General features: G+C 58.6%; 53 protein-coding genes, 2 tRNA genes and 1 pseudogene (2 of these 56 only partly in view). 39 read left to right on the top strand and 17 right to left on the bottom strand.

Annotated features, from left to right (window positions below; translation table 11 throughout):
- A protein-coding gene (locus IEY47_RS20755) for a methyl-accepting chemotaxis protein (protein ID WP_373293554.1) crosses the window boundary here: on the bottom strand, positions 1-321 show its start. 468 nt of this gene lie to the left of the window's left edge; 321 of the gene's 789 nt are visible here — the first part of the coding sequence; the start codon lies at positions 319-321; the stop codon falls past the left edge of the window.
- Positions 322-387: 66 nt separating this feature from the next.
- Positions 388-1,161, bottom strand: a pseudogene (locus tag IEY47_RS20750) (MCP four helix bundle domain-containing protein); the annotation flags it as partial.
- A gap of 652 nt (positions 1,162-1,813) precedes the next feature.
- Between IEY47_RS20750 and IEY47_RS08985 the strand changes: the two are divergent.
- Positions 1,814-2,305: a hypothetical protein gene (locus IEY47_RS08985; RefSeq protein ID WP_188982857.1), complete on the top strand. Its 492-nt coding sequence runs from the start codon at positions 1,814-1,816 to the stop codon at positions 2,303-2,305.
- Between the two features lie 476 nt (positions 2,306-2,781).
- Here IEY47_RS08985 and IEY47_RS08980 read toward each other — a convergent pair whose 3' ends face one another.
- The 3 genes from IEY47_RS08980 to IEY47_RS08970 all read right to left on the bottom strand — a co-directional run bounded on the left by IEY47_RS08980 (position 2,782) and on the right by IEY47_RS08970 (position 4,111).
- On the bottom strand, positions 2,782-3,378 hold the full coding sequence (locus IEY47_RS08980) for a type VI secretion system-associated protein TagO (protein ID WP_188982856.1): 597 nt from the start codon (positions 3,376-3,378) through the stop codon (positions 2,782-2,784).
- 70 nt (positions 3,379-3,448) lie between these two features.
- Positions 3,449-3,778, bottom strand: a complete 330-nt coding sequence (locus tag IEY47_RS08975; RefSeq protein WP_188982855.1) for a hypothetical protein — start codon at positions 3,776-3,778, stop codon at positions 3,449-3,451.
- An 18-nt stretch (positions 3,779-3,796) separates the two neighbouring features.
- On the bottom strand, positions 3,797-4,111 hold the full coding sequence (locus tag IEY47_RS08970; RefSeq protein WP_188982854.1) for a hypothetical protein: 315 nt from the start codon (positions 4,109-4,111) through the stop codon (positions 3,797-3,799).
- Positions 4,112-4,195: 84 nt separating this feature from the next.
- Between IEY47_RS08970 and IEY47_RS08965 the strand changes: the two genes are divergently transcribed.
- Positions 4,196-4,369, top strand: coding sequence for a hypothetical protein (locus IEY47_RS08965; RefSeq protein ID WP_188982853.1), 174 nt, complete (start codon positions 4,196-4,198; stop codon positions 4,367-4,369).
- 400 nt (positions 4,370-4,769) lie between these two features.
- Here the strand turns inward: IEY47_RS08965 and IEY47_RS20520 are convergent, their stop codons facing one another.
- Positions 4,770-5,897 (bottom strand): sensor histidine kinase, encoded by a 1,128-nt coding sequence (locus IEY47_RS20520; RefSeq protein WP_229779317.1) that lies wholly within the window; start codon positions 5,895-5,897, stop codon positions 4,770-4,772.
- Positions 5,898-6,978: 1,081 nt separating this feature from the next.
- A tRNA-Leu gene (locus IEY47_RS08955) sits at positions 6,979-7,063 on the bottom strand.
- 109 nt (positions 7,064-7,172) lie between these two features.
- On the opposite strand from IEY47_RS08955, the gene queA reads away from it, so the two are divergent.
- From queA to IEY47_RS08925, 6 genes are all read left to right on the top strand, one after another.
- The gene (gene queA / locus IEY47_RS08950; RefSeq protein ID WP_188982852.1) at positions 7,173-8,216 is read left to right on the top strand and encodes a tRNA preQ1(34) S-adenosylmethionine ribosyltransferase-isomerase QueA; all 1,044 of its coding nucleotides are present in this window, start codon (positions 7,173-7,175) and stop codon (positions 8,214-8,216) included.
- A 20-nt stretch (positions 8,217-8,236) separates the two neighbouring features.
- A complete protein-coding gene (tgt, locus tag IEY47_RS08945) occupies positions 8,237-9,355 on the top strand; it encodes a tRNA guanosine(34) transglycosylase Tgt (protein ID WP_188982956.1) in 1,119 nt (372 codons plus the stop codon).
- 37 nt (positions 9,356-9,392) lie between these two features.
- Complete coding sequence (gene yajC, locus IEY47_RS08940; protein WP_188982851.1) at positions 9,393-9,725, top strand: preprotein translocase subunit YajC; 333 nt, start codon at positions 9,393-9,395, stop codon at positions 9,723-9,725.
- A gap of 64 nt (positions 9,726-9,789) precedes the next feature.
- Positions 9,790-11,652: a protein translocase subunit SecD gene (secD, locus tag IEY47_RS08935; protein WP_188982850.1), complete on the top strand. Its 1,863-nt coding sequence runs from the start codon at positions 9,790-9,792 to the stop codon at positions 11,650-11,652.
- Between the two features lie 10 nt (positions 11,653-11,662).
- Positions 11,663-12,577, top strand: a complete 915-nt coding sequence (gene secF / locus IEY47_RS08930; protein ID WP_188982955.1) for a protein translocase subunit SecF — start codon at positions 11,663-11,665, stop codon at positions 12,575-12,577.
- Between the two features lie 99 nt (positions 12,578-12,676).
- A complete protein-coding gene (locus IEY47_RS08925) occupies positions 12,677-13,237 on the top strand; it encodes a glycine zipper 2TM domain-containing protein (RefSeq protein ID WP_188982849.1) in 561 nt (186 codons plus the stop codon).
- 55 nt (positions 13,238-13,292) lie between these two features.
- On the opposite strand, the gene suhB is transcribed toward IEY47_RS08925, so the two are convergent.
- Positions 13,293-14,108: a type III secretion system regulator SuhB gene (suhB, locus tag IEY47_RS08920; protein WP_188982848.1), complete on the bottom strand. Its 816-nt coding sequence runs from the start codon at positions 14,106-14,108 to the stop codon at positions 13,293-13,295.
- Between the two features lie 148 nt (positions 14,109-14,256).
- Between suhB and trmJ the strand changes: the two genes are divergently transcribed.
- The 18 genes from trmJ to der all read left to right on the top strand — a co-directional run bounded on the left by trmJ (position 14,257) and on the right by der (position 30,025).
- Positions 14,257-15,030: a tRNA (cytosine(32)/uridine(32)-2'-O)-methyltransferase TrmJ gene (gene trmJ, locus IEY47_RS08915; protein ID WP_188982847.1), complete on the top strand. Its 774-nt coding sequence runs from the start codon at positions 14,257-14,259 to the stop codon at positions 15,028-15,030.
- A gap of 166 nt (positions 15,031-15,196) precedes the next feature.
- Positions 15,197-15,688, top strand: coding sequence for a Fe-S cluster assembly transcriptional regulator IscR (iscR, locus tag IEY47_RS08910; RefSeq protein ID WP_188982846.1), 492 nt, complete (start codon positions 15,197-15,199; stop codon positions 15,686-15,688).
- Positions 15,689-15,718: 30 nt separating this feature from the next.
- Complete coding sequence (locus IEY47_RS08905; protein WP_188982845.1) at positions 15,719-16,933, top strand: IscS subfamily cysteine desulfurase; 1,215 nt, start codon at positions 15,719-15,721, stop codon at positions 16,931-16,933.
- Between the two features lie 31 nt (positions 16,934-16,964).
- Positions 16,965-17,351 (top strand): Fe-S cluster assembly scaffold IscU, encoded by a 387-nt coding sequence (gene iscU, locus IEY47_RS08900; RefSeq protein WP_188982844.1) that lies wholly within the window; start codon positions 16,965-16,967, stop codon positions 17,349-17,351.
- A gap of 25 nt (positions 17,352-17,376) precedes the next feature.
- Positions 17,377-17,700 (top strand): iron-sulfur cluster assembly protein IscA, encoded by a 324-nt coding sequence (gene iscA / locus IEY47_RS08895; RefSeq protein WP_188982843.1) that lies wholly within the window; start codon positions 17,377-17,379, stop codon positions 17,698-17,700.
- 8 nt (positions 17,701-17,708) lie between these two features.
- Complete coding sequence (gene hscB / locus IEY47_RS08890) at positions 17,709-18,230, top strand: co-chaperone HscB (RefSeq protein WP_188982842.1); 522 nt, start codon at positions 17,709-17,711, stop codon at positions 18,228-18,230.
- A 42-nt stretch (positions 18,231-18,272) separates the two neighbouring features.
- Complete coding sequence (gene hscA / locus IEY47_RS08885) at positions 18,273-20,135, top strand: Fe-S protein assembly chaperone HscA (RefSeq protein WP_188982841.1); 1,863 nt, start codon at positions 18,273-18,275, stop codon at positions 20,133-20,135.
- Positions 20,136-20,140: 5 nt separating this feature from the next.
- Positions 20,141-20,479 (top strand): ISC system 2Fe-2S type ferredoxin, encoded by a 339-nt coding sequence (gene fdx, locus IEY47_RS08880; RefSeq protein ID WP_188982840.1) that lies wholly within the window; start codon positions 20,141-20,143, stop codon positions 20,477-20,479.
- A gap of 16 nt (positions 20,480-20,495) precedes the next feature.
- Positions 20,496-20,696, top strand: coding sequence for a Fe-S cluster assembly protein IscX (iscX, locus tag IEY47_RS08875; RefSeq protein WP_188982839.1), 201 nt, complete (start codon positions 20,496-20,498; stop codon positions 20,694-20,696).
- Between the two features lie 157 nt (positions 20,697-20,853).
- Positions 20,854-21,285, top strand: a complete 432-nt coding sequence (ndk, locus tag IEY47_RS08870) for a nucleoside-diphosphate kinase (protein WP_188982838.1) — start codon at positions 20,854-20,856, stop codon at positions 21,283-21,285.
- Positions 21,286-21,303: 18 nt separating this feature from the next.
- Positions 21,304-22,446, top strand: coding sequence for a dual-specificity RNA methyltransferase RlmN (rlmN, locus tag IEY47_RS08865; protein WP_188982837.1), 1,143 nt, complete (start codon positions 21,304-21,306; stop codon positions 22,444-22,446).
- A 13-nt stretch (positions 22,447-22,459) separates the two neighbouring features.
- Positions 22,460-23,224 (top strand): type IV pilus biogenesis/stability protein PilW, encoded by a 765-nt coding sequence (gene pilW, locus IEY47_RS08860; RefSeq protein WP_188982836.1) that lies wholly within the window; start codon positions 22,460-22,462, stop codon positions 23,222-23,224.
- A complete protein-coding gene (locus IEY47_RS08855) occupies positions 23,221-24,234 on the top strand; it encodes a RodZ domain-containing protein (protein WP_188982835.1) in 1,014 nt (337 codons plus the stop codon). The genes pilW and IEY47_RS08855 overlap by 4 nt, the downstream gene beginning before the upstream one ends.
- 7 nt (positions 24,235-24,241) lie before the next feature.
- Positions 24,242-25,354: a flavodoxin-dependent (E)-4-hydroxy-3-methylbut-2-enyl-diphosphate synthase gene (ispG, locus tag IEY47_RS08850; RefSeq protein ID WP_188982834.1), complete on the top strand. Its 1,113-nt coding sequence runs from the start codon at positions 24,242-24,244 to the stop codon at positions 25,352-25,354.
- A gap of 12 nt (positions 25,355-25,366) precedes the next feature.
- Positions 25,367-26,656 carry a histidine--tRNA ligase gene (gene hisS, locus IEY47_RS08845; protein WP_188982833.1) on the top strand — a complete coding sequence of 430 codons (1,290 nt, stop codon included), beginning with the start codon at positions 25,367-25,369 and terminating at the stop codon, positions 26,654-26,656.
- 22 nt (positions 26,657-26,678) lie between these two features.
- The gene (locus IEY47_RS08840) at positions 26,679-27,311 is read left to right on the top strand and encodes a tetratricopeptide repeat protein (RefSeq protein ID WP_188982832.1); all 633 of its coding nucleotides are present in this window, start codon (positions 26,679-26,681) and stop codon (positions 27,309-27,311) included.
- Positions 27,304-28,452 (top strand): outer membrane protein assembly factor BamB, encoded by a 1,149-nt coding sequence (gene bamB, locus IEY47_RS08835; protein ID WP_188982831.1) that lies wholly within the window; start codon positions 27,304-27,306, stop codon positions 28,450-28,452. The genes IEY47_RS08840 and bamB overlap by 8 nt, the downstream gene beginning before the upstream one ends.
- 103 nt (positions 28,453-28,555) lie before the next feature.
- Entirely contained in the window at positions 28,556-30,025 is a 1,470-nt protein-coding gene (gene der, locus IEY47_RS08830) for a ribosome biogenesis GTPase Der (RefSeq protein WP_188982830.1), read from the top strand.
- Between the two features lie 62 nt (positions 30,026-30,087).
- Here der and cysE read toward each other — a convergent pair whose 3' ends face one another.
- Positions 30,088-30,882 (bottom strand): serine O-acetyltransferase, encoded by a 795-nt coding sequence (gene cysE / locus IEY47_RS08825; protein ID WP_188982829.1) that lies wholly within the window; start codon positions 30,880-30,882, stop codon positions 30,088-30,090.
- A gap of 230 nt (positions 30,883-31,112) precedes the next feature.
- Between cysE and IEY47_RS08820 the strand changes: the two genes are divergently transcribed.
- Complete coding sequence (locus IEY47_RS08820; RefSeq protein ID WP_188982828.1) at positions 31,113-32,261, top strand: pyridoxal phosphate-dependent aminotransferase; 1,149 nt, start codon at positions 31,113-31,115, stop codon at positions 32,259-32,261.
- 21 nt (positions 32,262-32,282) lie between these two features.
- Here IEY47_RS08820 and IEY47_RS08815 read toward each other — a convergent pair whose 3' ends face one another.
- From IEY47_RS08815 to IEY47_RS08800, 4 genes are all read right to left on the bottom strand, one after another.
- Positions 32,283-32,969: an endonuclease gene (locus IEY47_RS08815; protein WP_188982827.1), complete on the bottom strand. Its 687-nt coding sequence runs from the start codon at positions 32,967-32,969 to the stop codon at positions 32,283-32,285.
- A gap of 259 nt (positions 32,970-33,228) precedes the next feature.
- Positions 33,229-34,899, bottom strand: coding sequence for a 2-isopropylmalate synthase (gene leuA / locus IEY47_RS08810; protein WP_188982826.1), 1,671 nt, complete (start codon positions 34,897-34,899; stop codon positions 33,229-33,231).
- 256 nt (positions 34,900-35,155) lie between these two features.
- Positions 35,156-36,472: a mechanosensitive ion channel family protein gene (locus tag IEY47_RS08805; protein ID WP_188982825.1), complete on the bottom strand. Its 1,317-nt coding sequence runs from the start codon at positions 36,470-36,472 to the stop codon at positions 35,156-35,158.
- Positions 36,473-36,625: 153 nt separating this feature from the next.
- Positions 36,626-37,192: a hypothetical protein gene (locus IEY47_RS08800; RefSeq protein WP_188982824.1), complete on the bottom strand. Its 567-nt coding sequence runs from the start codon at positions 37,190-37,192 to the stop codon at positions 36,626-36,628.
- A gap of 555 nt (positions 37,193-37,747) precedes the next feature.
- On the opposite strand from IEY47_RS08800, the gene IEY47_RS08795 reads away from it, so the two are divergent.
- Positions 37,748-39,661 (top strand): acyltransferase family protein, encoded by a 1,914-nt coding sequence (locus IEY47_RS08795; RefSeq protein ID WP_188982823.1) that lies wholly within the window; start codon positions 37,748-37,750, stop codon positions 39,659-39,661.
- A 105-nt stretch (positions 39,662-39,766) separates the two neighbouring features.
- Here the strand turns inward: IEY47_RS08795 and IEY47_RS08790 are convergent, their stop codons facing one another.
- Genes IEY47_RS08790 through xseA form a run of 3 tightly spaced genes read right to left on the bottom strand, consistent with a single transcriptional unit; the run spans position 39,767 to position 42,781 of the window.
- On the bottom strand, positions 39,767-40,603 hold the full coding sequence (locus tag IEY47_RS08790; protein ID WP_188982822.1) for a peptidoglycan DD-metalloendopeptidase family protein: 837 nt from the start codon (positions 40,601-40,603) through the stop codon (positions 39,767-39,769).
- 15 nt (positions 40,604-40,618) lie between these two features.
- Entirely contained in the window at positions 40,619-41,392 is a 774-nt protein-coding gene (locus IEY47_RS08785) for a M15 family metallopeptidase (RefSeq protein WP_188982821.1), read from the bottom strand.
- 9 nt (positions 41,393-41,401) lie between these two features.
- Positions 41,402-42,781 carry an exodeoxyribonuclease VII large subunit gene (xseA, locus tag IEY47_RS08780; RefSeq protein WP_188982820.1) on the bottom strand — a complete coding sequence of 460 codons (1,380 nt, stop codon included), beginning with the start codon at positions 42,779-42,781 and terminating at the stop codon, positions 41,402-41,404.
- 213 nt (positions 42,782-42,994) lie between these two features.
- Here xseA and fdnG point away from each other — a divergent pair, with 213 nt between their 5' ends.
- The 8 genes from fdnG (at position 42,995) to IEY47_RS08740 (ending at position 54,288) form a co-directional block, all read left to right on the top strand.
- Positions 42,995-46,066 carry a formate dehydrogenase-N subunit alpha gene (fdnG, locus tag IEY47_RS08775; protein ID WP_188982819.1) on the top strand — a complete coding sequence of 1,024 codons (3,072 nt, stop codon included), beginning with the start codon at positions 42,995-42,997 and terminating at the stop codon, positions 46,064-46,066.
- Positions 46,067-47,047, top strand: coding sequence for a formate dehydrogenase subunit beta (gene fdxH, locus IEY47_RS08770; RefSeq protein WP_188982818.1), 981 nt, complete (start codon positions 46,067-46,069; stop codon positions 47,045-47,047). It abuts the gene before it with no gap.
- A 2-nt stretch (positions 47,048-47,049) separates the two neighbouring features.
- Positions 47,050-47,682: a formate dehydrogenase subunit gamma gene (locus IEY47_RS08765; RefSeq protein ID WP_188982817.1), complete on the top strand. Its 633-nt coding sequence runs from the start codon at positions 47,050-47,052 to the stop codon at positions 47,680-47,682.
- A gap of 303 nt (positions 47,683-47,985) precedes the next feature.
- Entirely contained in the window at positions 47,986-48,918 is a 933-nt protein-coding gene (gene fdhE, locus IEY47_RS08760; protein WP_188982816.1) for a formate dehydrogenase accessory protein FdhE, read from the top strand.
- 209 nt (positions 48,919-49,127) lie between these two features.
- Entirely contained in the window at positions 49,128-50,540 is a 1,413-nt protein-coding gene (gene selA, locus IEY47_RS08755) for an L-seryl-tRNA(Sec) selenium transferase (RefSeq protein ID WP_229779334.1), read from the top strand.
- Positions 50,537-52,456: a selenocysteine-specific translation elongation factor gene (gene selB, locus IEY47_RS08750; RefSeq protein ID WP_188982814.1), complete on the top strand. Its 1,920-nt coding sequence runs from the start codon at positions 50,537-50,539 to the stop codon at positions 52,454-52,456. Before selA ends, selB begins: the two co-directional genes overlap by 4 nt.
- A 143-nt stretch (positions 52,457-52,599) precedes the next feature.
- On the top strand, positions 52,600-54,033 hold the full coding sequence (locus tag IEY47_RS08745) for a dihydrolipoyl dehydrogenase (protein ID WP_188982813.1): 1,434 nt from the start codon (positions 52,600-52,602) through the stop codon (positions 54,031-54,033).
- 159 nt (positions 54,034-54,192) lie between these two features.
- A tRNA-Sec gene (locus IEY47_RS08740) sits at positions 54,193-54,288 on the top strand.
- A 23-nt stretch (positions 54,289-54,311) separates the two neighbouring features.
- Here the strand turns inward: IEY47_RS08740 and IEY47_RS08735 are convergent.
- Positions 54,312-54,746, bottom strand: coding sequence for a CBS domain-containing protein (locus IEY47_RS08735; RefSeq protein ID WP_188982812.1), 435 nt, complete (start codon positions 54,744-54,746; stop codon positions 54,312-54,314).
- Positions 54,747-55,047: 301 nt separating this feature from the next.
- Here IEY47_RS08735 and IEY47_RS08730 point away from each other — a divergent pair, with 301 nt between their 5' ends.
- The 3 genes from IEY47_RS08730 to IEY47_RS08720 all read left to right on the top strand — a co-directional run.
- Complete coding sequence (locus IEY47_RS08730) at positions 55,048-55,596, top strand: sugar ABC transporter ATPase (RefSeq protein ID WP_188982811.1); 549 nt, start codon at positions 55,048-55,050, stop codon at positions 55,594-55,596.
- A 64-nt stretch (positions 55,597-55,660) separates the two neighbouring features.
- The gene (locus IEY47_RS08725; RefSeq protein ID WP_188982810.1) at positions 55,661-55,825 is read left to right on the top strand and encodes a hypothetical protein; all 165 of its coding nucleotides are present in this window, start codon (positions 55,661-55,663) and stop codon (positions 55,823-55,825) included.
- Between the two features lie 543 nt (positions 55,826-56,368).
- Positions 56,369-56,765, top strand: the 5' end (the start) of a protein-coding gene (locus tag IEY47_RS08720) for a CitMHS family transporter (protein ID WP_188982809.1). It continues 917 nt past the right edge of the window; the window shows 397 of its 1,314 coding nt (coding positions 1-397); the start codon lies at positions 56,369-56,371; the stop codon falls past the right edge of the window.

Here is a 56,765-nt window from a genome sequence, read left to right as displayed (position 1 = left end):
GTTCGTTTGTTCGGCAATGCCGCTGATGACGTTCAGCACCTTGCTGATATCCTTCGAGCGCACCGCGAGTCCCTCGATCTCGGTCGAGGTCTGTTGGACCTGACTCGTCAGCTCGCGAATAGCCGTAAGCGTTTCGCCTACGCGCTGCCGGCCGCCGCGTGCCGCCTGGGACGACCTCTGCGCGGACTCGGAAGCCATCACGGCATTGCGCGCGACTTCATCAACCGCCGCACTCATTTCCGTGACAGCCGTGGCGGCTTGTTCTATCTCACTGTTTTGCGTCTGCAACCCGCGGTTGCTTTCTTCCGTCACGGCGGTCATCTCTTCGGCCGCGGAGGCGAGCTGCGTCGAGGAGTCGGCGATCTGCTGCATCGTATCGCGCAAGCTGCCTTGCATCTTGCGGAGCGCCAGCATCATGCGTGTCGCTTCGTCGTTACCGTCCGCTTCGATGACTTGGCTGAGGTCACCGGCAGCGATCGACTCGGCAGCACGAAGGGACGCGTTGATCGGCGTGACGATGCTGCGTGTGAGCAGCCACGCGAACAGGGTCGTCAGCGCTACGACGGCGACCAGGACCAGGACAACGATCTGAACGCCACGGTCGTAGGTGTCACGCGCAAATATGCCGGCCTGTGCGGCACCGCGCTTGTTCAGATCACGCAATTCGCTCAGCGAATCCTGCACTGCGTTGGCGAGCTCGCGTAGTCCATTGTTCGCCCAATCGAGCGCCTGCGCGTCCTGGCTACTGTTATCGAGCGATACCAGCTTATCCAGCCCATTGATGTACGCCTGCACGGACGACCTGACCTTGTCGAACTGGCGCGCTTCGTCTTCGGAGGAAATCAGCGTATCGCGGTAATGGTCGACATCCTTTAGCAGTGTTGCACGCTTGCTTTGCATGCGCTGGGTGATTTCGTCTTGCGCGGCACCCGGCGGGGTTGCAAGCGTACGCAGGCTATCGATGCGAAGGGACTGTAGGTGAATGTCCATATCGGCTGAGGATTCAATACTGGGTAGCCAGTTCGTCTCGATGTCCTGTTCTGCACTGTGCAATCCAGACATCTGTAAATAAGCGAACAGCCCAAGGACGAGGGTCAAAACGGTGATGACGGCAAAACTCAGCGCTGACCGCTGAGCAATATTCAGACTTCGTAGGTTCATGATCGATTCTCGGCGGGCCAATAAGCAGCAAAATGCCACTACAACATTGACGTCCTTAGTATCGACTTCGCTGTGATTAGTTCGAATTGAAAAAAGCTATGCCTATGGAGGGTTCCCTTGTATGACGGCCGGACACGTCGCGGGCGCGGTATGTCTAGCAACATGTCGGTCGGGTGGGGTTACGAATTAGACCCTGGCTTAAAGCCTGAGAAGCGTCGCGTACCTTCGTAGCTGGCGTTTTGCAGCGGACAAAGAAAAGCCCGCAGGGAGCGGGCTCAAGGGAATATCACACACCATCAGTGCCGGATGGGGCCGGCGATTTGAAGACTACGCGCCCGGTTGTGAAAGATGCGTTCTGGAGATGTGAAAAAGTCATTTATCCTCTGCGCCAGGCGGGCGGGGCATGCAGAGTTCAAGCTCACGCAGCCGCTAAATCGCATCCCAAGCATATTTGGCTCATTTCTCTGGGGTAATCGGCGCAGTCCGCTAACTGGGTTGACGAGACAGCGCCCAATGTCGCGGCTGTTTCCAAATCCTACATGGGTGCCTGGGGCGGCCAATTGACCGGCATACCTAGCGAAGACTGCGTACACTCCACGCCCACTCGCCATGGTTGATAGACATGGCCTTATCGAACGAGGAATCGGGCTTCATGGCCTCCCCAGATAAACAGCAAAAACGCGCCAAACGTGCGAAAGACAAGGCTAAACGCAATCGTGCAGGCGGCCCCAAGGCCAATGTCGTACATCCGCTGCTCGCCAATCCGCTGGTCAATGAGCCATTCGATGATGTCGAGATCGACCTGAGCACATTCGACTTCGCGGATATCGAAGCGAACGGATTCGACCCAGCTCATTTCGAAGACCTGTTCCAGGCAATGAACGTCGGCGAACGCATCAGCGTGCTGGCGATGTGTTTAGTGTTTCTTCAGTACCCCGTGTTGGAACTCGTGATCGCGGAAGAGGGGGAAGAATCTGCCATCGACCTCATGATGGGCCTTCTGATCGTCTATCGCGGTCTCTTCCACAACGAAGACGAGGAATCGGCTTTGGTTTGGATCAGAGGAGAGCCTTTCAAAGCGGCTTACAACGAAGCCTCGAGCATCTTGCAGCAAAAATACGCGCGTGGTTCTTCGCGCGGTTAGAACTTGCAGCTCGCGCTGGACTTGCCAGCCCTTAGCGCTGCCTGGTCGCTTCTTCGAAGACGGTGGGCGATGTGACCGCAATCTATCGTGCTCATGACGTTCGCCGCGTTGCTTTGCGGGCCGGTGTACCGACGTAGTTAGAGGCCGCTCATTAATAGCTGAAAAGCGCGTACAGCCAGCTGGCATGCCGGGCCGCTGTCGCTGGCCGTGAATTCTCAAGATAAACAGATGCGGGAGGCTTCTCGGCGGTTTTGGTCCGGATACACAATTCGGGAGACGTTGTCTCTTGAATTAGGTGGGTCGTACTAATTCTGCTTGCGCGCGTTGAGACATCCATTTCGGCCGCCTACAAACTTCGCCGCACGGCCCTTCATTGCCACCGAATTCTGATTGCCTACTTCGGCAATTGGCCGGCCTGTTCTGCGAATCGTCTCGGACTTTTGCATGCAAGCGCTTTGCTGTACCAGTGCAGTCCACTACCATCTGCATCCCTTGCGAATGTCCTGCAAAGCCGCTTCTGTTCCTGCGATGTTGAAGGCTGCGGTCACTGGGTTCTCCCCATAAGGGGTGACGTTCGCAATAAAGCTCTCGCCTTTCACCATCTGCTTTAGCGCTGCAACCGGAGAGCGCATAAACGCCGATTTGTGATCTGTGGAAACGTCCCAGGTCGATGTAACGGCTTTGTTCTTATCAATGCGATGGGTCACCGGTGTTGAGTCTAGGCCGAGGTAGGACTGCCAATTAATGTACAAGTCAGTTTGGTTGTCTTTGCACCTGACAACCATGCCTATCGTCTCGCCGAACCGTCCTACACCCTGGTCCGCGTGCACTCCCGCCACATATACGGATTTGTCGGTAAGCGGATCTGTGGTCGTGGAGGTACGCCATTTGCCTTTGCCAACAGATGGGGTAGCCACCGTCTCGGCAACTAGCCCTCGCTTAGAAGCAATCTCGTCAAAGCAAGATAGGCGCTCGACAGTTCCCTTAATGGCAGCGCATGTCGTTAGCTCCTTGTCTTCAGCGGCAAGAGCTGCGAACGGCAAGAATGCCGCAAAAAAGATTATTCTATTCATGTCGCGTCCTTGGCATTTGTATTCGTTGAAGTACCCCGTGTCTTCCGCATCGGTAGCATCCGCGCAAGTATTACCATGTGCGCGGTCTCAGGCCTTCCATGCATTCCTTCACATCATCATCTATCACGCTGTTCGGCTTGATGCATTCCTGCATCGTCTGGCGTGGCCCGCGGTTCTTCATCCGCTCCTGATGCTCGAGCGTGGCCATCGCGCGCTTCGCACCATCGGCCAAGGCGCCATCGCCCGATGCCATGGTTTGGAGAATCGATTTTTGGGTGTAGTTAGCCGCGGCCTGAACTGCTGGCTGTATGGTTTTCGCGGCTTGGGCTAGTGCTGTGTCTTCTGCATAGCTGGGAGAGCTCAGCAGTAGGCATATAGAGATAATTAGGAAACGACGCATTGCTTATCCTTGCCGCTATCAAATTTTCGCCGCTAATGCCCGACTCTCAGGGATCTCTCGGAAGACGACATCTGGGTAAGTCCAGAAGTTACCCATACGTGTCCATACGAAAAGGTAATATTTTCCGCTGTTGGCTCTGAACACCCGCTGCATACAATCCGGCGATCGGTCGATGCGTTCCGCCAGAACTTCCGCACATGTCAGGCCGTGCTCTTCGAGCGTTGAAGAGAATGCTTTGGGCCATCCGGAGGCAGTGTCTCGCTGCCATTTCCAATACTGCAGTCCCATAAGCACAACAAAAATTGCTGCAAAAATTAGGTGCTCCATCAGCATCTTCCTGCTCTCCCTAAGCGGCCTTTACCTACAAATCGCCCCACACAGCAAATTGGCTCCGTCGCCATCAATACGAGGAGTTCCATGCTGCTTGAGCTCAAGGCGAAGTCCAGCAAATTCGCCTATCTTCGGCATGACGTGATGGCGCTGCAATTGAAGACGCTAGCCGGTTCGTTTTGTGGAGTGGACGGTGGCGTTGCAGGCATCATTTGCAGCCAACGTTGGCACCTGTTCGCGTCATACGGAGGACCGCATTAGGTCCGCCAGCTGGCATTTTCGAATTATCGCGCAGAGCAGCACATATTCGTCACGAACCGTTGGTTGAGATGCGAGCTCACCTAGTCACGGATGACTGCCATGAAAGCCTTCGCTTTGCTGTCCCTTCTATCGTTCACCGCTTCGGTGGGCTCCGGCAAACGCGTTCAGTCGACCGAAATTGCTCTGATTGAGTACATCGCAAGGGCGCCGGTGACCTATGTTTTTTAGCGCGGCGCTATGCCAAGCCGGATTGCTCATCGCGCGCGTTGTGGCGATTGCCGCCGCATGCGTTGTGGCCTTCTCGTCTGGCGCGATCATCGCTGGAGTAAGCCACGCGCTCGGGTATTGATCCGGTCAAGATCGTTTTGGAAGAGGCTCGAGAAAAGGGGGAGGCCGATACTTAACTCGTTGCTATGTGTCCGAGCCTGGACGTAAGCGGGGCGGAGATTTCGCATTTCAATCCCTTGGGGTCGTAGTCGAACGCCACGGAGCCACCAAACGAATTGCGTACCGTGCCGTTCATCATGACGGTGCCGTAACCTCTCCTTGACGGCGGTATCACAGCCGGCCCGTTGCGCTCTAGCCATACGAAGCGGAATTCGAATTCCTTTGGATTAGCTTGCGACGGAAGTATCGACCAAGACACTTCCAGCTCCCCGCCCAGCCGAGAAAGAGCGCCGTATTTCGTCGCGTTCGTTGCGAGCTCATGCGTTACCAGTGCGATTGCCGAAGCCGCTTCGCCTATAAGCGTAAACGCTGGTCCGCTGATTTGTACGAGGTGATCCGCGGTGTAAGGCGCCAAGATTTCCTTCATCAGGTCTGCTAGATCAGTTTGAAGAGCTGTCATGGCCAGGCCTTGCGCACGCTTCATCATGACCAACCGTGCGCCAAGCACCTTTTGAAATTCGGCAGGGTCTGGATGGTTTCGCTGAGTCAGCGTCGCCATAGCACCAATACTGGAATAGAGGTTGTTGATCCTGTGTTGCAGCTCATCCTGCATGATCTGGTTTGATTCGAGCGTTCGGCTGTATTCCCCGATACGGCCACACAGGACCGCTGCTTGGTCAATTATCGCCCGGTGGCTCTTCTCGAGCGGCATGCCAGATTGGCGAATAGCTGCAATGCATCCTTGGGCCTGCCTATCAGAATTGAGTGCCGGAGTTGAGACGATGCTCAACAACCCGTGGTCAGCAAAAACTTTCTTCGATAGCGGGTCGAAACGTGCGTCATCCGCAATTGACGGCGATTCGATTGCGGTACCAGTAATGATTGCTAGCGCACAGGATCCAAGCTCGGGCGTTATGGCCTTGCCGCAGATTTGGCTTCTGAAACTCTCTGGCAGTTTAGGAAAAACGGCGTGCCTGAATGCTCTGCCTGGCTGGTCAATGATCGTGATGCCTATCAAAGTTCCAGGAGGCATTTGTGACTGGATTGTCATCGCAAATTCTGAGAGTAATTCAGGAACTGGCGCTCCTCTGGACATCACATCGAGTGAACGCTCGCGGACTGCATCTAGATACGACGGCATGGTTACTTAAAGCCAAGAGGAGGGGAGGTTCGAAGCGGGGCGGAGTATCACACTGCGGCCTGTTGAATGGAATTCTACGCTCAGTACCGCCAGTCTGATTTGGAGTTCATGGCGCCTAGTGGCTGCAAAGATTGGATCAACGGTCGCTCGTTATCATTCGACTAAATGCACGGAGCGTTCAGCCATGCAGTTCCGGCGAGCGGCGGACCTCCATGCCCGATGCGCGCATCAACTTGCTGCGTGAAGGACAGGCATTTTGATGGGTGGTTTGACCGCCACAACGGTTCCTTGATTCTCCGCCATCTCGTTCCGTCGCCAGCGCGTCGCCGTCTCCGCTTTCTTCGGATCATTCTTTCCATGTGTACATGGCACAGCAGCCAAGCTGGTGATCCTTCTCTTATCGCTTCGATAACACCGATTTCCGATGACTAGAAGCCTTGTGTCTTTGCGGTTGCCTCAAGGTCATCTTCCGGCTCGGATTCCCACAGCCCGTCACCGAGCATTTCAATAACCGAGAACGGCTGTTCATCGCCAAGGACTGTCCCTGCCGCATTGCCCGTCCTCGTAGTCCTTTGCTCACCCTCCGAGTACCACGTATTTGAACGTTTTCCGGCATCAGCATTTGCATCTAGGCGGTCGGGAAGCGTTCGGTTAGCCAATCGATTGCCGTGTCGGCCTCCGCTGCTGAATGGAATGCCCGAAGGAGGGAAGGTAAAACACTTCGTGCTCCACCAGTACGCCATGCACTTTGCGCTCACTCGTCGTGATGTCGTATTCCCGTAGCTGAGGGCATCTTCTTCATGCGGTCTTGCTCGCCGCTTTCGATGCAGGCCGGGACGCTTCGCCACCGGCTACGAATTCGACCGACCCATGTTTTCTATCCGTAATGTGCTTGCCCGGCTCTTCAGCGCACTGGCGAGTGGCGACACGGTCGGACTCAGCAGCGTTGCTGGCGAAGCCTCTATACGGTGGTGAAGTAATGGGGGATATACGGAGAGACAGCCAGAAACAAGAAAGCCCGCACAGGGCGGGCTTTTTAGGTCGTTTCGTAGACTGTCGGAGACAGCTAGAAACAGGTGATTGGTGCCTCGGGGGAGACTCGAACTCCCACTCCTTTCGAAAACGGATTTTGAATCCGCCGCGTCTACCGATTCCGCCACCGAGGCAATGGCGGCGGAGTATAGGGATGTCATCCTGCCCGGTCAACGGCTCGCGTGGTTACTTTCATTCATTTCCGGTAAGCTTTCGCCGCCTTGCGAAACGACCTCCTTCCTTATGCGTGTCTCCGACTTCCATTTCGATCTCCCGGAAAATCTGATTGCCCGTCATCCACTTGCCGAGCGTCGCGCCAGCCGGTTGCTGGTGCTGGACGGTTTGGACGGCACAACGGCGCATCGACAGTTTGCCGACTTTTTGGAATACGTCAGGCCAGGCGATTTGGTCGTGTTCAACAACACGCGCGTAATTCCGGCGCGGTTGTGGGGGCAGAAAGCCTCCGGTGGGAAGATTGAGATTCTCGTCGAGCGTGTGTTGGATACGGACCGCGTCCTCGCCCATGTGCGGGCCAGTAAAGCGCCGAAGCCGGGTGCTCGCCTGCTGATCGAGGGCGGCGCGGAAGCGACGATGGTGGCACGCCATGACGCGCTGTTCGAGCTGGCGTTCGATGAGCCAGTGCTGCCAATGCTTGATCGCGTTGGCCATATGCCGTTACCTCCTTATATAGACCGACCGGACGACGACGCCGATCGTGAGCGTTACCAGACGGTTTATGCGCAGCGAGCCGGGGCGGTGGCGGCTCCGACGGCGGGGTTGCATTTCGATGAGCCGATGCTGGACGCCTTGCAGCAAAAAGGGGTGGAAACCGCCTTCGTCACGCTTCACGTTGGCGCGGGGACGTTTCAGCCGATGCGGGTGGAGCGGGTCGAAGATCACCTGATGCATAGCGAGTGGTTGGAAGTCACGCCCGAGGTCGTGGCGGCCGTTGCCGAGTGCCGCGCACGTAGGGGACGCGTCATTGCTGTTGGCACGACCAGTGTCCGTTCGCTGGAAAGCGCGGCGCGTGAGGGTGTGCTCAAGCCTTATTCCGGCGACACCGACATCTTTATCTGGCCGGGCTACCAATTTCAGGTGGTCGATGCGCTCGTAACCAACTTCCATTTGCCGGAGTCGACGCTGCTGATGCTCGTGTCGGCGTTCGCTGGCTACGAGCAGACCATGGCTGCCTACCAAGAAGCGGTAGCGCAGCAGTATCGATTCTTCAGTTACGGCGATGCCATGTTCATTACCCGTAATCCATCCGCGCGCGGCCCCGAGGTTTAAACATGTCTCGCCAATGCCATATGTCTTTCGAATTGCTGGCGACCGACGGCAACGCTCGGCGTGGCCGGCTCACGTTTCCTCGAGGGGTCGTGGAGACGCCTGCGTTCATGCCGGTTGGTACTTACGGCACGGTGAAGGGGATGACGCCGCACGATGTCGAGGGCATCGGAGCGCAGATCATCCTCGGCAATACCTTCCACCTGTGGTTGCGTCCAGGGACCGAGGTCATCAAGCGGCACGGCGATTTGCATGACTTCATGCAGTGGAAGGGGCCGATCCTGACGGACTCCGGCGGTTTCCAGGTCTTCAGCCTGGGGGCGCTGCGCAAGATCAAAGAGGAGGGCGTGTACTTCGCGTCTCCCGTCGACGGTGCCAAGGTATTCATGGGCCCGGAAGAGTCCATGCAGGTACAGCGCGACCTGGGCTCCGATATCGTCATGATCTTCGATGAGTGCACGCCGTATCCCGCCGAAGCCGACGTCGCGCGTCGTTCGATGGAGCTGTCGTTACGCTGGGCGGCCCGTTCGAAAGCGGCGCACGGCGACAGTCCCGCGGCATTGTTCGGTATCGTTCAGGGTGGAATGCATGAAGATTTGCGCATGCGTTCGCTTGAGGGCTTGAACGAAATCGGCTTCGATGGATTTGCCATCGGGGGCCTTTCGGTCGGGGAGCCGAAGGAAGAAATGATCAGGGTGCTGGATTTCCTCCCCAAGCAGATGCCGGCGGACAAGCCGCGTTACTTGATGGGAGTTGGCAAGCCTGAAGACCTTGTAGAAGGTGTGCGCCGAGGCGTCGACATGTTCGATTGCGTGATGCCCACCCGCAACGCGCGGAACGGACACTTGTTCGTCGATACCGGAGTCTTGAAGATTCGTAACGCGGTGCATCGCCACGATGATTCGCCGCTCGATGCCTCCTGTGACTGTTACACCTGCAAACATTTCTCGCGCGCCTATCTCCATCATTTGGATAAATGCGGCGAAATGCTCGGCAGCATGTTGAATACAATCCATAACTTGCGGTACTACCAGCGCGTCATGGCTGGTTTGCGCGGGGCTATCCAACAGGGTAAATTGGCCGACTTCGTCGACGCCTTCTACGCCCGCCGGGGCCTTCCGACGCCGCCGCTAAACACATAAAAACCACACTAAATTGACTTCGCAACAGGAGTGCTAAATGAGCTTTCTGATTCCCGCCGCCTACGCGGATGCAGCGGCGCCTGCCGGTCCGGCCGGTACTGGCTTCGAGTGGATTTTCCTGGTTGGCTTTCTGGTCATCTTCTACCTGATGATCTGGCGCCCGCAGGCCAAGCGTGCCAAAGAGCACAAGAACCTGCTGGGTGGCCTGCAAAAGGGTGATGAGGTCGTGACTTCCGGTGGTATCGCCGGGCGTGTCTCGAAGGTCACCGATGACTTCATCGTGATCGAGGTTTCCGACAACGTCGAGCTCAAGTTCCAGAAGGCCGCCATTGCGGCAACCCTGCCGAAAGGCACGCTGAAAGCGATCTGACTTTCAGTTTCTTCATAGCATCAACGGGGCGCTTCGGGCGCCCCGCGTCATAACGGGCGGAGTCATGCTCAACAAATATCCTCTTTGGAAGTACCTGCTGATTCTGGCGGTTCTGGCGATTGGCCTCGTGTATTCGGCCCCTAACCTTTACCCGAACGATCCGGCGATTCAAATCAGCGGTAGCAGCTCGGCCACGCGCATTGAGCAGGGGCTTGTCGACCGTGCGGCGCAGGCGCTTCGCGACGCTGGAATCCAGGTCAAGTCTGGCGAGCTGGGCGAGAGCTCCGGCCTCATTCGGCTGACCGCACTGGGCGATCAGCTGCCGGCGAAAGACGTCGTCACTAAAGCGCTCGGCGACGGTTATGTCGTTGCCCTCAACCTTGCGCCGACTACACCTGGCTGGCTGCGCGCGTTGCATGCGACCCCGATGAAGCTTGGTCTCGACCTTTCAGGTGGTGTGCACTTCCTGCTTGAAGTCGACATGGAAAAGGCGATCGATACTCGCCTGAATGTCTACGAGAACGACGTCAAAACGCTGTTGCGCAAAGAGCGCATTCGTTATCGCAGCCTGCCGATTCAGGATGGCGCGATTCAGATTGGTTTTACGGATGAAGAAGACCGCCAGCAGGCGAGCCGTCTCATCGCAAGCAATTTCAATGATTTTGCGGCCACCGAGACTCAGCGCGGTGACCTGCAAGTGCTGCGCCTGGCCCTGACCGATGCCAAGCTGACCGAAATTCGTAACTACGCGGTACAGCAGAACCTCACTACGGTACGTAACCGAGTGAACGAATTGGGCGTCGCCGAGCCGCTGGTTCAGCGCCAGGGCGCGAACCGTATCGTCGTCGAGCTCCCGGGTGTGCAGGATACGGCCGAAGCCAAGCGTATCCTTGGCAAGACAGCGAACCTCGAGTTCCGTCTGGCCGCAGCGCCGGATGCGCCGCGCGCGTCGACAGAAAGCTTCGAGTTCCGTGAGGAGGGCCGGCCGCCGGTCGACCTCGAACGTTCGCTGATCATTACCGGTGACCAGGTGACCGACGCGCAGGCCAGCTACGATGAAAACGGCCGTCCGCAGGTGAACATTCGCCTCGATGGCCATGGTGGCGATTTGATGAATCGTGCCACGCGCTCCAATGTCGGTCGCAGCATGGCGGTGATCTTCATCGAGCAGCGCCCCATCACGCGCACCGTTACCCAAAACGTGGACGGCGTCGAAAAGCAGGTCGAAGTGCCTAGCTTCGTCGAGGATCGCAAGATCATCAGCCTGGCGACCATTCAGTCTGCGCTGGGCAGTCAATTCCGCATCACAGGCCTGAACGGGCAGGGCGAATCTTCAGAATTGGCGTTGCTGTTGCGCGCGGGCGGTCTGGCTGCGCCGATGTACTTCGCTGAGGAGCGCACCATTGGTCCTAGCCTGGGGGCGGAAAACATCGATCGTGGTATTCAGTCCACCGAATGGGCCATGTTGTTTGTTTCCCTGTTCGTGATCGCTATCTACCGATTCTTCGGCGTATTGGCGACAGTGGCGTTGGCCTTCAACTTGGTGTTGCTGGTCGGGTTGATGTCAGTCATTGGGGCAACGCTGACGCTGCCTGGTATTGCCGGTATCGTCCTGACCCTTGGTATGGCGATCGACGCGAACGTGTTGATCTATTCTCGGATTCGGGAAGAGCTTGCGCGCGGTCTTTCCGTGCAGCGTGCGATCCATGAAGGTTTCGACCGGGCCTACAGTGCGATTCTGGACAGTAACCTGACGACGCTATTGGTCGGTGGCATTCTCTTCGCACTGGGCACTGGGCCTGTCAAAGGGTTCGCAGTCACGCTTTCGTTGGGGATCATCACGTCGATGTTCACCGCCATCATGTTTACCCGCGGTATGGTCAACCTGATATTTGGTGGCCGTAACTTCAAGAAGCTTTGGATCTGAGGTCGCCATGATCAAGTCAACTATCCGTTTCATGGCGGTCCGAAACGTCGCATTCGCCATCACTGTGGTTCTTTCGTTGATTGGCCTTGGCGCATTGTTTGCCAAGGGGCTCAACTTCGGACTCGATTTCACGGGCGGCACGCTGATAGAGCTCAAGTACGAGCAGGCTGCCGATCTGGACAAGATCAAGCGTGAATTGACACAGGCCGGCTATTCGGATGCGGTGGTGCAAAGTTTCGGCGCGAGCACGGATGTGCTCGTGCGCCTCGCGGGCGATGATGCGCAACTTGGAAATCAAGTTGCGACCGCATTGCGTGAAGTCGACGCCGGGTCGCAGTTCCAGGTCAGTCGAGTCGAGTTCGTAGGGCCTCAGGTCGGCGAGGAATTGCGCGACCAGGGCGGCCTGGCCATGTTGCTGGCCATGGGCGGCATCATGCTGTATCTGGCGTTTCGCTTTCAGTGGAAGTTCGGTTTGGGGGCGTTGGCTTCGCTTATACACGACGTGATCATCACGTTGGGCGTCCTTGCATTCTTTCAGATTCCATTCGACCTCACGGTGCTCGCCGCGGTGCTTGCGATGATCGGCTATTCGCTGAACGATACGATCATCATCTACGACCGTATTCGGGAGAATTTCCGGGTGCTGCGCAAAGCGTCGCTGGTCGAAAACATCGACACGTCGGTGACGCAGACCCTTCTGCGGACCTTTGCGACGTCGTTCTCGACTGCGTTGGCGCTGATTGCGCTCCTGGTGTTCGGTGGCGATACACTGGCTAACTTCGCGCTAACCTTGCTGGTTGGTGTTGTGGTCGGTACGTACTCCTCCATTTACATCGGGGCCACCGTGCTCGTCTGGCTCAAACTCTCGGTCGAAGACCTCATCCCGCCTGCAGCGGATGCGAACGCGGCGGACGATCGTCCGTAAGCTCCGCCATACGGCGCCTGAGGGGAACTTGGGCGCCGTTTTTACCTCTAACGGGTCGCGTTGAGCGTAGTTAGCTCGTTGCGTATCTAGGAGGTTCATTTGAACAAGTCAATGCTTGTTGGTGCGGTACTCGGTGCTGTTGGGATCACTGCGGGAGGCGCTGTCGCAACGTATAGCCTCGTCGACAAAGGTCCTCAATATGCTGAAGTCTTGGCCGTACAGTCCGTCAAGGAAACGATCAAGACCCCTCGCCAAGAATGTAAGGACGTCGCCGTCACGCATCGGCGCGCGGTACAAGACCAGCACCAGCTTGTTGGAACAGCCGTCGGCGCAATCGCAGGTGGTTTGCTGGGTAATCAAGTCGGCGGTGGCAACGGCAAGAAAATAGCCACCGTTGCAGGTGCTGTGGGTGGCGGTTATGCCGGTAACAAGGTTCAGGAAGGCATGCAGAACCGCGATACCTATACGACGACGGAAACTCGCTGCAAGACGGTCAACGACACGAGCGAAAAGATCGTGGGTTATGACGTCAAATATGAGCTAGACGGTCAGGTGCGGCAGGTGCGCATGGATCGAGACCCAGGTCAGCGAATCCCGGTGCGTGATGGTCAGCTCGTGATGATCGATCAAGCCGACGCGAGCGCAACCGCTGCGCGCTGAGTCATTGTTCGATCCAGACGAAAACGCCCCGCGAGTAGATCGACGGGGCGTTTTTTTAGCGCTTCAGGCTAGGCGGTAGATGCGGCTGAATGGCAGTTAGGACAGCTTTGAAGCATTTAGTGTTGCCGGCCACGATCTGGCCTTTCTCCAAATACTCGTGGCTGCCGCTGAAGTCGCTGACCAGGCCGCCTGCTTCTTGGATGAGCAGGGCACCTGCGGCCATGTCCCACTCGGAAAGTCCGAATTCCCAGAACGCGTCGTAGCGACCCGCTGCAACATAGGCAAGGTCGAGGCTGGCGGCACCTGCGCGGCGTAGGCCTGCTGTTTGCCCAACCAGACTGCGGAACATGTTCAGGTAATTGTCGAGGTGGTCCATCTGGCCGTCGCGGAATGGGAAGCCAGTACCTAGAAGTGCGCCTTCTAGGCCCTTGCGCGTACTGACCCGAAGCCGGCGGCCATTGAGGGCAGCGCCGCGGCCGCGGCTGGCGGTGAATTCTTCCTGGCGGATAGGGTCGAGCACAACTGCATGTTCCAGGCGGCCCTTGTACTTGCAGGCGATGCTGACCGCGTAGTGCGGAACACCACGCAAGAAATTGGTGGTGCCGTCCAGGGGATCGATGATCCATTGATAGTCAGCACCTTCGCCGCTGCCTTCGATCATCCCGCCTTCCTCGCCAAGGATCGAATGGTTCGGGTACGCCTTGCGCAAGATGGCAACGATGGCCTGTTCAGCCGCCTTGTCCACTTCGCTGACGTAATCCTTGGCTTCCTTTTCGCTAATCGAGATTACATCCAGGCGTTCGATGGAGCGGAAGATCAATTCGCCGGCACTACGGGCCGCGCGCAGCGCGATGGTCAGCATGGGCTGCATGGGTCAATCACCTGGAGTCGTTAAAGAAAGCCGGCAATCCTATCAGATTTCCATCGCTCACATAGAGCACCGCGTGTCGCGCCTCGCGTTCGCTCGCGGTGTTCTGTAACATTCCGATCCCGTTTCTGGGTGCTAGGGGGCTCAGGCCTTGCTCGACAACTTCCGCGTCGTACTCGTCAATACCAGTCATCCCGGTAACATCGGGGGGGCGGCTCGCGCGATGAAAAATATGGGGCTGTCGCGGCTCGTATTAGTGGAGCCTGAGGATTTTCCCAGTAGCGAGGCGAATGCGCGCGCGTCTGGCGCTACCGATATCCTCGATCAAGCCTTGGTGGTCGACACGTTGGAAGAGGCCCTGACGGGGTGCAGTTTGGTATTTGGTACCAGTGCGCGAGATCGGCGCATACCTTGGCCGCTGCTTGACCCGCGCGAAAGTGCAAATGTTGGCCTCGAGCAGGCTGCGGTAGGCGGGGAGGTGGCATTGGTATTCGGTCGTGAATACGCCGGCCTTACCAATGAGGAGCTCCAGCGTTGCCACTATCACGTGCATATTCCTTCTGATCCTTCGTTTGGTTCACTGAATCTGGCGGCTGCTGTGCAAGTCCTTACCTACGAAGTGCGAATGGCCTGGCTTGCCGCGCAGGGGCAGCCAACCAAGATGAGCAAGCTGGAAACGACGGCGATGCTCAATGCCGAATTGTGCACGGTCGAAGAGATGGAGCTGTTTTACGAGCACCTCGAGCAGGCCCTGATCGAGATCAAATTCCTGGACCCGCAGAAACCCCGCCATCTGATGGCGCGCTTGCGCAGGCTGTACGGCCGTAGCGCCGTGACGCGCCTGGAAATGAACATTCTTCGCGGCATTCTGACCGAGACGGTGAAGGCTGCGAGAGGCGAATCGCACAAGCGAGACGGCCTCTGAATCTTAAGTGGTTCGCTTGGAGTAGTTTGCCGACCGTAAGGCGGCTCGGTCATTTGGAGCTATGAAAGGTGCGCTATACCCGACCGTTTATATCGGACTTATAGTTGACTTAAATGGTCGGAAAAGCCCATAATTGCCCACAAAACAGCGATCCTTGGTAGCCGCTATGCGTCTGACGACCAAAGGCCGATATGCCGTCACTGCGATGCTCGATCTTGCGCTTCATGCGCAACGAGGGCCGGTGTCGCTGGCCGATATTTCCGAGCGACAGGGGATTTCCCTTTCGTATCTCGAGCAGCTGTTCGCCAAGCTTCGTCGGGGGCAACTGGTTTCAAGCGTGCGCGGGCCGGGTGGTGGATATCAGCTCGCCCGCGAGATGCAAAGTATTCAGATCGTGCAAGTCATCGATGCCGTGAACGAGTCGGTCGATGCCACGAGATGTCAGGGGCTTGGAGATTGTCATTCCGGTGACACGTGTCTGACCCATCACCTGTGGTGCGACCTGAGCCAGCAGATACACGACTTCCTTAGCGGTATCAGCCTTGCGGATCTGGTTACTCGCCGTGAGGTGCAGGAAGTCGCTCAGCGGCAAGACATGCGCCAATGCGGGTCCAAAATGCCGCGCCTGGATAAGATCGAAGCGTCTGCCGTGGAATGAGCGGGGCGCCAGCCTGATAGGAGAAGCTTGATGAAGTCGCCGATTTACCTGGATTACTCCGCAACGACGCCGGTCGATCCGCGCGTTGCCAAGAAAATGATCGATTGCCTCGAGATGGAGGGCAACTTCGGTAACCCTGCGTCGCGTTCCCACTTGTTCGGTTGGAAAGCCGAAGAAGCAGTCGAGAATGCGCGCCGTCAGGTTGCTGATCTGGTCAATGCCGACCCGCGTGAGATTGTTTGGACGTCCGGCGCGACCGAATCCGACAATCTGGCTATTAAAGGCGTCGCCCATTTCTATTCGGGCAAGGGTAAGCACATCATCACGTCGAAGATCGAGCACAAGGCCGTTCTCGACACCACTCGCCAGCTCGAGCGCGAAGGTTTCGAAGTGACCTACCTCGAGCCCGGCGAAGATGGCATCGTCACGCCCGACATGGTTGAAGCGGCGCTGCGCGAAGACACCGTGCTGGTGTCGATCATGCACGTGAACAACGAAATTGGTACCGTCAACGATATCGCAGCGATCGGTGAGCTGACCCGCTCCCGCGGCGTTCTGTTCCACGTCGATGCGGCGCAATCCACGGGCAAGGTCGAGATCGATCTCGACTCGCTCAAAGTTGACCTGATGTCCTTCTCCGCGCACAAGACCTACGGCCCGAAGGGCATTGGTGCGCTGTACGTGCGCCGCAAGCCGCGCGTGCGTCTGGAAGCACAGATGCACGGTGGCGGCCATGAGCGTGGTATGCGCTCCGGTACGCTGGCGACTCACCAGATCGTCGGCATGGGCGAGGCCTTCCGTATTGCCAAGGAAGACATGGCCAAAGATACCGCTCATGTCTTAGCGTTGCGCGATCGCTTCTTCAAGCATGTCGAAGACATGGAAGAGCTGTACGTGAATGGCAGTCTGACGTCCCGCGTGCCTCACAACTTGAACATCAGCTTCAACTATGTGGAAGGCGAGTCCCTGATCATGGCGCTCAAGGATCTGGCCGTTTCGTCCGGTTCGGCGTGCACATCCGCCTCGCTCGAACCGTCCTACGTGCTTCGCGCGCTAGGCCGTAACGATGAACTGGCGCATAGCTCCATCCGTTTCACCTTCGGCCGCTTCACCACCGGTGAGGAGATCGATTACGCCGCATCCAAAGTACGTGAAGCGGTGACTAAGCTCCGTGAGTTGTCCCCTCTGTGGGATATGTATAAAGAGGGTGTCGATCTATCGACGGTCGAATGGCAGGCGCACTGACGCCGCCCCTGATGAGTGAGGAGTAGATAACATGGCATACAGTGAAAAGGTCATTGACCACTACGAAAATCCCCGCAACGTCGGCAAGCTGAACTCGGAAGATCCCGACGTCGGTACCGGCATGGTCGGCGCGCCGGCGTGTGGCGACGTTATGCGGCTTCAAATCAAGGTGAATGAGCAGGGCATCATCGAAGACGCCAAGTTCAAGACCTACGGCTGCGGCTCTGCAATCGCTTCCAGTTCGCTCGCCACCGAGTGGATGAAGGGCAAGACGCTGGATGAAGCTGCACTCATCAAGAACACGACGATCGCTGAGGAATTGGCTCTTCCGCCCGTGAAGATTCACTGCTCGGTTCTGGCTGAGGATGCTATCAAGGCAGCCGTTCAGGACTACAAGCAGAAGAAAGGGTTGGTTTGACGTTTTACCCGCGAGGAGGCTTTTCATGGCAGTCAACATGACCGACGCCGCCGCTCAACACATTCGTCGCTCGCTCGATGGGCGGGGGAAGGGCGAGGGCATTCGGCTTGGCGTTCGCACGACGGGTTGTTCCGGGCTCGCCTATGTGCTCGAGTTCGTGGATGAAATTGCCGCCGAGGACCAGGTGTTCGAGAGTCACGGCGTGAAGGTCATCATCGATCCGAAAAGCCTCGTATACATCGATGGCACCGAACTCGACTTTGTCCGCGAGGGGTTGAACGAGGGTTTCAAGTTCAATAACCCGAATGTCCGTGGCGAATGCGGTTGCGGTGAGAGCTTCAACGTCTGAGGTAACTCGTGGGTACGCCTTGCCATTTTGCGCTTTTCGATCTTCAGCCGGCGTTTTTGCTCGATCTCGACGCCCTGGCGGCGCGCTATCGAGAGCTCGTGCGGACCGTTCACCCTGATCGTTTCGCCGACGCATCCGAGCGCGACAAGCGCATCGCGTTGGAGCAGGCCGCCAGTCTCAATGAGGCTTATCAGGTTCTAAAGAGTCCGCCCCGTCGCGCGCGCTATTTGTTGACACTCCAAGGCGTCGATATGCCTTTGGAGGCGACAGTGCAGGATCCTGAGTTCCTCATGCAGCAGATGCAGTGGCGCGAAGAACTCGAAGACCTGCAGGACGAAGCGGATTTCGACGGTATCGCGCGGTTCAAGCATCGTCTGAAGGATGACCAGGCCCGGCTGAACGCTGAGTTTGCCGAGTGTTGGGATGTGCCGGATAGGCAGGCCAACGCCGAGAAGCTGGTCCGCCGGATGCAGTTTCTGGAAAAGCTCACGCAGGAAGTTCGGCAGCTCGAAGAGCGCCTCGACGAATAAATTCGCGCTGCCCAAGGCAGCGCTTCGATTACGCAGGTACGCATGGCTCTTCTGCAAATTTCCGAGCCCGGTCAGGCACCGCGCCCGCATCAGCGTCGGCTGGCGGTAGGCATTGATCTGGGAACGACCAATTCGCTCGTCGCTGCGGTACGCAGCGGGATCAGCGAGCCGCTTGCCGACGAACGCGGTGAGATCATTTTGCCTTCCGTGGTCCGCTATCACGTAGACCGCGTCGAAGTTGGCCATTCGGCCAAAGCCTCTGCTTCGATCGACCCCTACAATACGATTTCCTCCGTCAAGCGTTTGATGGGGCGCGGGCTTTCCGATGTCACCCTATTAGGTGAACAGCTTCCCTATCGCTTCAGCGAAGGCGAGTCGCACATGCCCTTCATCGATACAGTCGCAGGGCCGCGGAGCCCGGTCGAAGTATCTGCGGATATTCTCAAGGTGTTGAGGCTGCGCGCAGAGGCGACGCTTGACGGTGAACTCGTGGGCGCCGTCATCACGGTCCCGGCTTATTTCGATGATGCGCAGCGCCAGGCGACCAAAGACGCGGCGCGCTTGGCTGGGCTCAACGTTCTGCGTTTGCTGAACGAGCCGACTGCCGCGGCGGTGGCGTACGGCCTTGATCAAGAGGCTGAAGGCATCGTTGCTATCTACGATCTAGGCGGCGGCACCTTCGACATTTCTATCCTCCGTCTAAGCAAGGGCGTGTTCGAGGTTCTTGCTACGGGTGGGGATAGTGCGTTGGGTGGCGATGACTTCGATCATGCCATCGCAGGTTGGATCATAGGCGAGGCGGGGCTTTCGTCCAGTCTTGATGCCACTGCGCAGCGTGAGCTGCTGCGCGCAGCGTGTGACGCGAAGGAGGCACTTTCCTCAGCCGAGACGGTGGAAGTCGCATTTGCTGATTGGCAAGGTCAATTGAGCCGTGAGCAATTTCATGTATTGATCGAGCCGCTACTAGCGCGAAGCCTCAAGGCATGCCGCCGCGCAGTGCGTGATGCGAGCGTCGAACTCGATGAAATAAGCGCCGTCGTCATGGTGGGTGGGTCAACGCGCGTGCCGCGTGTGCGGGATGCGGTAGAAACGATGTTCGGGCGCGAACCGCTGACCAATATCGATCCGGATCAGGTGGTGGCAATTGGCGCAGCCATCCAGGCCGATATGTTGGCGGGCAACAAGCGCGATGGCGGCGATCTGCTGCTACTTGACGTGATTCCGCTCTCCTTGGGGTTAGAGACGATGGGCGGCCTGATGGAGAAGATCGTGCCGCGCAATACGACCATCCCAGTAGCGCGTGGGCAGGAGTTCACGACGTACCGGGATGGTCAGTCCGCGATGATGATTCATGTCCTGCAGGGCGAGCGCGAGCTCGTCAAGGACGCCCGCTCCCTCGCGCGATTCGAGTTGCGCGGCATTCCGCCCATGGTGGCAGGTGCCGCGAAGATCCGCGTTACGTTCCAGGTCGATGCTGACGGCTTGCTCGGCGTGTCCGCGCGCGAGCTGGGGTCGGGTGTCGAGGCGAGTGTGGAGGTAAAGCCTTCCTATGGGCTGACCGATGGGGAAATATCCCAAATGCTTCAGGACTCCTTTGCCAACGCGGGGGAAGACAAGAATGTTCGGGCGCTCCGCGAGCAGCAAGTCGAGGCCAATCGCCTGCTCGAAGCGGTGGCCGGCGCGCTGGTTGCGGATGGTGACCGGCTCCTGAGCCAAGAAGAGCGTGAGGCAATCGACCTTCAGATGCAGGAGCTGAAAGCGCTGGTCGATGGTTCGGATCTGGACGCGCTCGAGATGCAGACGAAGCGCCTTTCCCAGATTACCGATGCATTCGCAGCGCGACGTATGAATGCCTCAGTTAGGGCCGCCTTGGCTGGCCGCAATTTGAATGAAGTCGAGGATTAAAGAAAATGCCACAGATCGTATTCCTGCCCCACCCGGACCATTGTCCAGAGGGCGCTGTCATCGAGGCCAAGGAAGGCGAGACGGTCCTCGACGCGGCTCTTCGCAACCACATCGACATCGAGCATGCCTGTGAAAAATCCTGTGCCTGCACGACCTGCCATATCGTCGTGCGCGAAGGGTCGGCATCCATGGAGCCTTCGGATGAGCTGGAGGATGACATGTTGGATAAGGCGTGGGGGCTGGAGCCGCAGTCACGACTGTCTTGCCAAGCCGTTGTAGCGGATCAGGACCTGGTCGTGGAAATCCCCAAATACACCATCAATCAGGTGTCCGAAGGGCATTGAGTCATAGGAGAAGCGCATGGCGCTTAAGTGGGTGGATGTCCTGGATATCGCGATCGCCCTATCGGAGAGCAAGCCCGATGTAGATCCGCGTTATCTTAATTTCGTCGAGCTTCACCGCTGGGTGATCGCGCTGCCCGAGTTCAGCGATGATCCCGCGCGTGGCGGCGAGAAGGTGCTCGAGGCCATACAAGCGGCCTGGATCGAAGAGATGGACTAAAGACTGCCAGCGTCCGGCGTGCGTTGCAGCTGATCAGAGACGCTTTTACCTGGCGGCGAAAAGCCCCCAAACTGCGATCCCTCGCATTTAACCCGAACCCGCGTATAATTCGCGGGTTTAATTTTCCCGTTTCACCCATCGATTTTTGGAGCATCAAATGGCTGTCGAACGCACTCTTTCCATCATCAAGCCTGACGCGGTTAGCAAGAACGTAGTTGGCGAAATCGTCACTCGCTTCGAGAAAGCCGGTCTGCGTGTTGTTGCAGCCAAAATGGTTCAGCTTTCCGAGCGCGAAGCCGGCGGTTTCTACGCTGAGCACAAAGAGCGTCCTTTCTACAAGGATCTGGTTGCGTTCATGACCTCCGGTCCTGTTGTCGTGCAGGTTCTCGAAGGCGAAAACGCCATCGCGAAGAACCGTGAGCTGATGGGCGCCACCGATCCGAAGAAAGCCGATGCCGGTACCATCCGCGCCGATTTCGCCGTTTCCATCGACGAGAACGCCGTTCATGGTTCGGACTCCGAGGCATCCGCTGCGCGTGAAGTCTCGTACTTCTTCGCCGCTACCGAGGTATGTGCCCGCATCCGTTGATGTCAGGCAGGTGAATCCATGACACAGACAGCCGACAAGACCAACCTCCTGGGGCTCACTCAGCGCCAGATGGAGCAATTCTTCGAATCGATCGGAGAAAAGCGTTTCCGTGCCGGTCAGGTCATGAAGTGGATTCACCACTTTGGCGTCGATGATTTCGATGCCATGAGTAACGTTGGCAAGGCGTTGCGCGAAAAGCTCAAGGCCTGCTCCGAGATTCGAAGCCCGGAAGTGGTCAGCGAAGACATCTCCAGCGATGGCACCCGTAAATGGGTGGTGCGCGTGGCGTCCGGTAGTTGCGTAGAGACCGTCTACATCCCTCAGGGAGGGCGGGGCACGCTGTGTGTGTCCTCGCAGGCAGGTTGTGCGCTTGACTGCAGCTTTTGCTCGACCGGCAAACAAGGTTTCAACAGCGATCTGACGGCTGCCGAGGTCATCGGGCAGGTCTGGATTGCTAACAAATCGTTCGGTACCGTACCTGCCAAGATCGATCGCGCCATTACCAATGTCGTGATGATGGGTATGGGTGAGCCGCTCTTGAATTACGACAATGTCGTCGCAGCGATGAACATCATGATGGATGATCTCGGCTACGGCATTTCCAAGCGCAAGGTGACGTTGTCGACATCGGGTGTGGCGCCGATGATCGATCGCCTGGGTGGCGATATCGATGTTTCGTTGGCGTTGTCACTGCATGCGCCGAATGACGAATTGCGTAACAAGCTCGTTCCGATCAACCGCAAATACCCGTTGGCGGTCGTGCTTGAAGCCTGTAAGCGCTATATCTCTCGTCTGGGTGAGAAGCGCGTGTTGACGATCGAGTACACCCTGCTCAAGGATGTGAACGATCAACCCGTCCATGCCGAGCAGATGATTGCACTTCTTGCGAAAATTCCTTGCAAAATCAATTTGATTCCGTTTAATCCCTTTCCTTTTTCCGGCTACGAACGACCGAGCAACAATGCCATTCGCAGGTTCCAGGACCTGTTGCACAAAGCCGGCCATAACGTGACGGTCCGTACCACGCGCGGCGAGGATATTGACGCTGCATGTGGCCAGTTGGTTGGGCAGGTCATGGATCGGACGCGTCGTAGCGAACGGTATATCGCGGTGCGCCAGCTAGCCGAGGACTCGCAGGGTCGCCAGGCTGGCAGCAACTGAAAGGGAGGGTTTCATGAAATTGCGCGTCGCGCTCGTTCTATTGCTACCCATCGTTTTGTCTGCGTGCGTGACGTCGGGTCAAGTCGACCCCATGGATACGCAGAAAGGGCGTAGTGGCGCGCGAGATGCCTATATTCAGCTAGGCATTGGCTACTTGCAGAAGGGCTACACTGAGCGCGCCAAGGGGCCGCTGTCCGAAGCCCTGAAGTTGGACCCTAGCAACGCCGATGCGCATACGGCGTTGGCGCTAGTCTTCCAAACGGAAGCGGAGCCGACCCTAGCGGACAAGCATTACCGTGAGGCATTGTCGTCACGGCCGAAGGATGCACGAATCCTGAACAACTACGGCAGCTTCCTCTATGAGCAGAAGCGCTATCAGGAGGCGTACCAACGGTTCGAGCAGGCGTCCCAAGACGCGCTCTATGGCGAGCGTTCCCGGGTTTTCGAGAACATGGGTATTGCAGCGCTTGCGCTAGGCAACCGGGATCTTGCAAAAGAGCACTTCTCCCGCTCGTTGCGCTTGAACCGTCAACAACCACGGGCACTGCTCGAGATGGCGCAGCTTTCCTATGAGGACCGTGAATACGTCCCCGCGCGAAGCTATTACGACCGCTATAGCCAGATGTCGACTCAGCAGACCGCGAGCAGCCTTCTGCTGGGTATCCGACTGGCCAAGATTTTTGAGGATCGTGATACCGCGGCCAGCTACGGCCTGCAGCTCAAACGACTTTACCCCGGCTCGCCGGAGTATCAGAAATATCTTTCGGAGCAACGATGAAACCGGCGCAGACCGACACGCTTGCGGGTAGCCGCAATCCAGGTGAGTCATTGCGCAACGCGCGCGAGGCCCGAGGGCTATCCTGCGCGGATGCCGCCCGCCAGCTGAACCTGACCGAAACGTCCCTTCAGCACATCGAAACAGGCGCTTTCGACCGTTTGCCTGGGCACACCTTCGCGCGCGGGTACGTTCGGGCGTATGCAAAATTTCTTGGCTTGGACCAGACTGAAATCGTCCGTGAGTTCGACCAATTCACCGGCACCAATGCCAGTGGTTCGGCTGTTCATAGCCTGGGCCGTATTGAAGAGCCGAGCCGGCTGTCCCAAAACCTGCTGCGTTTGGTTTGCTTCGCCTTGTTGGTACTTCTGGGTGTCATCGGCTTTTTCTGGTGGCAAGAGCAGGGCAGTGGTATTGCTCGCCAGGCGGCCGAACGGGTTGGAATGGAGCAAGTGGAAGTAGACGGTGCCGACGGCACGACGGAAATCCACACGCTCGATGAGCCGGAAGACCAAGCAGTGGCCGACGCGCAAATTCCAGCTGATGTGCCAGCTACCACCGGTGCCGATGTGAACGACACCGATGCGGAAGCAGAGGCTCCCCCAAATTCGCAAAGTGCTCCTGCCGCGTCGCCTCCTGCGGATACCACAGTACCGAATCCCGTTGCGCCCCCAGCCGCGACGTCGAACACGCAACAAGCGCCCGTTACGACGTCGCCTACAGCGGCACCGTCGGCGCCTGCAACGGCGCCCGCTGCTGCGGCCGTTCCCGGACAGGGTTCAGTGAAGATCGTGTTTACCGCAGATTGCTGGACGCAAGTCATGGATGCGGACCGCAAGGTGCTTTCCAGTCGTTTACAGCGCAAAGGCGACACGTTGGACGTTTCCGGCAAGGCGCCGCTCTCCGTCAGGCTAGGTTATGCCCGTGGTGCCGAGGTCACGTACAACGGTGAATCGGTAGACGTGATGTCACGAGCTCGTGGCGAAACCGCAACCCTCACATTGGGGCAATAAGGCGCTTATGCATTCCGAATCTCCAATCAAAAGACGGACCTCGCGGAAGATCTGGGTCGGCTCGGTTCCGGTGGGCGGCGATGCGCCAATTGCAGTGCAAAGCATGACCAACACGGAAACCTGTGACGTTGATGCCACGGTTGCGCAAATCGCCAGGCTCGAACAGGCCGGTGCAGACATCGTGCGCGTTTCGGTGCCCGATATGGATGCTGCCGAGGCGTTTGGACGTATCAAGCAGCGGGTGAATCTGCCGCTGGTGGCCGACATCCATTTCGACTACAAGATCGCGTTGCGCGTAGCGGAGCTCGGCGTGGATTGCCTGCGTATCAACCCCGGCAATATCGGTCGCGAAGATCGCGTTCGCGCCGTCGTAGATGCTGCACGTGACAAGAACATTCCTATACGCATCGGCGTGAACGCTGGCTCCTTGGAAAAGGACCTACAGAAGAAGTACGGCGAACCTACGCCCGAAGCGCTTCTCGAGTCTGCGATGCGTCATGTCGACCACCTCGATCGGCTGGACTTCCAGGACTACAAGGTCAGCGTGAAGGCCAGTGATGTGTTCATGGCAGTGGCCGCGTATCGTCTGCTCGCCAAGCAGATCGAGCAGCCGTTGCATCTCGGCATTACTGAGGCTGGCGGGCTCCGCTCTGGTACGGTCAAGTCCGCGGTAGGGCTTGGCATGCTGCTGGCGGAAGGGATTGGGGACACCATCCGTATCTCGCTCGCGGCGGACCCGGTCGAAGAAATCAAGGTCGGATTCGACATTCTGAAATCGCTACGCCTGCGTTCACGCGGTATCAACTTCATCGCATGTCCAAGTTGTTCCCGGCAGAACTTCGACGTGGTGAAGACGATGAACGAACTCGAAGGTCGGCTTGAAGATCTGTTGGTTCCGATGGACGTTGCCGTAATCGGTTGCGTCGTGAATGGGCCAGGTGAAGCGAAGGAAGCGCACGTAGGTTTGACTGGCGGAACACCGAATAACCTGGTGTACGTCGATGGCAAGCCTGCGTCGAAATTGAATAACGACAATCTGGTGGATGAGCTCGAACAGCTCATTCGCCGCAAGGCGGCCGAAAAGACCGAAGCCGACGCGGCGTTGATCGCCCGCGGTTGATAAGGATCCAATGTGAGCAAGACGCTGCAAGCCATCCGCGGCATGAACGACATTCTGCCCGAGCAAACGCCAACATGGCGTTATCTGGAGTCAACGTTTGCATCGTTGCTCGACGCGTACGGGTATCGCGAAATCCGTCTTCCCATTCTTGAGTTCACCGAGCTGTTCGCGCGTGGGATCGGTGAGGGTACCGATGTCGTCGATAAGGAGATGTATACCTTTCGCGACCGTAACGACGAGTCCCTTACTCTGCGCCCCGAGGGGACGGCAGGCACTGTGCGGGCTGTGCTCGAGCATGGCTTGACCGGCGGTGGTCAGGTTCAGAAGTTGTGGTACACGGGCCCGATGTTCCGCTACGAAAAGCCGCAAAAAGGCCGCTATCGGCAGTTTCACCAGATCGGTGTAGAAGTGTTCAATCTGCCCGGCCCGGATATCGATGCCGAGCTGATCGCCTTGACCTGGCGACTGTGGAAGGCGCTGGGTCTAGGCGATTCGGTCACGCTGCAGTTGAACAGCCTGGGCTCGAGCGAGGCGCGCGGCGTTTATCGCGACGCCCTGGTCGCGTATCTAGAAAAGCATTTCGACGCACTCGATGAGGACAGCCAGCGGCGCTTGAAGACCAACCCGCTGCGAATTCTCGACAGCAAGAACGCGATGACGCAGGCGTTGCTCGCAGATGCACCGACGCTGGCGGATTACCTCGACGATGACTCCCGCGCGCACTTCGAAGGTCTCAAGGCGCGGCTGGATGCCATGGGCATCACGTACGAGATCAATCCCAAGCTCGTTCGGGGCTTGGATTATTACGGCCGTACTGTTTTCGAGTGGGTAACCGACAAGCTCGGCGCCCAGGGAACGGTCTGCGCCGGTGGTCGTTATGATGGTCTGATCAGCCAGTTTGGCGGCAAACCTACTCCGGGTGTCGGCTTCGCCATGGGCGTCGAGCGTCTGGTGCTCTTGCTGGAAACGCTTGAGCGGGTGCCTGAGGCACTGAACGCGCCCGCGCACGCTTATCTTTGTGCTTTCGGCGAAGAGGCCGAGCGTGCGGCGATGGCATTGGCGGAATCGCTGAGAAACGAAGTTCCTGGGTTGCGACTGCTGGTCAATTCCGGCAGCGGCAGCTTTAAGAGCCAGTTCAAGAAAGCCGACAAGAGCGGCGCGGTCTACGCGCTCATCCTGGGAGACGACGAATTGGCGCAGCGTGTGGTCGGCTGCAAGCCGCTGCGCGACGACCGTGAGCAACAGACAATAGGTTGGGATGCGCTAGCTGCGCATCTCGCCACCTGCATTGAGCAGGCTTGAGAACTTCGCAGGAGTAGTGCAGATGGAAGACGATCAGCTCGCGCAGGCGAAAGAGTGGTGGCAGCGTAACGGCAAGCCGCTGGTTTTCGGCGCTATAGTTGCCCTTGCTGCGGTCACCGGGTGGCAGGCGTGGCAGAAACACAAGATGAACCAAGAGCAAGGTGCGTCTTTCGTTTATCAGCAGTTGGTGGAAGCTGCACTGACGCCTGCGGGCAAGGTCGATGTCGCGAAGGTGAGTGCGTTGGGCGCTGAGCTCAAGGATCAATACGCCGGCACGCCTTACGCGCAATATGGCGCTCTGTTCATGGCCAAGGTCGCGTTGGACGAGAACAAGCTAGAGGACGCGGCGACCGAGTTGCAGGCGGTGGTGGATAAACCCGCGAATGAGGAACTCGGTGAGCTAGCGCGCCAACGTTTGGCCCGTGTGCTGAGTGCCCAGGGTAAACACGAGGACGCGCTGAAGGTACTCGATGGCGCTGCACCCAAGGCCTTCGTGGCGGGTCGAGAAGAGCTCAAGGGCGACCTGCTCGTTCGCCTTAACCGTACCGATGATGCGCATGCTGCTTACCAGAAGGCCAAGGATGCGTTGGTCGACGAGGCTGCAGTGGGTGGCTTACAGATGAAGCTCGATGATTTGGCGAAAGGGGATGCGTGACGTGATGCGTTTCAAGAACTTCGCGCTCTGCGCGCTGGCGGCATTGGTCGTTGGCTGCAGCAGCAATACGAAAGAATTGCCACCCGCCGAGCTGCCAAAATTCCAGCCTGAAGTGCAGCTGGATGAGCAGTGGAGTCGTTCCATCGGCGAAGGCCAGGGCGATACGTACAACATGCTGACGCCCGCAGTGGACGGCGCGAATATTTTCGCGTCCGACATCGAAGGCCGAGTGATGTCCATGGACCGCACCTCGGGTTCGGTCAACTGGCGCAAGGATTTGGATGTGCCTGTCTCCGGCGGAGTCGGTGTTGGGTATGGTCTCGTGTTGGTCGGCACGTTGCGGGGTGACGTCATCGCGTTGGACGAATCCAGCGGCGAAGAAGTGTGGCGCAAGCGTGTCACTAGCGAGGTGCTTTCTGCGCCCGTCAGCAATGGCGATGTCGTGGTCGTGCAGACGCAGGATGACCAGCTCGTCGCGCTGGACGCCGCTACAGGTAATCAGCGCTGGATCTTTGCTAACACGCCTGCCGTGTTGACGCTTCGTGGCACGAGTTCGCCGGTTGTAACCAATCAGTTGGTCATTGCTGGGCTTTCCTCTGGCCGGGTGATTGCGCTCGATACACAACGGGGTTTGCCCGTCTGGGAGCAAACGATTGCCGTGCCGACCGGGCGTTCCGAGTTGGAGCGTATGGTCGATATCGACGGCGACTTGCTCCAGTCGGGCAATACCCTCTACGTCGTCAGCTATCAAGGACGTCTGGCAGCCCTGGACCTTACGACAGGCCGGATTCAGTGGCAGCGCGAGGCGTCCAGCTACAACACACCTGCTCAAGGCTACGGCAGCATCTATCTAAGTGATGCGGGTGGCAAGGTCGAAGGCATCGACGAGGCATCGACGTCGGCGCTTTGGAGTAACGAGGAGCTTGCTCGCCGTCAACTTTCTGCGCCCGCGGTATTCTCGAGTTACGTCGCTGTCGGTGACTTCGAAGGTTACCTGCACTTGCTTAGCCAGGTAGACGGTCGTTTCGTGGGGCGTGCGCGAGTTGATCGCCACGGGCTGCGAGCACGCCCGATCGTTGTTGGCGATTGGCTGTATGCCTATGGCAACGGCGGTAATCTGGTCGCGTATACGATTCGTTGATCACTTCGTCATCGTTGCCAGCAAGCAGCGATGACGTCCAAATGTACGGCCGCTGCTCTTGCAGCGGCCTTTGTGTTTCCTGGATTCCAGCTGGAGGAGCCCTATGGTTCCCGTTATCGCCCTGGTGGGCCGCCCCAACGTCGGTAAGTCGACACTCTTCAATCGTCTGACGAGAACGCGTGACGCCATCGTTGCCGAGTTCGCCGGCCTGACGCGAGATCGTCAATACGGCGAAGCCAAGTGGCAGGGGCGTACCTATATCGTCATTGATACCGGCGGCATTTCCGGGGATGAAGAGGGCATCGATGCCAAAATGGCGGAGCAGTCTCTCCAGGCCATCGAAGAAGCGGATGCTGTGCTGTTCTTGGTGGATTCGCGGGCGGGGCTGACCGCGTCGGATCAAATGATTGCGGAGCACCTGCGTCGTCGCAACAAACGGTGCTTTCTGATTGCTAACAAAGTCGATACGGTCGATCCCGATATCGCGCGCGCGGAGTTCAGCGTGTTGGGCCTTGGCGATGCGCTGCCGATCGCGGCTGCTCACGGCCGTGGTGTCAGTCAGATGCTGGAAGAAGCGTTGGGTGCCTTCCCGAAGGATGACAACAGCGAAGAGTCCGACGCTGTCGAAGACGTACCGGAAGGTGAAGAACTTGCCCGCATACCCGGCCCTAGTGAAGCCGACGGCATCAAGATTGCGATCATTGGACGGCCTAACGTCGGCAAGTCCACACTCGTTAATCGGATGCTCGGTGAAGAGCGTGTCATCGTCTATGACCAGGCCGGTACGACGCGCGACAGCATCTACATTCCATTCGAGCGTGACGAAGAGCACTACACTCTGATCGACACCGCCGGTGTTCGTCGGCGCGGAAAGATCTTCGAAGCGGTCGAAAAGTTTTCTGTCGTCAAGACACTGCAGGCGATCCAAGACGCGAACGTCGTGATCTTCGTGATGGATGCGAAGGAAGGCGTCGTCGACCATGACTTGAATCTGCTTGGTTTCGTACTCGAAACCGGCCGAGCGCTGGTCATTGCGCTCAACAAGTGGGATGGCATGGAGCCGGGCCAGCGGGATTACGTGAAGACCGAGCTCGAGCGTCGGTTGTTCTTCGTTGATTTCGCCGATATTCATTTCATTTCCGCCAAGCACGGGACCGGTGTCGGTCACCTGTACAAGTCGGTCCAAGACTCCTTCCGCTCGGCCATCACGCGTTGGCCGACCAGCCGGCTGACGCAGATCCTTGAAGACGCCATTCAGGAACACCAGCCACCGATGGTGAACGGTCGTCGTATCAAGTTGCGCTATGCGCACCTGGGCGGAGCGAACCCTCCGCTGATCGTGATTCACGGTAATCAGGTGGATGCGGTACCCAAGTCCTACACGCGTTACCTGGAAAACACCTACCGCCGAGTGCTGAAGCTGGTCGGTACGCCCATCCGTATCGAGTACAAAGGCGGCGATAACCCCTACGAGGGGCGTAAGAACAAGTTGACCGAGCGCCAGGTGAACAAAAAGCGGCGGCTCATGAGCCACCACAAGAAAGCTGAGAAGAAGCGGAGGGACAAGCGCTAAGGCTTATCCGTAAAGGTGGGTTAGCCGCAGGCGTAACCCACCGAGCGGTCTACCGGGCTTGATCAGTTTTCGTCGAAGGACTGGTCCATATCGAGTGCGGGCTGCAGGTGACGGGGTTTACCTGCACGACGCGCCGGGTTGCCGACCGCCGTCGTATGCGGTTCCACCGCTTCGAGTACGACACTGCCTGCGCCGACCTTGGCGCCTTCGCCAATTTCGATATTCCCTAGGATCTTGGCACCCGCACCGATCATCACGCCCCGACGAACCTTGGGATGACGATCGCCGCATTCCTTTCCCGTTCCGCCGAGCGTAACGCCTTGGAGAATCGACACGTCATCCTCGATGACGGCGGTCTCGCCGATCACGATCCCCGTGCCGTGATCGAACATGATGCCTTCGCCGATACGGCTGGCGGGGTTGATATCGATCGCCAGACGCTCATTGCAGCGTGACTGAATGAACATTGCCAGTAGGCGGTTACCCTCGCTGTGCAGATGGTGCGCAATGCGGTACGCCTGCAACGCGATGAAGCCCTTGGAAAACAGGAAAACTTCCAGCATCGAATTGAAGGCTGGGTCCCGGGTCGTCGTCGCAGTGAGATCCGCCCATCCTTTGTTAGCCAATTCCGGCGCGTTGCGGTGGATGACAACGAACCGTTCAGCCAAGGTCTGCGCCTGCTCCGGTGTATTGGCCAAGTTGCGACCGATCCTGTAGGCCAGCGCGGAGCCGAGATCGCCGTGGACCAAAATCGCGTTCCGGAGCAGCTCTGTCAGCGCGGGTTCGGCGACGATCGCATGCTCGGCATCGGTACGGATGTCTTGCCAGGCGGACGAGTTGAAGGAAGGGGCTGTCATGAAAAAAACCTGCGCTCCAAATAATGCAGTGATTGCTCAGGATAGGTTACCTCGCCTTGGCGGGATAGGTGCGCCAACGCGTTAGTGCCATCGAGACATCGCGCGCGCTGTTTTGAACGCGCGCTTGATAGAGGCAACGCGCATGCCGGATCGTTCGTCTGCTCGAAAGGCCAGCGTGCGTTCGGTATGCTTTTCGCCGGATGAAACAAACGCGAGTCGACGGCCTGATCATGATTACCAGTAAATTGCCGAACGTCGGTACGACGATCTTTACCACCATGTCAGGGCTCGCGGCGGAAACTGGTGCGGTCAATCTGTCCCAGGGATTTCCAGATTTCGATGGGCCTCAAGCGCTCCGCGACGCAGTCTGCCGGCATATCGCAGAAGGGGACAATCAATATGCCCCCATGATTGGTGTTGCGGCGCTTCGCGAACAAATTGCCGAGAAGATCGCTCGGTGCTACGGCCGTGCAGTGTGTGCAGGCGCTGAGATCACCGTCACACCGGGTGCCACGCAAGGGATCTTCTGCGCGGTACAGGCGGTAGTGCGCCAAAACGACGAGGTAATCGTCTTCGATCCGTGCTACGACAGTTACGAGCCTGCCGTTACGCTCGCCGGCGGAAGGTGCGTTCATGTGCCGCTTGAGGCGCCGTCCTTTTCATTCGACTGGGATCGACTCGAAGCCGCGATCACTGAAAAGACCCGACTCGTCATTCTCAACACGCCGCATAATCCGAGCGGCGCTCTAGTGTCCCGTGATGATCTCGATCGCTTGGCGGCCTTATTGTCCGGGCGCGATATTTATCTCATCAGTGACGAGGTCTACGAGCACCTCGTATTCGACGGTCAGCCCCATGTCAGCGTGTTGGCGCATGAGGCGTTGTACCCACGGGCGTTCGTCGTCAGCTCCTTTGGCAAGACCTACCATGTCACCGGGTGGAAGACAGGCTACGTCGTCGCACCGCCTGGATTGACCGCCGAGCTGCGCAAAGTCCATCAGTACGTGAGCTTTTGTGGTGTGACTCCGCTGCAGTACGCCTTCGCGGATTTCATGGCAGCGCACCCCGAACACCTGGTCGAACTTCCTGCCTTCTATCAGGGCAAACGAGATCTGTTCTGTGACCTCCTGACGCGATCACGTTTCCGGTTCACCCCGGCCGCGGGTACCTATTTCCAGATGGCGGACTATTCGGCGATACGTCCTGATCTCGATGACGTGCAGATGTGCGAGTGGCTGGCGCGCGAGCACGGCGTTGCGGCTATTCCTATCTCGGTGTTCTACGAGTCCCCACCCGAGCATCTACGTCTTGTGCGTTTTTGTTTCGCCAAGCGCGAGGACACGTTGCGTGAAGCCGCTGGGCGGCTTTGCGCGGTATGAGACGTGTCTGAAGGCGATGGTCTATCGGCACTGCCGCACATTGACCCGGCTGACGAATTCATTAGCTTGGCCGGTGATACAGGCGATGCGCTCGTTGCGCGCGACCTCCCAGCGTTGCGCGGGATAGGCCTTCGCCCAGACCTCGTAAAGCTTGCGGTCCTGGGCGGACAGCCGTAACCCGTAGCGCTTGCTCATGTAGAAATGCGTTCTCGCGACGAACCCGCGGATTTCTTGGCGTGGCATGACGGTGCGGCCCTTGAAGTCGACCACGGTCTGGCAGGCGCCGTATTGCGTCGGCTTCTCCGGCGACCAGCCAAAGGAGAAATTGCTGCGGTCGGCATTCACCTCGCCAATGGCCGGCACAAGATTGTGCAGATCCGCTTCCGCAAGTCGATAACGCGCGTCGTTTTTGGCGCAGTTGGCCCGTCCGCCATTCTGCCAGCACCGGCGCTGATGGCCGATCTGCCACGCGGAGACGACGTGTTCCCATTCCACGCGCGCAGCGCGCTTTGGGTTTTTCCGGGGTTTGTAGCCGCAGGAACGCAGGTCGACCTTGTTGCCGGTATAGCGGCAGCCGCAATAGAATTCTACGGGTTGGTCTGCATACAGCTTCCAACCGATCTTCTTGGCTTCGGAAAAGGTCCGGGGAGCGTCGGCAAACGACAGCGATGGGAGGATAAGGAGTAGTAGGAAGGTGAAGCGGAACATGCGGCTCTCAGGTATCGGGAGTTTCGGTCGCGTCTTTGCGGGCCGAGATCATACCTTACGAGGTGGAATGCGCGTTTTTATCAGGGGGGTGACCCTTCCAAAATCAACGCCATTCGCTTTTTTGTAGGAGCCAGCAAGCTGGCGATCCGTCTACTTAACCGTATTGGCCCTGATCGCCAGCAAGCTGGCTCCTACAGAAAGCGGGTTCTACAGCAGCTGCCCGGCGCTACGGTGTTTGTCACCATAACGCCGGCCCTAATCAAGCAGCCTTGGTTTGGGCTTGATTGACCGCACGGTTGAGGGCGCTTATCAGGGCGCGGAAGCTGGCGGTCGTGATGTTTTCGTCGATCCCGATGCCGTGCAATGGGCGTTCGCCCTCTAGGCGAAGCTCGATATAGGACGCCGCTTTTGCATTGGAGCCGGCGCCGATGGCGTGTTCATGGTAATCCATGATCTCCGCCTTGACCGGCAGCGCCGAGACCAATGCCTCCAGTGGGCCTTTTCCCGTACCGTGCCAATGCTGGTTCTGGCCTTCGAACACGACTTCCAGGTCGACGGTGCTCGTACCGTTTTCCTCGTGCAGGCGGTGGCTACGCAGCGCGTACGGTTGGTCCGCCTCGATGTATTCAGTTTGCAGCAGGCTATGGATCTGCTTGGCGGTCATTTCCAGACCCAAACGGTCCGTTTCACGCTGCACGACCTGGCTGAATTCGATCTGCATACGACGCGGCAAGCTGATGCCATATTCCTGCTCGAGGAGGAAGCTGATACCGCCTTTGCCGGATTGGCTGTTAACGCGGATGACGGCCTCATAATCGCGGCCAATATCGGCGGGGTCGATCGGCAAGTACGGTACTTCCCAGAATTCGCCTTCTTTGCGCTGGGCGAAGCCCTTACGGATGGCGTCCTGGTGCGAGCCGGAAAACGCAGTATGGACGAGGTCACCGACATAGGGATGACGGGGGTGAACGGGAATCTGATTGCACTCCTCGACCACTTTGCGCACGGCGTCAATATCGGAAAAATCCAGGCCCGGGTCGATACCCTGCGTATAGAGGTTGAGCGCGAGCGTTACCAGGCACACGTTACCGGTCCGTTCACCGTTGCCGAACAGGCAGCCCTCGACGCGATCCGCGCCGGCCATGACGGCAAGTTCGGAGGCGGCAACGCCGGTGCCGCGGTCATTGTGGGTATGCACGCTGATCAGCACGCTGTCACGCTTGTCGATGTGACGGGCGAACCACTCGATCTGGTCGGCGTAGTTGTTCGGCGTCGCACACTCGATCGTGGCGGGCAGGTTCAGGATCAACTTGTTCGCGGTAGTCGGCTGGAACACGTCAATGACGGCATTGCAGACCTCGACCGCGAAATCGGTCTCGGTGCTGCTAAATACCTCTGGCGAATACTCGAAGCCCCATTGTGTATCAGGGGAGGCGTCGGCGAGCCGCTTGATCGTAGTGCCTGCGGCAACGGCAATCGCTTTGACGCCGGCTTTGTCCTGATTGAAAACGATCTTGCGAAAGCTTGGAGCGCAGGCGTTGTAGTAATGAACGATTGCTTTCTTCGCGCCACGGAGCGACTCGAACGTGCGTTCGATCAGGTCGTCCCGGGCTTGGGTGAGTACCTGGATCGTGACGTCATCCGGGATATGACCGCCTTCGATCAGCTCACGGACGAAATCGAAGTCGGTCTGCGATGCCGAGGGAAAGCCGACTTCTATTTCCTTTACGCCAACGTCTACCAAGCACTTGAAGAACCGCATTTTCTTTTCGGCATCCATCGGCTCGATCAGCGACTGGTTGCCATCGCGCAGGTCGGTGGACAACCAGATAGGCGCTTTATCGATGATCTGGTCCGGCCAGGTGCGGTCGGGAAGTTGCACCGGGGTGAATGCGCGGTACTTCTTGGACGGGTGTTTGAGCATGGTCATGTCGAGTTCTCTTGTTGGCTAGCGCCGATGATCGGCCGGTGGCTTCAAACGGGTTTTAATGCGTTGGAGGCTCACCGGCATAGTCGGGGGCTGACCAGACGTAGGCAGGCATGTTGGCGAAGCAAGATCAGGGTGTGTGGCGTGTTCATGCTCCACACCCTAGAGGCGCTAATTTTTAGTTGCAAGCTTGATCAATAAATTAGTGAATTATTGCCTATATAGGCATAACGCGAATTTATATTGCGCCTTTTTCCCGTTATCTAGCCGCCAATTCTTCCGCAGATTCAGACTGCGCGAATGGCGCGCTGGCACCATTGGCCGGGACGTTGAGAAGGGCTTGCCCTGATTGCCACGCGCGCATGTCCAGGCCGCTTGGATGTTGAAACACGCTTAAGCCAAATTCCGGCAGGATCGCCAGCAGGTGGTCGAAAATATCGGACTGCGTGCCCTCGTATGCGGCCCATGCCACCGTATTGGTGAAGCAATAGATTTCCAGCGGTAGGCCATCGGCGGTTGGGGTGAGCTGACGAACCATGAGCGTCATACCCTGATGAATGCCCGGGTGGCTGCGCAAATAGCGCTCGATATATGCCCGGAAAGTACCGATGTTGGTCACCCGGCGGGTGTTCACGGGCTCTTTTCCGCGCGCCTCCAGGCGCAGGTTCCAGTCATCCAGCTCTTTCGCCTTGTCAGTCAGATAGTCGTCTAGCAGGCTGAAACGATGAAGGCGTTGGCATTCTTCGGCATCGAGGAAATGCACGCTTTGCTGATCGAGTAGCAGCGTGCGTTTTATCCGCCGTCCTCCGGACTCCTGCATGCCGCGCCAATTCTTAAAGGGATCGGTGATGAAGCGTTTCGTCGGGATGGTGGTGATGGTCTTGTCCCAGTTTTGAATCTTGACGGTATGTAGGGCGATATCGATCACATCACCGTCCGCGTTCAATTGCGGCATTTCCACCCAATCGCCGACCCGCACGATATCGTTGGACGAAATTTGTACGCTGGCCACCAGCGACAAAAGCGTGTCCTGAAAGATCAACATCAGCACGGCCGCCATCGCACCTAGGCCCGACAGCAGGATGAGCGGTGAACGATCGATCAGCGTGGCGATGATCAGGATCGTCGCGATCGCATAGACGATGATCTTGACTACCTGCACGTAGCCTTTGATGGGCCGTAGGTGGGCATCGACGCGCCGTTGGTAGAGCAGGTTGACCAGGGTAAGGGCGTTACCGATGGCAAGCGCGACCGTCAGGATCACGAACGCACCGCAGACATTCCTCACGATTTCGACAAGGGCGTCCGGCAGCCCAGGGATCCACCGAATACCCGCGCTCAAGATCAATGCGGGCACCACGTTCGCAAGACGCCGGATGATGTGCACATCCTTGAGCAGCTTGTCCTTGCCCAGCGTGGTTGCGCTCAGGGCCTTGAGCAGCGCGCGGACAAGAATATGCTTGACCACCCAGTTCGCCAGCCAAGCGGCGAGGATGAGCAGTGCAAGCGTCGTGAGGGTATGAAGTTCGGGGTAGCGTTCGAGCCAGTCGATGCTCGATTGGTACAGTGCGGTCATGGCGCGTTCTCAGGTCATAAGGCGCTCGCTCGGCGGGTGTGCGCGAAGCGAGGGGGCGTACCTTACCAAAGCAAGAGGCGCGAATCCGTTACAGGATCTGAGCGTGCCTGAGTATTGCTATCTGCCAGCGTTCGGGGCGGGCGTTGGCCGTGGTTAATGGCGAATGCCTGAATCCACGCGTCCGCCGGCGTCGATGGCGCGGGCGCTACAACCGGACACCGTTGTCGTCAGGCTTACGCGTTGAGCCCCAGTCGCCCCTTGACCGCTATGGCTGGCGACGCAAGTCGATTCGTAGGCCATGACCGGGCTGTCTTCGTACCAGTCGCGGCCCGCGGGCAACAAGTTTGGCGCGGGGCCAAAAGCCGCCGCGCTGGCAAGTGCGCCGTAAGGCGAGCTCGGTGGGGTGTAGGTCGTGACGCCAAACGCCAGGGCAACGGCCAGCGGCACCGCAACGCCCGCGCAAATCATGGGCGGCACGATATGCACTGATTGTCGGCTGGCGCGGTAGAGCTGAATCGCTGCAGCGAGCGCCAGGCTCAGTACCAAGAGGCTGGAACCAAAAAATGCCTGCATGAACGGGTACGTGCCCCACCACCAAAGCGCCCCCGCAACCGGAACCGCCGCGACGAAGGCGACTGCGATCGTCGTGAACGAGAGATCGGCCAAACCGAGATCGCGACGATTGGAGGGTGTCAGATGAGGTGTCGTTGGGCTATCCATAGGGTGCTTTCGGCTGTGGTTCAGACTCGCCCGTTATCCTCTGGCCCATCGGCAATTTCAAGCCGCGTGTGGTCGAAAGGATCACCGTCGGTCGCATAGAGCCCTCTTTGTGTGCAGGCGGAAGGTGTTCAACACGATCATTCGTCATTGCAGGGTTCAGGCACGTACAAAAAAGCACTTTCAAAACTTTTTTCCCAAAGCGCTGCTACAGGTTCTTCTTTTTCAAAGGCGCGCCTGTTACTTTCCCACTGTTGACTGATTCGGTTCACGGAAAGGACTGGTTGCGCTAAAGGAGTAGCTGTCATGCGTCATGTCAATCCCGGTGTTGCTCTTCCTTTTCGTCGAAACCGTGTTCATCGATTCGGCGCTCCATCTTCCTTTCGAGACCTAACCGCTCCCAGGGGTAGTCATCTTGACCCTGGAGAGGCTTTTGTTTTCTGAAAAAGCCAGTTGTATAGGACTTTGCCGACATATACAGCGCTTTTAAAGATCGCATTGTTGGCCATGGAATCAGTGTCTGGTTTACCCATTTGAAAAAGATGACGCTAGGTTAGGATGACTATGAAATATAGGCCGGAAATTGATGGGTTGCGTGCGCTAGCCGTACTCCCAGTGTTAGCTTTTCATGCAGGCATCTCAGGGTTTTCCGGTGGATTCGCTGGCGTGGATGTTTTCTTCGTTATATCGGGTTATCTTATTACGAAGATCATCAGTGAAGAAATGAAGTCGGGAAAATTTAACTTCTTGGACTTCTACAAGAGGCGATCGCTTAGGATTCTACCGCCTCTCTATATCGTTATTTTGGCGACATTGTTGTTGGGCTACATATTCTTACTGCCAGTCGAGCGCCATGAGTTGGCCAAAAGTGCTCTCAGTTCTGTGCTCTTCTCATCAAATATTTTCTTCTGGACAACCTCCGGCTATTTCGATGGCGCCGCGGAGTTGGCTCCACTGTTGCATACATGGTCACTGGGTGTCGAAGAACAGTTCTATATAATATTTCCAATCGTGCTGCTGGTTGCGTACCGCTTCTTTAGAAGTAAACTGCTTTTGCTGGTTGGATTGATGGTCGTAGGGTCCTTCGCACTCAGTGTGGTCGGCGTTATTTATAAACCCAAGGCCACCTTCTATCTGTTGCCATTTCGAGCCTGGGAACTTGGCATAGGGGCGCTGATCGCCTTATCCAGCATCGAATCCAGTCGTTACCTGGGTGCCAAACACGTGCGAACAGGTCTGGGTTTACTGGGACTTTCCTTAATTGCGTTCGCTTACATCTACCTTGATGCGGGTAAAGCATTTCCCGGTTACAACGCCATCTATCCGTGCCTTGGGGCAGCGTTAATTATCCTGGCTGGCCGCGATTCGGTTTCCGGGCGGTTACTCTCCGTAAGGCCGCTTGTCTACGTCGGGCTTATCTCCTACTGCCTATACCTCTGGCATTGGCCTGTCGTGGTCTATCTAAACATGGTCACCGACTATTCAGTGCTTTCGAAAGCACTGATCGTCATCAGCCTTAGCTTTGCATTGGCAATCGCCAGCCGGCACCTGATCGAAATTCCATTCAGGTCAAAACTCAAGGTAATGCACCCGACGCGAGCCGCTTTCGCGTCTACTGCTTCTATTCTGTTGGTTGGTGCTCTATGCGCTGCGACACCCTATATGGGAAGCAAAGGGCTCTTTTCAGAGGAGGAGCTCAGGCTTTCGGAATACTACAACTACAAGGATATGGCTGATCACAAAGTACAGTTTTCGGTCGGTGTTTGTTTTTTCGCTTCAGACACCGAGCATCCCTCAATGGAAAAGATCAGTCGTTGCCTGACCAGTAGCCAGGATAAAAAGAACTATGTCCTTCTAGGTGACAGTCATGCCGCTCACCTTCGCCAAGGGTTGCAGGAGGCGCTGGGCGAAAACGTCAATCTGATGGAGATAGCTGCATCAGGTTGCTTGCCGGTATTGAATACGAGCGGGTCGCGCTATTGCGTAGAAGTGATCGATTACGTGTTGAGGGAATATCTTCCCAGCAGTGAAATAGATGGTGTGATTATTTCTGCACGTTGGCGATCGGACATTCCTCTCGATAGCGTCCTTGAGACCGTCGACTACGTGAAAAGCCTCGACAGAGATGTAATTGTTCTCGGCCCCAGCGTCGAGTACAGCACTGCTTTTCCTTCTGTGCTCGCTCGTGAGTCTCGAGAGAAAAAGTCCGCAGCGCTATACAACGATGTCAAACGTAAATCTCTGGACGAGTTGATGCGCAAGAGTATTCCAGATCAGCTCTATATCTCGACATACGACATCTCATGCCCAACAACCGAATGCACTCGTTTTTCTTCGGCAAACGAGCCCATGTTGTTTGATAGCAATCACTTCACGTTAAGTGGTGCACGCGATGTCTCCAAGGACATTGCCGCGCAAATCAGGACGAGATTCGAGCCAGAGGGTGAGCAGGGGCTTAATGCCGCGAATTGACTGGGCGGTTGTTCATCTTGCATACAAGCCTAGGCCTGAAGCCAGAGCTTGTATGCCTAGCATCCGAGAAGAAAGTTCGGCGCTTGGATTGAGCGCTGCTAGCCTCTATGGCTGATACTTCCCAATGAAGATCGAAGGATCGACCCGGACTCCGTTCAGGCTGACATTCCAATGCATATGCGGACCCGTCGCGCGGCCCGTGGCGCCAACGCGGCCGACAACGCCGCCGCGCGGCATCTCGTCTCCGACCTTCACGTCGATCTTCGACATATGGCAGAACATGCTGATCAGCCCTTGGCCATGGTCGACGAACACCGTTTGACCGTTGAAGAAATAGTCTCCGACCAGGATCACCTTGCCCGCGGCTGGTGCCTTGATAGGCGTGCCGGCGCCGACCGCGAAATCCAGCCCCGAGTGCGGGTTGCGCTCTTCACCATTGAAGAAGCGCCGCAACCCGAATGGTGACGAAAGCGGACCATTCACCGGCAGATCGAATAACAGATTGCTTGGCTGACGCGGGCTGAACTGGTCGTAGGCCTTGGTTTGCTCGGCGAGTTCACGCTCGATGCGTTTGAGGTTGGTCGGGCTCGGGCTGACCTGTTCCTTGTTCTTTAGCGTGATGCGCTGTTCGCGATAGACGCGCGAGTTGACGCTGAACGGCAACTCAACAGGCCCGCTGTCCCGTTCCGTACGAATTTTCTGGGTGCCGGGTTTGGTCGTCAGCGGAATGCCGACGATGGCGATCCAGCGTGCATCGTCTTCACGCACGACCAGTACCGGCTTACCCAGATAGGTCGCGCGAGGCGCCTGCGGGGGATTTCCAAGGTCGATCACCGCAACGCCACCTGGGACCGGCTTGTTCAGCAATCGTGTAATGAAGCCTTCCGCGTGGGCGGGAAGGGCCGTCAACAGGGCAAGGCAAATCAGTACCGGGCGTAACATGGGAGCTCGCGTCAATTAGTTCGAATGGGGAGAAATGCCGAAGCGTTCGGCCAATTGTTGGTGCCACTGGCCCTCCAGCCGCGGCAACTCAGTCGGGCCGTAACACGCGCTGGGTCGTCCGGTGTGCCACGCCCACAATTGATTACCGAAATCGTAATGCCACCACTCGCTGGGCAGGTTGCTGAAACCCGCAGCGGTCATGGCGCGGTGCAGTGTGCGGCGATTGTGGCGTGCGCGCAGCTCGGATTCGGACGTTGCTTCCGACAGCTCGTAATGTGCTGTAAAAGAGCGTGGTCCGACTTCGTCGAAGCGCGAGCCCATGTCCAGTAGCCGACCTTGCGCATCGCAAAGCGTCACGTCGACGGCGCCCCCGGTCAGATGAGGGCTCGGCGCCTGAGGGTTGGCCGACGGCGGTGCCACGAATTGCCGCGTGAGCCGCTCCAAGGTGTCCGGGTCTGCCAATGGATGATGCTGGGAAATCGTCGATTCCAGCGTGCGATACAAATGCTGCTGCACGCTCAGCGGTCGCCAACCGTCGAGAATGACCAGTACATGCCCGTCTGGGAGTAGCGCGCTGGCCTCGAGCAGGCGTTCGAAAACGCCCGTCCTGACATGGCAGTCGGTGACGGCATCGGGAATGCCCAGGTGAAGATAGGCGGGGTACACCCGTAACGCCGGGGCGAGGCGCAGAGTGCAGAGGGGTTCTTCGCACTCCACCACGGGGATCTGGCTGACGTGCGTCCAGTCGGGGTCGTCCACGCGCGGGATGGGTTGGTCGAGCTCGGTCATCGGAGTCGTCTAGTCCAGTAAAGACAGGGTCGTCGGCGTCAGGTGATTGTCTTCCACCCGGACATCGAGCTCCCCGTCACCCAGCTTCGCCCGCAGGCGCTGACCAGGTTGCGTTTGCGATGCAGCGCGTACGGCGCGGCCCTTTTCGTCGAGCAGGATGCTGTAACCACGACCCAGGGTCGCGAGCGGGCTGACCACATTGAGAGTCTGGACCAGGCCAAGGAGTTGCTGGCTGCGCGATTTAAGCGCGTCTTGCATGACGCGCGGCAGACGCTGTTGCAGGTGTTCCAGTCGTTGGCGATAGAGCGATAGCGTGCGACCAGGATGCTGGGCGCCCAGCCGCGTATCCAGTCGAGCCAGGCGTTCGTGCCGCTCGTAGAGTCGGCGATCGATGGCACGAACGAGACGTTGCTCCAGGTCATCGACTCGCTGGGATTGCTGTAGCAACCGCTCGCCGGGATGGCGAAGGCGGCGTTTGAAGCCTTCGAGGCGAAGGGCATCGCGCTGCAGCCGCTGGCGCATGAACAGGATCAGCCGGCGTTCCAGGCCGTCTAGCCGTTGCGCAAGATCGGCGCTGTGTGGCGCAAGCAGCTCCGCCGCGGCGGACGGCGTCGGCGCACGTACGTCAGCCACGAAGTCGGCGATGGATACGTCCGTCTCATGCCCAACGGCGCTTACAATCGGGGTGACGCAGGCATCGATGGCCCGCGCCACGACTTCTTCGTTGAAGCACCAGAGATCCTCCAGCGATCCACCGCCGCGCGCCAGGATGAGTGCATCGAAGCCTTGGGCATCGGCCACTTTCAGCGCCCGAACGATCTGTCCGGTGGCGTCTCGTCCCTGCACAGCGGTGGGAACGAGCGTGAGTTCGACCTGGGGCGCGCGGCGCCGGAAGACACTGATGATGTCGCGAATGACGGCGCCGGTTGGCGAACTGACGATGCCGATTCGACGAGGATGCGTGGGCAGGAGGCTTTTGCGCTCGGCGGAGAACAAGCCTTCGGCGTCGAGCTTGGTCTTCAGCGCTTCGAACGCCGCACGTAACGCACCGTCGCCTGCGGGCTCCACCGTATCGAGGATGAGCTGGTAATCACCGCGCCCTTCGAACAGCGAGACCTTGCCGCGCACCTTCACCGCCATGCCGTCCTTCAGGCTTTGGCGGACGCGCAACGCGTTCTGACGGAACAAGGCGCATTTGACCTGTGCCTGCTGATCCTTGAGCGTGAAATAGATGTGGCCAGACGCTGGGCGGGCCAGATTCGAGATTTCGCCTTCGACCCAGGTGGACGGGAAGACGTCCTCCAGCAACAGACGCGCACGATTGTTGAGCTGGCTGACGGTGAGGATTTCTCGGTCTAGGCCGAGGCGTTCGAAAGGGTCTTTGCGCATGGGCCGATGATAGACGGGCGCCATCCTGTACGAAAGCTGAAGAAACAAACGTTATTGATCCGCGTCAGTACCCTTTCTTTATATAGGGCTACACTTTTCGAGGGAATTATTGTCCCAACCGAAGCGAGGTCGGTGTGACTCGCGACAAACCGTGATTCGCAATGCGAGATAACCGGCAACGTACCGGTATCCGCAATTGATCAGGAGTGCCCGATGGACATGAACCGTCGCCAGTTCTTCAAGGTCGCCGGAATCGGCCTTGGAGGCTCGAGCCTTGCCGCGCTCGGGATGGCACCTACGCCGGCTTTTGCCGAGCAGGTCCGCCATTTCAAGCTCACCCATACGAAAGAAACCCGCAACACCTGCCCTTATTGCTCCGTAGGTTGTGGGCTGATCATGTACAGCATGGGCGACGAAGGTAAGAACGTCGCGCAGAACATCATCCACATCGAAGGCGACGCGGACCATCCGGTCAATCGCGGCACGCTCTGCCCGAAAGGCGCGGGCCTTCTCGACTTCATTCATAGCCCGAATCGCCTTAAGTATCCCGAGGTACGCAAGCCTGGCTCCAACGAGTGGACCCGTATTTCCTGGGATGACGCGATGGACCGCATCGCGCGCCTGGTAAAGGATGATCGCGACGCCAACTTCATCGCCGAAAACGAGAAAGGCGAGACCGTTAACCGTCTGCTGACCATTGGCTTCCTGGCTGCGTCGGCCTCGTCCAACGAAACTGGCTACATCACGCACAAAGTCGTTCGCAACCTGGGACTCTTGGGATTCGATAACCAGGCACGTGTCTGACATGGCCCGACGGTGGCAAGTCTTGCCCCGACGTTTGGCCGTGGAGCCATGACCAACACCTGGACCGATATCGCCAACGCGAACCTGGTTCTGGTAATGGGCGGCAACGCTGCAGAAGCGCATCCGTGCGGCTTCAAATGGGTGACCGAAGCGAAAGCGCACAACAAGGCGCGCTTGATCGTGGTTGATCCACGTTTCACGCGTACTGCGTCGGTCGCGGATTATTACGCGCCGATCCGCATCGGCAGTGACATTGCGTTCATGGGCGGGCTGATCAATTACCTGCTGACCGAAGACAAGATCCAGCACGAATACGTCCGTAACTACACCGACGTCTCCTTCGTCGTGCGCGAGGATTTCGATTTCGACGATGGCCTTTTCACCGGCTACAACGCCGAGAAACGGACCTACAGCGATAAATCCTCCTGGAACTACGAGATCGGCGAAGACGGCTTTGCGGTGGTCGACCCGACGCTGCAGCACCCTCGCTGCGTCTTCCAATTGATGAAGCAGCACTACAGCCGCTACACGGCAGAACTCGTCAGCCAAGTCTGCGGAATGCCGCACGATCGCATGATGAAAGTCTGGGAAGAGATCGCCACGTGCTCGGTACCGGGCAAGACGATGACGATCCTCTATGCGCTCGGCTGGACACAGCATTCGGTAGGCGCGCAGATGATTCGCTCGGCCGCCATGGTGCAGATGCTGCTGGGTAACGTCGGCATGCCAGGAGGTGGCGTCAACGCACTGCGCGGGCACTCCAACATCCAGGGCCTCACGGACCTGGGGCTGCTGTCCAATCTGTTGCCTGGCTACATGACGCTGGCGACGGATCCTGAGCAAAACTTCGACGATTACATCGCCAAACGTACGCTGAAGCCGCTGCGGCCGGGGCAGATGTCCTACTGGCAGAACTACGGGAAATTCCACGTCAGTTTGATGAAGGCGTGGTACGGCGAAGCGGCGACCGCTGAAAACGGCTACTGCTACGACTACCTACCCAAGCTCGACGTGCCTGGCTACGACGTGCTGCGCATGTTCGACCGGATGGGGCGAGGCGAGGTCAATGGCTACTTCTGCCAAGGCTTCAATCCGATCGCCGCACTGCCGGACAAGAATCGCGTGCTCAAGGCCATGACCAAGCTCAAATGGCTGGTGATCATGGACCCGCTGGTCACCGAGACGTCCGAGTTCTGGCGCAATGTCGGGCCTTATAACGATGTCGATCCCGCGGACATTCAGACCGAGGTCATCCGTCTGCCCACGTCCTGTTTCGCTGAAGAGGACGGCTCGCTCGTCAACAGTAGCCGTTGGTTGCAGTGGCATTGGAAGGGGGCGGAGCCGCCGCATCAAGCGAAATCCGATATCGAGATCATGTCCGAGTTGTTCCTGCGATTACGCAACATGTATCGCGAGGAGGGTGGAGCATTCCCCGATCCGATCGTCAACCTGGCCTGGCCCTACAAAGGCGTCGTACCTTCGGCAGAGGAGCTGGCCAAGGAACTCAACGGCTACGCGGTACGGGACATTCCCGACACCACGGGCACCGGAGGGCCGGGAGTCAAGGCTGGTCAGCAGTTAGGCGGTTTCGCCAACCTCAAGGACGACGGATCGACTGCCTCAGGCTGCTGGATCTTCTGCGGCAGTTGGACCGATCAGGGTAACCTGATGGCGCGCCGCGACAACTCCGACCCGTACAACATGAAGCAGAACCTTGGCTGGGCCTGGGCCTGGCCGATGAACCGGCGGATTCTTTATAACCGTGCCTCTGCCGATCCACAGGGCAAACCGTGGGCGGGCGACAAACGCTGCATTTGGTGGACGGGCAAAGCCTGGAGTGGCACTGACATTCCCGACTATCGCCCAGACGTACCACCGGAAGCGGGTATGAACCCCTTCATCATGAACCCAGAGGGTGTGGCGCGGTTCTTCTCGCTCGACAAGCTCAACGAGGGCCCGTTTCCGGAGCACTACGAACCGTTCGAGACGCCGATCGGCATCAACCCGTTCCATCCGAACAACAAGCAGGTCATCAGCAATCCGGCTGGCCGCGTGTTCGATTCGGTGTGGGAAACCCTGGCAGACCACAAGGAGTATCCGTACGCCGCGACGAGTTATCGGCTGACCGAGCACTTCCACTACTGGAGCAAACACTGCCGCCTCAACGCCATCGTTCAGCCCGAGCAGTTCGTCGAGATTGGCGAAGTGTTGGCGAAGGAGAAAGGCATTGCCGCGGGCGATCGAGTGCGATTGGCGAACAAGCGTGGGCATATCGAGGCCGTGGCGGTCGTGACCAAGCGTATTCGCCCGCTGCAGGTGAATGGCCAGACGGTCCACCAGATTGGCGTCCCCATTCATTGGGGCTTCGTCGGTTTGGCGCGTAACGGCTACATCGCCAATACCCTGGTGCCCTTCATCGGCGACGGCAATTCGCAGACGCCCGAGTCGAAGTGCTTCCTGGTCAACCTGGAGAAAGTGTAGATGGCTACTCTCGACATCATCGCCCGCTCCGCGACGACCACGACACCGCCTTCGATCCGTGACATGGATGCGGTGGCCAAGCTCATCGACGTTTCCAAGTGCATCGGTTGCAAGGCGTGCCAGGTCGCGTGTTCTGAATGGAATGACATCCGCGACGAGGTGGGCCACAACCACGGTGTCTACGAGGCGCCGATGGACCTGACCGCCGACTCATGGACGCTGATGCGTTTCACCGAGCATGAAAAGGACGACGGCGACCTCGAATGGCTGATCCGCAAGGATGGCTGCATGCATTGCGCCGAGCCGGGCTGCCTCAAGGCGTGCCCGAGCCCGGGTGCGATCGTGCAGCATGCCAACGGGATCGTGGACTTCCATCAGGAGCATTGCATCGGGTGCGGCTACTGCATCACTGGTTGCCCGTTCGATATCCCGCGCATCTCGCAGAAGGACCACAAAGCGTACAAATGCACGCTTTGCTCCGATCGCGTGGCCGTGGGGTTGGAGCCGGCGTGCGTGAAGACCTGCCCGACGGGTGCGATCGTGTTTGGCACCAAGGAAGAGATGAAGGTGCACGCTGACGAACGCATTGTCGATCTGAAGTCGCGTGGCTACGAAAACGCCGGCCTGTACGACCCAGATGGCGTTGGTGGTACGCATGTCATGTACGTGCTGCACCATGCGGACAAGCCATCACTGTATGACGGCTTGCCAGACGCGCCGGTCATCAGCCCGATGGTTAGCCTTTGGAAGGGCATCACCAAACCGCTCAGCCTGTTGGCGATGGGCGCGGCGGTGCTGGCCGGCTTCTTCCATTACGTGCGTATCGGCCCGCAGCGGGTGGAGGAGGAAGACGAGAGGAAAGAGGCAGAAGCGCACTCGCCCGGGGCTACGTCCACCTCCGCGTTAAGTGAGCCGGCCGTGCATACGGTCGACCCGAGCGTGCAGACCTTCGATCCGAAGCAACCTGACGGCAGGGGATAACCATGAAAAAGCAAATCCTCCGTTACAACGCCAACGAGCGGACCAACCACTGGGTGGTCTCGATCCTGTTCGTGCTTGCCGCGCTTTCGGGACTCGCGCTGTTTCATCCAGCGCTGTTCTGGCTGACCAATCTGTTCGGCGGCGGGCCGTGGACGCGCATTCTTCACCCCTTTCTCGGGGTAGGAATGTTCGCGATGTTCCTTTGGCTGGTGATCCGGTTCTGGCGCTACAACCTGTTTATCAAGAACGACCGCATCTGGCTGAAGAACATCGGCAAGGTGATGAAGAACGAAGAGGAGGGCGTGCCGCCGATCGGCAAATACAACCCAGGACAGAAGCTTCTATTCTGGGCCCTGATCGTCAGCATGCTGGTGCTGGCTGTCACGGGCGTAATCATGTGGCGCGCTTATTTCAGTCACTTCTTTGGCATAGACATAATTCGTCTAGCGTCGTTGTTCCATGCCGCGGCAGCGTTCGTTCTCGTGACCGCCATCATCGTGCACGTCTACGCCGCGATCTGGATCAAAGGCTCGGTGGGCGCAATGATGAGCGGCTGGGTTAGCCGCGCCTGGGCGAAGAAGCATCACGAACTGTGGTACGACGAAGTGATGCGTAAGGAGGAGCGGAAACCGTAGCGCCACGCACAGATACCTTTGTTTTCTGTAGGAGCCAGCTTGCTGGCGATCTGGTACGCAAAGCGATCGCCAGCAAGCCGATCGCGGCCCGGCAGCCTCCTACAGGGTGAGGACGCTGTAGGGCGGGTGTAACCCGCCCTACGACGCTGGTGGCTCAATTACCGCATTCGCGAGCGACCTCACAGGGCACGGTGATCCCTTGAATACGCCGTAGGGTGGATAACCGCGCAGCGTTATCCACCATTCGATCACACCGGTGGATGGCTTCGGCCATCCACCCTACAAGAAACCAGGAGCTCAGCCTTGTCTGCCCAAGTCCTCGAACCGGAGCAGATCGCCGTCTCGGCGACGTCGCTTCCTTATCTGCATCTACCGCCGGAGCGGCTGTTCGCCTTGCGGGCCGAACGGCTTCGGTATCTGGCTGACGATCATCCCCTTGGTGACTACCTGCGCTTCGTGGCGCGTTTGTGCGATGCCCAGCAACAGGTACTCGACCAGCCGCCTGCAAATCTTTCGCTGGACGCACACCGTATCGAACAAAGCATCGAACATGGTCTGCCGCCGTTGTCGACGGACATGCTGCTCCGCGAAGACGGTTGGCTGGTCTTCCTCGATGCATTGTTAGAGCGACTACGCAGTGAGGTTGAGCCTGGCACCGTTGCCGATGCGATTCGGGCGCTGTCCGACGCATCCGTGGATGACCGGCGCGCATGGGCCCTCATGCTGTTGTCGGGGCAATACAGGAGCATTCCCGCAGCGCTGGTGCCGTTTCTGGGTGCGGGTCTTCAGGTCGCGTTCAGTTATTGGCGCGTGCAATTGCCTGAAGGCGCGATCAAGGACATCGGCAGCCATCAGCATTGCCCTTGCTGTGGCTCCCCAGCCATGGCAGGTGTGATTCGCCACAAGGGAAAATACAACGGCTTGCGTTATCTCGTGTGCTCGCTCTGTGCCTGTGAATGGCATCTCGTGCGCGTCAAATGCATTCATTGCGATTCAAGCGAAGGGCTGAAGTATTTCTCGTTCGAGAACGACAAGTACGCCGCTGACCGGGCGCCAATCCGTGCTGAGGCCTGTCCGACCTGTACGAGCTATCTCAAACTCGTCTATCTGGATGCTGACGGGAATGCCGAGGCGCTTTCGGCGGACCTTTCCAGCCTTGCGCTGGATATGCGGATGGACGAGGAGGGCTTTCAGCGCCAGACGCCGAACCTCATGCTCGCCACGGGAGATGGTTGAACCTGGCGATGGAATGAGAGGCATCGAACCATCGCGCGCATGGCGCGCTCCCACGCGATAGAGGTGTGTTGTGGGAGCGCGCCATGCGCGCGATAGCGCTAGATCCCGCGACGGAACCGATGCTTAAAAATACAACCACCACAATCCATTAAAGGCCCCACTGCCGGAGACCACCCATGCCATCCGATCACGCTGCCGAGTCTCGGCGCATGACCGCTGCACATCTGCCGTCCATCGATCATCTGTTACGCCATGCCGCCTGCGAGCCATTTCTCCAGCGCTATGGCCGGGTGGCAACGCTGGAAACCCTACGCGGCCTGCTGGACGAACTTCGCGGCCCGGCGCAGCAGGGTGAGCTCACCCACGCTGAACTCGCGGAACCCGTGCTGTTGGGCCGGGCCGGTGAACGACTGGCCGCGCAGCACCGCAGTCGTGTTCGCCGAGTGTTCAATCTGACCGGCACTGTGCTGCACACCAATTTGGGACGCGCCTTGCTGGCCGAGGAAGCCATCGGTGCCATGACGCTCGCTGCACGCCATCCGCTCAACCTCGAGTTCGATCTGGCAACCGGCAAGCGCGGCGACCGCGATGACCTCATCACGGGGCTTATCCGCGAGCTGACGGGCGCCGAAGCCGTAACGGTGGTGAACAACAATGCCGCCGCCGTGCTGCTGGCGCTGAACAGCCTGGGCGCGCGCAAGGAAGGCATCATTTCCCGCGGCGAGCTTATCGAGATCGGTGGCGCTTTTCGTATCCCAGACATCATGGCCCGCGCGGGTGTAAAGCTGGTCGAGGTCGGCACCACCAATCGGACCCACGCGAAGGACTACGAGGCCGTCATCGGCCCGCGTAGCGGCTTGCTGATGCGCGTGCACACCAGCAATTACAGCGTGCAGGGGTTCACCGCCAGCGTGCCAACGGCTGAGCTGGCGCGTATTGCCGACGCCCACGCGCTACCGCTATTGGAAGACCTGGGCAGTGGCAGTTTGGTGGATTTGACGCGTTGGGGCTTGCCGAAAGAGCCAACCGTACAGGACGCGCTACGCGATGGCGCCGATATCGTGACCTTCAGTGGCGACAAGCTTTTAGGTGGACCGCAGGCGGGCATCATTGTCGGGCATAAAGACCTGATTGCGCGGATCAAGAAGAACCCGCTCAAGCGCGCGTTGCGTGTCGACAAGGTGACGCTGGCGGCTCTGGAAGCGACCTTGAGTTTGTATCGCGATCCAGACCGACTGGGCGAGCGCCTTACGAGCCTGCGCCTGTTATCCCGGCCGCAAGTGGACATCCTGGCGCAGGCACAGCGTATCGCGCCCTTGATGGCAGAGCAGCTTGGCGAACACTGGCGAGTCGACGCGCTGCCAGCGCTGGGGATGATCGGCAGCGGGACCCAGCCGGTGGCCCGCCTGCCGAGCGCCGCATTGTGCATGCGGCCCGAGGTCTCCCGGCGCTGGCGGGGGCGTGCGCTGCGCCAACTTGAAGAAGCATTGCGCTGTCTGGATACCCCGGTGATCGGTCGCATTGACGACGACGCGCTGTGGCTGGATCTGCGCCAGCTCGACGACGAGCCCGCCTTCCTCGCGGGGCTTGCGACGCTGAGTGTCGGCGCGCTGGCGCCATGATCGTCGGAACGGCTGGGCACATCGATCACGGCAAGACGTCGCTGTTGCGGGCACTTACGGGCGTGGAAGGCGATCGCCGCCGGGAAGAGCGCGAGCGCGGTATGACCATCGATCTCGGCTATGTCTACGCACCCCTGATAGCAGACGGGCCGTTGACCGGATTCATCGACGTCCCTGGTCACGAGCGTTTCGTGCACAACATGCTCGCTGGCGCCAGTGGAATTGACCTGGTGTTGCTGGTCATCGCGGCGGACGACGGTGTGATGCCGCAGACGCGCGAGCATTTGGCGATTGTCGAACTGCTGGGCATCGAGCGCGCGATCGTTGCCGTGACCAAATGCGACAGGGTCGAGTCCGTCCGCCTCGACGAGGTCCGTCGCGAGATCGCGGGCCTGCTCGATAGCGGCGCATTCGCCGGCGCGCCCATTTTCCCTGTCTCCAGCGTTTCGAATGAAGGTATCGACGCGCTGCGCGGGGCGCTGATAGACGCGGAAAAGACCTTCGCCCATGAGCAACCCGCCAACGGCTTTCGCCTGGCCGTGGACCGCGCGTTCAGCGTTGCCGGCGCGGGCGTCGTGGTCACCGGGACTGCCTTCTCTGGGCGCGTGGCGGTGGGCGATCAGTTAGTGCTCGGAAATACCGGGCGCCCGGTACGTGTCCGTGGGCTGCATGCCCAGAACCGTGAGGCGCAGCATGCGTCGGCGGGGCAGCGCGTCGCGCTCAATTTGAGTGGCGAGCGGCTGAACGTGGAACAGATCCATCGAGGGGATTGGCTGCAGGCCGACTGGCTGCATGCACCCACGAACCGCGTCGATATCGATTTACACCTGCTCGCGAGTGAGAAAACGCCGTTCAAGCATTGGACGCCGGTGCACGTTCATCTCGGCGCGCAGGATGTCACCGCGCGCGTGGCGCTGCTGGAAGGCGAGGTGTTGCAGCCGGGCGAGCGAGCGTTCGCGCAACTTGTGCTCAATGCGCCCGTGCATGCCGTTCATGGCGACCGGGTCGTGCTGCGTGATCAGTCCGCGCAGCGCACCCTGGGTGGCGGTGCGGTACTCGATCCTTTCGCGCCCGCGCGCCATCGTCGCGCCGAGCCTCGCCGTCTGCAATTGCAGGCGCTGGCTGAGGGCGGTTTCGAGGCGTCGTTGCCGGCACTGCTGGCGCACAGTGACGGCGGGGTGGAACCACGGCGTCTTGAACGCCAGTTCAATCGTCCTGCAGTGGATTGGGCGCTGCCGGACTCGGTTGTGGAAATCACTGCCCGTCAAGGCAAACGACTGTTCGCCCGATCCCGCTGGGCGGCCTGGCATGCGCATTTGCTCGCAAGGCTTCGCGTTTTTCATGACGAACAACCCGATGAGCTTGGGCCGGACCGCGATCGCTTGCGCCGCTTTGCCGCGCCGACATTGGAGCGACCGGTTTTCACCGCGTTGCTTGAAACGCTGATCGCCAGCGGTGACGTCCAGGCCAGCGGACCCTGGTTGCACCTTCCCGATCACCAGGTGAGGCTCACGGGGGAGGAGGAGCGCCTGAAAACCGAGGTAATGCCGCTGTTGCTGGTCGGTCATTTCGATCCGCCCTGGGTGCGCAATGTGGCGCAAACGCTGGGTGCCGACGAAGCCCTCACGCGGCACCTATTGCGTAAGCTCGCTCGTCTTGGCCAGTTGCATCAGGTCGTGCGGGATCTGTTCTACCCCGAGGCGACGGTCGAGGAATTGGCGTCGGTGGTGCTGCGTCTCGAGCGGGAGGAGGGGATCATTCGCGCCGCGGCGTTTCGCACCGCACTCGGCATTGGCCGCAAACGCAGCATTCAGATCCTTGAGTATTTTGACCGCATAGGCTTGACCCGGCGCTTCGGTAACGAGCGCAAGGTTCGGCAGGACAGTGCATTGGCTGGCGGTATTCGGTCCCTGTAGGAGCTCATCGGAATGCGTTCAGCTCATGGACGATCGCTTTTGCTTTTGTAACAAGCCGATCGTGCAACCCAGGCGGCGCACGGCGGGTCGGTATGACATAGGCTCGAAAAAAACGAGTGATCCGATCCGACCCAGGTGATTTGATGAGTAAAGAACGCAGTAACGCCCAACCCGACTTGCACTGTGATGTCGCCGTAATCGGCGCTGGAACCGCTGGCCTCGCTGCGGAACGTGCGGCAAGGCGGCAAGGCGCGAAAACGTTGCTGATCGACGACCAGTGGGCGGGTACCACCTGCGCTTCGGTGGGGTGCATGCCGTCCAAGTTGTTGATCGTCGCGGGTGAAGCGCTTACGGCGGTTAAAGGTGCCGCCACATTCGGTATCGGGGTAGGCGATGTACAGGTCGATGGGCGAGCTGTGATGGAGCGCGTCCAACGCGAACGCGACCATTTCGTTTCGGCGACCAAGAAAGGGTTCGATGATTTACCTGAAGGCGTCGCGCTAACCGCTACCGCCTGCTTCACCGGCCCGGATCGGCTGGCACTGAGCGATGGCAGGACGGTGACAGCCAAGGCCATTGTCATCGCCACCGGTTCTTATCCCGCCATTCCCGAACCCTTCGACACGCTAGGCGATCTCGCCCTGACCAACGAGACGATTTTCGAACTGCCGGATTTACCCAAGTCGCTGGCGGTGATCGGCAGTGGGCCCGTGGGGGTCGAACTCGCTCAGGCCATGGCGCGGCTGGGCGTCGACGTTGCGCTGTTTGCGCAGGACGATTCGTTGGGCGCTGTCAAGGATGAGCACGTACAGGCAGCGCTCAAACGCATCATTGCCCGCGATATGGCGTTGCACCTCGATGTTGAGGTCGATGCCTATCGCGACGGTGAAGAGGTCGTCGTGTCCTGGTCCGGAACTGAGGCGGGGGAGCGCCGCTTCGACTACGTTTTGGTCGCGACGGGCCGGCCGCCTCGCTTAAAAGGGCTTGGGCTTGAAACCACCGGTATCGAGCTGGATGACCATGGCACGCCAGTCTACGACCCGCATACTCAGCGATGCGGTGCGTCATCCATCTTCATCGCGGGCGATGCCGATCACGACCGCCCCATCTTGCACGAGGCTTCGGACGAGGGGGCTATCGCCGGGCGTAACGCTGCTGGCTATCCTGCAGTCGAACCCACCGAACGGACCCCTTCGTTCTCCCTGATCTTCACCGATCCTCCTGTGGCAGTCCTTGGGACTGCACCTGACGAAGACAGCGCCATCGGCACGTCGGACTACCGTGAACAGGGCCGTGCACGAATGGAAAACAAGGCGGAAGGCGTGGTGCGGTTCTACGCGGAGGCCGACACTGGCAAGCTTACCGGCGCGTCGCTCATCGGCCCTGGGATGGACCACATTGCCCATCTACTGGCCTTGGCGTTGATGCGCGGAGAAACCGCCCGCACGCTGCTCGACATGCCGTTCTATCATCCAACCCTCGAGGAAGGGCTCAGGGATGGCCTTAGGGAAATATGCAGTGCTCTACGCAGCGATATGCGTGTAGACCGGGACCAGGGTTGCCCACCGGGCGCGTGAGTGCCAGGCCATTCGATCGACCACAGGGTGTAGGTCGTGCCCATGAGACGTTCGGTTTTTGCCCATGATGAGGTAACTCCCTCACAAGACGTGTTAGCCTTCGCAGCGCTTCGTTAACGGCGTGCCATACCGTGCATGCCTGTGAAGGCGCCCTTCAACGGAAGGCAATCGCACCCGGTGGTGCGGCCGGGCTTCAAACCCGGTTGGGGACGGCAGCCGTTCCTGGGTGAGTTCGACTCTCACTGCCTTCCGCCATCATGTCGCTCGACGGTCACGCGTTACTCCCCACGTATGTACTGCTCCAAGTGCAGGATCGTTTCGGCTTGTTCCGCGACCATTTCCTTGACCAAGTCCCCTATCGATAACAACCCGATCAATCGACCTCTCCCTATCACCGGAAGGTGGCGTAAATGGCGTTCGGTCATCAGCGCCATGCACTCGTCGAGACTTTGCTGCGGTAGCACGATGACCACGGCAGCCGTCATGATGTCGCTAACAGGCGTGGCATAGGAGGATCGCCCCTTCAGCACCATCTTGCGGGCGTAATCGCGCTCACTGACGATGCCGACCAATTCGTTGTCTTTCAGCACGGGTAGGGCGCCAACATTCTTGTCCGCCATCAGGCGCAAGGCATCGAGTACGGTGGCCTCGGGCGCGATGGTATAGACGTCCTGTTGCTTTTTGCGGCTAATCAATTCGCCTGCGGTTTTCATAGGCAGCACTCCTTGCGGATAGGTGCATGGGGCAGGATCGGCCGTAGGGTTCGGCGATGAACCATACGGATGGATCGTCCACATCTGTCGCCGAGCGTGCGCTTGTTCAGCGCATTCCCATTTATCCAGAGGCGTCATCGAGTGCACGCATTGCGTCAGTGATCGGCCGGTCGTCGCGTGGATGAGCAAGCAGAGCGGCGTTGCCGACCATTTGGGCGAAAGCGCTTGTCGGCCATTACCCCAGGGATGGGGTCTCAGCGATAATGCAGGCTTTCAATAAGACTGCTTTGAGCCTGCCGCCATGAATGCCCGATCCATATTGGTTCCACGTCTCTCCCGTGTGCCTGCATCTGAAGCGGTCGCTCAACGCGTACTCGCTTGGCTCGTGCGAAACGACGTGGTGAACGGTGTGCCATCCACCTGTGGCGCCATCGGTACCCGGATGGCGTATGCGATAGGGCCCGGCGCGCGAACGTTCGCTCAGGCGCCAGAGCGCCTACCATTCGATGAGGCGGTGAATGGTCTGGAAATCGTTACGCGTCGGTGTATCTACACCCCGACGACGAATTTCAGAGAGGAAGCCGGTTGCCCTGAATGCCGGCAAGAGGTCGGCGAACCGTTCTTCGAGAATCTGGACGAGTGGATGGCGGGTGACACCGACCATTTCGAGTGCCCGGAGTGTGGTTTCGAAGACGAGGTGAACAACTTCCTTTTTTTACAGCCCTGCGGGTTTTCCGATCTGGGATTCATCTTCAATGGCTGGGGCCATGCCGGATTCACGCCGGATTTCATCGAGCAGATGGCCTCTCGAATCGGATTTCCCCTCGTGGTGGTTCGCGCGGACGACTGACGCTGCGGCACCCTGGCCATCCTGCGTTGCCTAACGATTACCGTGATGAACGAGGAGAAAGGTCATGACGCGAGAAAGCCAATCCAACGAGGTCGATGGCGACCGCAAGCAAGAAAAGGCGCAACAGGTGCCCGAATCGCTCAAGAAACTGAATGAGCAGGGTGAGCAACCTCGACCCGAGAACGATGTACAGCCTGATCCGGACAGCGAGGCGGACGCTGGCCGCTGAGCGCTCCTGCAGGGCGGCTCGGTAACGAGCAAGCCCTGTACACGCTTCGACAGATGCCCTGGCCACCGTTTTGTGTTCCCCGTCGTGGGAACGGGCCGGGCTGAGATCAGTCCTGCCCGCGACTGCGGAACTGCGTGGGGCGGACCGAGCCCCGGTCCAGGACAATGGCGGATCACGCTACTGCGCAGCTCATTCCCCCTTTACGTCTTATAACCGCCAACGTTCGCGGGTGTGGGAGCGAGCCATGCTCGTAACAACTCACCTCACCTGCTACCGCGAACGGTAGGGTGGAATCGCCGAGGGAAATTCTCTGTCCACCGCGCGGACATGTCGGTGTCCCGCCATTCGCTCCACTACCGCTACCGCTACCGCTGCCTGCTCAATCGGTAGGCCGATTCTCTTCACGCTTTCGCTGGAAAGTCCGTCCTAGAGCGGTTCTCCTCCAACATTCGGTAGCACTTTCCTAATTTCTCGAAATCCTGTGGAAGGTTAAGGTCCGCCCCTTCGTGTGATCGATATAAAAACAAGCCTGGAGATCTCCTTTTGCTTACGCTGATTGGCCTATTAACAATGGGCGCGCTGGTTCTGCTTTTAATTGTTGGCCGCACTTCCCCGGTAATCCCCCTCATCTCTGTCCCGTTGATCGGCGCGTTATTCGCAGGATTCGGTCCCGCTGAACTGACAACGTTTTTCAACGAAGGCATCGGCAAGGTCATGCCGATCGCTGTGATGTTCATCTTCGCGATCATTTTCTTCGGTGTCCTGCAAGACACCGGCCTGTTCCGTCCGCTGATCAACACAATGGTGCGGGTGACCCGGGGTAACGTCGTGGCCGTGGCGGTCGCTACCGCGATCATCGGCATGCTGGCGCATCTTGACGGCGCGGGCGCTACTACCTTCCTGCTCACCGTGCCTGCTCTTCTGCCGCTTTATCGCGAGT

This window comes from Pseudomonas matsuisoli (assembly GCF_014647635.1).
In the GTDB taxonomy this organism is placed as follows: domain Bacteria; phylum Pseudomonadota; class Gammaproteobacteria; order Pseudomonadales; family Pseudomonadaceae; genus Pseudomonas_P; species Pseudomonas_P matsuisoli.
This window is presented reverse-complemented; position numbering and strand designations above follow the sequence as displayed.

What these genes read in the sequence shown, in the direction of transcription:
- IEY47_RS08985 (WP_188982857.1), top strand. Translation starts at nt 1,814, where the DNA reads ATGGCCTCCCCAGATAAACAGCAAAAACGCGCCAAACGTGCGAAAGAC.
- IEY47_RS08980 (WP_188982856.1), bottom strand. Translation starts at nt 3,378, where the DNA reads ATGAATAGAATAATCTTTTTTGCGGCATTCTTGCCGTTCGCAGCTCTT.
- IEY47_RS08975 (WP_188982855.1), bottom strand. Translation starts at nt 3,778, where the DNA reads ATGCGTCGTTTCCTAATTATCTCTATATGCCTACTGCTGAGCTCTCCC.
- IEY47_RS08970 (WP_188982854.1), bottom strand. Translation starts at nt 4,111, where the DNA reads ATGCTGATGGAGCACCTAATTTTTGCAGCAATTTTTGTTGTGCTTATG.
- IEY47_RS08965 (WP_188982853.1), top strand. Translation starts at nt 4,196, where the DNA reads ATGCTGCTTGAGCTCAAGGCGAAGTCCAGCAAATTCGCCTATCTTCGG.
- IEY47_RS20520 (WP_229779317.1), bottom strand. Translation starts at nt 5,897, where the DNA reads ATGCCGTCGTATCTAGATGCAGTCCGCGAGCGTTCACTCGATGTGATG.
- queA (WP_188982852.1), top strand. Translation starts at nt 7,173, where the DNA reads ATGCGTGTCTCCGACTTCCATTTCGATCTCCCGGAAAATCTGATTGCC.
- tgt (WP_188982956.1), top strand. Translation starts at nt 8,237, where the DNA reads ATGTCTTTCGAATTGCTGGCGACCGACGGCAACGCTCGGCGTGGCCGG.
- yajC (WP_188982851.1), top strand. Translation starts at nt 9,393, where the DNA reads ATGAGCTTTCTGATTCCCGCCGCCTACGCGGATGCAGCGGCGCCTGCC.
- secD (WP_188982850.1), top strand. Translation starts at nt 9,790, where the DNA reads ATGCTCAACAAATATCCTCTTTGGAAGTACCTGCTGATTCTGGCGGTT.
- suhB (WP_188982848.1), bottom strand. Translation starts at nt 14,108, where the DNA reads ATGCAGCCCATGCTGACCATCGCGCTGCGCGCGGCCCGTAGTGCCGGC.
- iscR (WP_188982846.1), top strand. Translation starts at nt 15,197, where the DNA reads ATGCGTCTGACGACCAAAGGCCGATATGCCGTCACTGCGATGCTCGAT.
- IEY47_RS08905 (WP_188982845.1), top strand. Translation starts at nt 15,719, where the DNA reads ATGAAGTCGCCGATTTACCTGGATTACTCCGCAACGACGCCGGTCGAT.
- iscU (WP_188982844.1), top strand. Translation starts at nt 16,965, where the DNA reads ATGGCATACAGTGAAAAGGTCATTGACCACTACGAAAATCCCCGCAAC.
- iscA (WP_188982843.1), top strand. Translation starts at nt 17,377, where the DNA reads ATGGCAGTCAACATGACCGACGCCGCCGCTCAACACATTCGTCGCTCG.
- hscA (WP_188982841.1), top strand. Translation starts at nt 18,273, where the DNA reads ATGGCTCTTCTGCAAATTTCCGAGCCCGGTCAGGCACCGCGCCCGCAT.
- fdx (WP_188982840.1), top strand. Translation starts at nt 20,141, where the DNA reads ATGCCACAGATCGTATTCCTGCCCCACCCGGACCATTGTCCAGAGGGC.
- iscX (WP_188982839.1), top strand. Translation starts at nt 20,496, where the DNA reads ATGGCGCTTAAGTGGGTGGATGTCCTGGATATCGCGATCGCCCTATCG.
- ndk (WP_188982838.1), top strand. Translation starts at nt 20,854, where the DNA reads ATGGCTGTCGAACGCACTCTTTCCATCATCAAGCCTGACGCGGTTAGC.
- rlmN (WP_188982837.1), top strand. Translation starts at nt 21,304, where the DNA reads ATGACACAGACAGCCGACAAGACCAACCTCCTGGGGCTCACTCAGCGC.
- pilW (WP_188982836.1), top strand. Translation starts at nt 22,460, where the DNA reads ATGAAATTGCGCGTCGCGCTCGTTCTATTGCTACCCATCGTTTTGTCT.
- IEY47_RS08855 (WP_188982835.1), top strand. Translation starts at nt 23,221, where the DNA reads ATGAAACCGGCGCAGACCGACACGCTTGCGGGTAGCCGCAATCCAGGT.
- ispG (WP_188982834.1), top strand. Translation starts at nt 24,242, where the DNA reads ATGCATTCCGAATCTCCAATCAAAAGACGGACCTCGCGGAAGATCTGG.
- IEY47_RS08840 (WP_188982832.1), top strand. Translation starts at nt 26,679, where the DNA reads ATGGAAGACGATCAGCTCGCGCAGGCGAAAGAGTGGTGGCAGCGTAAC.
- bamB (WP_188982831.1), top strand. Translation starts at nt 27,304, where the DNA reads ATGCGTGACGTGATGCGTTTCAAGAACTTCGCGCTCTGCGCGCTGGCG.
- der (WP_188982830.1), top strand. Translation starts at nt 28,556, where the DNA reads ATGGTTCCCGTTATCGCCCTGGTGGGCCGCCCCAACGTCGGTAAGTCG.
- cysE (WP_188982829.1), bottom strand. Translation starts at nt 30,882, where the DNA reads ATGACAGCCCCTTCCTTCAACTCGTCCGCCTGGCAAGACATCCGTACC.
- IEY47_RS08820 (WP_188982828.1), top strand. Translation starts at nt 31,113, where the DNA reads ATGATTACCAGTAAATTGCCGAACGTCGGTACGACGATCTTTACCACC.
- IEY47_RS08815 (WP_188982827.1), bottom strand. Translation starts at nt 32,969, where the DNA reads ATGTTCCGCTTCACCTTCCTACTACTCCTTATCCTCCCATCGCTGTCG.
- leuA (WP_188982826.1), bottom strand. Translation starts at nt 34,899, where the DNA reads ATGACCATGCTCAAACACCCGTCCAAGAAGTACCGCGCATTCACCCCG.
- IEY47_RS08805 (WP_188982825.1), bottom strand. Translation starts at nt 36,472, where the DNA reads ATGACCGCACTGTACCAATCGAGCATCGACTGGCTCGAACGCTACCCC.
- IEY47_RS08800 (WP_188982824.1), bottom strand. Translation starts at nt 37,192, where the DNA reads ATGGATAGCCCAACGACACCTCATCTGACACCCTCCAATCGTCGCGAT.
- IEY47_RS08795 (WP_188982823.1), top strand. Translation starts at nt 37,748, where the DNA reads ATGACTATGAAATATAGGCCGGAAATTGATGGGTTGCGTGCGCTAGCC.
- IEY47_RS08790 (WP_188982822.1), bottom strand. Translation starts at nt 40,603, where the DNA reads ATGTTACGCCCGGTACTGATTTGCCTTGCCCTGTTGACGGCCCTTCCC.
- IEY47_RS08785 (WP_188982821.1), bottom strand. Translation starts at nt 41,392, where the DNA reads ATGACCGAGCTCGACCAACCCATCCCGCGCGTGGACGACCCCGACTGG.
- xseA (WP_188982820.1), bottom strand. Translation starts at nt 42,781, where the DNA reads ATGCGCAAAGACCCTTTCGAACGCCTCGGCCTAGACCGAGAAATCCTC.
- fdxH (WP_188982818.1), top strand. Translation starts at nt 46,067, where the DNA reads ATGGCTACTCTCGACATCATCGCCCGCTCCGCGACGACCACGACACCG.
- IEY47_RS08765 (WP_188982817.1), top strand. Translation starts at nt 47,050, where the DNA reads ATGAAAAAGCAAATCCTCCGTTACAACGCCAACGAGCGGACCAACCAC.
- selA (WP_229779334.1), top strand. Translation starts at nt 49,128, where the DNA reads ATGACCGCTGCACATCTGCCGTCCATCGATCATCTGTTACGCCATGCC.
- selB (WP_188982814.1), top strand. Translation starts at nt 50,537, where the DNA reads ATGATCGTCGGAACGGCTGGGCACATCGATCACGGCAAGACGTCGCTG.
- IEY47_RS08745 (WP_188982813.1), top strand. Translation starts at nt 52,600, where the DNA reads ATGAGTAAAGAACGCAGTAACGCCCAACCCGACTTGCACTGTGATGTC.
- IEY47_RS08735 (WP_188982812.1), bottom strand. Translation starts at nt 54,746, where the DNA reads ATGAAAACCGCAGGCGAATTGATTAGCCGCAAAAAGCAACAGGACGTC.
- IEY47_RS08730 (WP_188982811.1), top strand. Translation starts at nt 55,048, where the DNA reads ATGAATGCCCGATCCATATTGGTTCCACGTCTCTCCCGTGTGCCTGCA.
- IEY47_RS08725 (WP_188982810.1), top strand. Translation starts at nt 55,661, where the DNA reads ATGACGCGAGAAAGCCAATCCAACGAGGTCGATGGCGACCGCAAGCAA.